Below are 55944 nucleotides of genomic sequence, written 5' to 3'. Positions count from 1 at the left end.
GCCGACGTGCAGAACCCGGAGGCGGTGTTCCAGATCGGCGTCGACCGCTGCTCGACGATCCTGCTCGGGATCGGCTGCGCCTACGCGTCGAACGTGTTCGTGGCGCCGGGCGTCCCCGCCGTCAGCCGCGCCCTGGCGGGGCGGCTCGAGGCGGCCGCGGAGGCCTGCGACGCCTGGATGGCCGCCCTGCGGCGGGGCGAGCGGCCCGGCCCGATGCCGATCGCCGCGGTCATGACCCTGGGCGAGGAGGTCACCGACACGTTCACCGAGCAGCCCTCCCTGCGCTCCGGCGGCCGCGGCATCCGCAACGCCGCCCCCCGGCTGCGGCGGGTGCTCGCCGCGGGCCTGCTGCGGGCGCTGCTGCCGGACCGGCCGGGATCGCGCTCGACCGACCTGATCGGGGCCGGCGGGGCGATCGCCGTCCGGCAGGTCGGGCGCGTCCGGGTCTCGGCGCGGCTCCTGCGGGCCGGCGGGCGCGTGGGCCGGCGGCGCGTCCCGTTCCGCCCGCACCTGCTCCTGTGGAACGACCTGGACTGGGACGGCTGGCACGCCTTCGACAACGCCCTGCGCACCGCCGCCGCCGTCCTGCTCGTCAACGGCTTCTGGTACGTCACCGGCTGGTCGCACGGGGCCGGCGCCGCGACCTGGGCGAGCCTCGTCTGCGTCCTGCTCGCCGCCCATGCCGACCCGCGGGCGGAATCCCGCGCCTTCCTGGTCGGCGCGCTGCTCGCCGGCGTGGTCGGGCTCACCGTCCGCTACACCCTGCTGACGACCACCGGGAGCTTCGCGCTCCTGGCCGCGGTGCTGCTGCCGGTCGCGATGCTGGCGGTGGTCGGCCGCGCCAACAAGCGCGCGATCTACGGGATCGGCTTCGGGTTCTTCGTCTTCGGCGTGCTCGATCCCAAGAACCCGATGACCTACGACCTCGCCGACTCGCTCAACACCGTGCTGGCCGAGCTGCTCGGCATGGCGGTGGCGGCGATCGCGTTCGCCGCCCTGCCGCCGCCGGTGAGCGCCGCGACCCTGCGCCTGCGGGCCCGACGCCGGCTGGTCCGGTCGGTGCGGGGCGCGGCCCTCGACCCGGCGCTCCTGCTGCCGCCGCTCGACCGCTACCTCGCCCGGGGCTTCGGCCGGCTCGCCCTCATCGGCGCGGACGACGCGGCGGCCCGGAGCGGCGAGCGCCTGCTCGTCGTCGGGCTCCTGCTGCTCGCCCTGCGGGAGACGGACGACCGGGAGGGCCGCCGCGTCGGCCGGGCGGTCTGGGCGCGGCTCGCCGCGTCCCGTCCGGCGGGGCCGGAGACGGCGCCGGATCCCTTGCGCGCGCTCGCCGACCGGGCGACCCTGCCGCTCCAGGCGGAGCGCATCGGGGCGCTGGCCGCCCTCGTGTCGGATCTCGACCGCGCGGGCTGGCCGAACCTCGATCCGGGAGGGCGGGCGTGATCGGCGTGGTCGGATTGCGGGCGGTCGACGTGCTGGGGCTCTTCGTCGAGCCCGCGGTGATCTGCCTGCTCGCCGCCCTGGTGATCACCTGGGCCCTGCGCTGGATCCTGGACTGGATCGGCATCAACCACCTTGTCTGGAACCGCGCCCTGTTCGACTTCAGCCTCCTGACCGCCGTGACGGCGCTGCTGATCCTGTCCCTGCGCGTCCAGGGCCCGTGAGATGGCCCTGAAACCGCGACCGTCGCTGCGCGACTGGCAGCCGCCGCCCGCCTACAACGTCGCCGCCACCCTGCTGGCGCTGGCGGCGGCCGTGGGCCTCGCCTACCTCGCCTTCCTCTACTACGCCTACACGCCCTGGACCCGGGACGGGCGCGTGCGCGTCTACACCGTGCAGGTGGCGCCCGAGGTCTCCGGCACGGTGGTGGCGGTCCGGGTCCGCGACAACCAGTTCGTCCGCAAGGGCGACGTGCTGTTCACGATCGATCCCGGCACGTTCAGGAACGCCGTGACCCAGGCCGAGGGCGCCCTCGCCAGCGCCCGGGCGCGGGCCGGGTACCTCGCGGGGATCGCGCAGCGCACCGCCGATCTCGACGACCTCGCCACCACGCCGCAGCAGAAGCAGACGACCAGCGGCCAGGCGCAGGCCGCCCAGGCCGACGTGGTCCAGGCGGAGGGCGCGCTGGCGCAGGCGCGGCTCAACCTGGAGCGCACGACCCTGCGGGCAACCGTGAACGGCTGGGTCACCAACCTGCTGCTGCAGGAGGGCGGGTTCGCCGCCACGGGACAGCCGGCGCTGACGCTGGTCAACGGCGACAGCTTCTGGATCGAGGGCTATTTCGAGGAGACGCAGCTCCCGCGCATCGGCGCGGGCGACGCCGCGCGCGTGTCGCTGATGGCGTGGCCAGACCGTCCGATCCGGGGGCGCGTCACCGGCCTCGGCCGCGGGATCAGCGTCGCCGACGCCGCCCCGGGCGTCCAGGGGCTGCCGACGGTCAACCCGATCTTCACCTGGGTCCGGCTGGCGCAGCGGGTGCCGATCCGGATCGACCTCGACGACGTGCCCTGCCCGATCGTGCTGGCGGCCGGGATGACGGCGAACGTCGCGATCCTGGCCGAGAAGGCCGGGTCGCCGGACGCCCTGCCGCCCGGCCGGCGCACGGGCGCGGCCGCCGGCCAGCGCTGCGACGGGGCGCCGGTCGTCGAGTCGCGGCGCTGACGGCCCGCGCCGGCCGGGAAAACCGGGCGGCGCGGCGCGTTGATCCGGCAGGCGCGCCGCCGCGCGGCGGCCGCGATCGCGACGAGGACTCGATGGACTACAGGCAGTTCGGACGCTCCGGCCTCACCGTGCCGGTGCTCAGCTTCGGCACCGGCACCTTCGGCGGCACGAACGAATTCTTCCAGCGCTGGGGGCAGACGGACGTCGCCGAGGCGACCCGCATGGTCGATCTCTGCCTCGACTCCGGCGTCAACTTCTTCGACACGGCCGACATCTACTCGGGCGGCGCCTCGGAGGAGATCCTGGGCCAGGCCCTGAAGGGCAAGCGCGACCGGGCGCTGATCTCCACCAAGGCGACCTTCCGGTTCAACGACGAGCTGAACCAGGTCGGCTCCTCGCGCTACCACCTGGTCCGCGCCTGCGAGGCCAGCCTGAAGCGGCTCGGCACCGACCATATCGACGTCTACTTCATGCACGGCTTCGACGCCCTCACCCCCGTGGACGAGACGCTGCGGGCGCTCGACGACCTCACCCGCGCGGGCAAGATCGGCTATATCGGCGCCTCCAACTTCTCGGGCTGGCAGCTGATGAAGGCGCTCGCGACCTCCGAGCGCCACGGGCTCGCCCGCTACGTCGCCTACCAGGGCTACTACGCGCTGATCGGCCGGCACTACGAGTGGGAGCTGATGCCGCTCGGCCTCGACCAGGGCGTCGGCCTGATGGTCTGGAGCCCGCTGGGCTGGGGCCGTCTCACCGGCAAGATCCGCCGCGGACAGGCCAACCAGAGCGGCCGCATCGCCGCCGGCGGCGCCGAGGGCGGGCCGCCGGTCTCCGACGACTACCTGTTCGGCGTGGTCGACGCCCTCGACGCCGTGGCGGCCGAGACCGGCAAGACGGTGGCGCAGGTGGCGCTCAACTGGCTGCTGACCCGGCCGACCGTGTGCAACATCGTGGTCGGCGCCCGCAACGAGGAGCAGTTGAAGCAGAACCTCGGCGCCCTCGGCTGGACCCTGACGGCCGAGCAGGTCGCCCGGCTCGACGCGGCGAGCCAGGAGACCCCGATCTACCCGTACTGGCACCAGCGCGGCTTCGACGAGCGCAACCCCAAGCCGACACCCTGGTAGGCCGTCGCCCCGGCCGGGACGATCGGGCGATTTTTCGGAAACGATGCGTTTCGATCGTTTCTGTTCCAACCCGGCCGCTCCCGGTCCAGGATGCCTGCAGATGGGGGGCCGATCCCCGCGCGGAGGAGCAAGGCGATGAGCTGGCACAGTGCCGATGACCCGATCCCGGGCGACCATTTCAGCTGCGACGCGATCCAGACCCTGATCGTGCCCCGCTCGCGCGATCTCGGCTCCTTCGCGGTGCGCCGGGCGCTGCCCTCGACCGAGTGCCGGATGGTCGGCCCCTTCATCTTCTTCGACCAGATGGGCCCCTCGGAATTCCTCCTCGGGCAGGGCATGGACGTGCGGCCGCACCCGCATATCGGCCTCTCCACCGTCACCTACCTGTTCGACGGCGAGATCATGCACCGCGACAGCCTCGGCACGGAGCTGCCGATCCGGCCGGGCGAGCTGAATTGGATGACCGCCGGCCGCGGCATCACGCACTCGGAGCGCACCGCCCCGACGCTGCGTCAGACCGGCTCCCGGCTGTTCGGCATCCAGAGCTGGGTCGCGCTGACGGACCGGGACGAGGAGAACGCCCCCGCCTTCGAGCACTACGACGCCGCCGCGCTGCCGGTCCTCACCGGCGAGGGCAAGACCGTCCGGCTGATCGCCGGCGAGGCCTTCGGCGCGCGCTCGCCGGTCCGGACCTCGAGCCCGATGGTCTACGCCGACGTGGCCCTCGAGGCCGGCGCCGTCCTGCCCCTCGATCCGACTTACGACGAGCGGGCGATCTACACGGTCGCGGGCGCCATCGAGATCGCCGGCGACGGCTTCGGCCCCGGCCAGCTGCTGGTGTTCCGCCCCGGCGACCGCATCAGCGTGCACGCCACGGAATCGGCCCGGTTCATGGTGCTGGGCGGCGAGCCAATGGACGGCCCGCGCCACCTGTGGTGGAACTTCGTCTCGTCCCGGCCCGAGCGGATCGCGCAGGCCAAGGAGGATTGGCGCCAGGGCCGGTTCGACACCGTGCCGAACGACGCCGAGTTCATCCCGCTGCCGGAGGACCCGCAGCCCGTCCGCTACCCGTGAGACGGCCCGCGATCCGGCGGTCCCGCGCGCGACGTCGCGCGGGTATCGCCGCGGCAGCGCAACCCTAGCGCGAACATTAAGGAGTTGTTAACCATTTTCCGTCGCTGTGAGGCAGACGCCGATGCCTCACCGAAGGCTTGCGCTGCACCCTGTCGGCAGGACGCGTGATGGAACAGACGAAGCACCCCAAGGCCGAGGCGCTGGACCAGATCGATGCCGTCGCGCGCGACGCCCGCGAGCCGACGACCCGGATCCGCACCGGCAACCTCGTCCTGCTCGCCGCGGACGAGCGCGTCTCGGCGCAGGGGCGCAACCAGAACCCGTCGCCGGTCGAGCGGTGGCCCGACCTGCTGGAGCGGGTGCAGGGCGCGGCGCGCTACATCCGGGACGTCGAGGACCGGGCGCAGGAGCAGGAGACGCACGTCCAGGACCTGCTGCGGCAGGTGCGCGCCGACATGGACGCGGCCCGCGCCCAGGTGCTGGCGGCCGAGCGGGAGACCCACGAGGTCCACGCGCAGGCGATCAAGCTGATCCAGGCCGCCGAGGACCGGGCCGCGGCCGCCGAGGAGCGGGCCGCGGCGGCGGAGCAGATGCTCCAGCGCATCGCCGAGACGATCGACGCGGAATTCGTGATGCAGCCGGGCGGACAGGGGACCGGCCAGGCGGGCAGCACACAGGACGCCCGCGCTCGGGCTTCCGCGACGCGGGCGGCTTCGTGACCGGCGCGGACCCGGCGGAACCGCCACGGCGATGAACGCGACGTTCTGGGCCCAGCTCGACGCCCGCATCGCGCGTGAGCGCGGAGAACCGACGGAGCCGGCTCCGGGGGTCGCCGACGGCCCCCTCGTGGCCGACGCACCGAGCCCGGCGGCGCGTTCCGAAGCGTCCCCCGAACCCGATCCGGAGACGCCGTCGCGGCCGGTGGCGGACTGGAGCCAGATCCTCGACACCCTGTCGGCCGCGACCGTCGCGAAGCAGGCGCAGGATCAGCGCCTGCACCAGCAATCGACCGCCTGCGAGACGCTGGCCGCGGATCTGGAGGCCGCCCAACAGGAGATCCGGACCCTGCGGGCGCTCCTGGAGGAGGCGCGGGCGCAGGCGGCGCGGCAGGTCCACGAACGCGAGGCGGAAGCCGACCGGCGCGTCCGGGAGGCCGAGGCGCGGGCCGAGGCCGCGACCCTGCGGGCGGCGGCGGCCGAGGACTGGCTCAAACGGATCGAGCAGGCGAGCCGGGATCTGCTGCCCGACGGACGGCACGCGGCCGCCTGAGGCCGAGAGAGCCAGCCACGAATCAGCCGCGGCCTGCCGAGGCGGGTCGGCTCAGGCGGCGCGCTCGCCCGGCACGCCGAGGCCGATGGAGCGCGCCAGCGCGGACCGGCGCTCGGCATATTCCTGCGCGACCATCGGATAGTCGGCCGGCAGACCGTAGCGCTCGCGGTAGCTCTGCGGGTGCAGGCCGTGGGCCGTGAGATGGCGCTTGAGCGTCTTGTACCGGCGCCCGTCGATGAAGCTCACGATGCCGTCGGGCCGGATCGAGCTGCGGATCTGCGCGGCGGTAGGCCGGTCGCGCAGCGCGTCCGTGTCCCCAGCCGCCTCGATCGACGCCGCCCCGTTGGCGGCCAGCGCGGTGATCGCGTCGTGACACTGCGCGATGAGGGTCGGAAGGTCGGCGGTCGGAACCCGATTGTTCGATACGTAGGCAGCGACGAGCCCTGCCGTCAGCACGATATTGGATTGAGGGCTGACGAGGGACGAATCGGACACGTTATGGGCTCCTGACAAGGTCGAGAACCTTCTTAGGTTGGTCGGCGCCGTTGCGCTTGCCTGAAAGCGTGCTACCGTTTTCCCGAGCGCGCGCGGCGAAGCATGAATACAAGAATTTACGATGAGGACTTTGTTCTCTACGGCGGATTTCAAGCCGAAAGACAGTTTCCGCCTCTGGCGTGAGACGATCTTCGAGCGGATCGTGCCGGTCGAACTTACGCCTGCCGCGGCGCACGCTTTCACCGGCACACTGGAGGCCGCGGAGGTCGGGCCGCTGCTGATCACGCGCGTGACGCAGAGCGCCGTCACCACCGTCGCGACCCCGGACACGATCCGCCGGCACGGCAAGTACGAGACCCTGAACGTCGCCATCACGCTCAAGGGCCGCGTGTTCAGCGCGCAGGACGACCGCACCGCGATCCAGAATCCCGGCGACATCGTCGTGATGGACCGTCGGCCGGCGACGATGGGCTCCGACGTCGACACGCAGACGCTGTTCGTCGAGCTGCCGCGCGCGGCCCTGGAGCGCGCCCTCGGCTCGACGCGCCGGTTCACGTGCCTCACGATCGGCGCGGATCAAGTCGGCACGTCGATGGTCACGACCTTTTTCCAGGAACTGGTCCGCAACGCGGAGCGCCTGACGCCGGACATGTCGAACCGCATGGCGTCGGTCGGCGTCGATCTCATCGTCGCGAGCATCGCGGAACGCCTCGCGCACGAGACCCCCAAGAACATCCAGGGCGTCCTGATCTTCCAGCGCGCGCTGGCCCACATCGAGGCCCATCTCGGCGACCTGAACCTCGACCCCGCCCGGCTCGCGGCGGCCGTCGGCGTGTCGCTGCGCCACCTCCAGGCCCTGTTCCGCGAGCAGGACCGCAACATCGCCGACTGGATCTGGCGGCGGCGGCTGGAGACCGCCGCGCAGCGTCTCGCCGATCCCGGCTTCGCCCATCTGGCCGTCGGAGAGCTGGCCTACAGCTGCGGCTTCTGCACCCAGAGCCATTTCAGCCGCCGCTTCAAGGACAGCTACGGGATCTCGCCGAGCGAGTACCGGTGGCGCAACCGCGGCGCGGACCAGCTCGCCGGCTGACGTCCGGCTACTGCAGGACGGCGCCCGCGGTGTTCGCGCGGATCCATCCCGGAGCGAGGATGTCGCCGCCCTCGGTAATGATCCAGGGATTGGCATCCTCGGCGTCGATCGCCGCGACCGCGGCGGCGAGGGCGGCCCGCAGCGTCGGGAAACTGTGCGACACGGCCACCCGGGCCGGCGCGTAGCCCGGCCAGAGGGTCAGTTCGGCGGGTCGGTCGAGATCGGTCGGCAGCATGGGTCGTGCGGGGCTGGAGGGGCACGCCGCCTGGGCCGCGGGCGTGCGGGGAAGCGGACGGAGAGCTGGCGCGCTCAGGCGGCCTTCGGCTTCGGCCGGGGCACGCGCACCTCGACCATCTGGCCGGTCATCGGGTTGAGGATCAGCATGTCAGCACGTCTCCGGTGGACCTGCCCGTAGAACGCCCGCCGATCGCGCCCGGATCGGAGCGGTCGGCGCAATTGTGCGGTTTGGGTAAACCGATCGTTCACCGTGAAGGCGCGCCGTTCATCCGCGCCGTCTCCGCCCCAGATTACAACCGGGCGTCGTGTGGGCAGAGGTCGGCACACCTACCGTTTTAGGCGTAGGATCCGACGCGCGTCGTCGCGATGGCCGAGCCGCGGGCATACAAAAGCCCGCCACGGCAGGACCGGGCGGGCGGAGTGGCGGCATAGGGTCGGGAGGTTCGCCGTGGCGGCGACCTGCCATCCCGCCCATGACGGCCGCATGACAGCGGTATGCCAGCGCGATGACAGCCGCATGCCAGCCCCACAAATATCGCGCGACCGTCGCGCGACCGGTGGCCGATCCCGTCAGACCCGCTCCGGCTCCGCCAGCAGGATGGCGGCGCGGATGGCGGCCCGGCGCAGCCCGGCATCGGCCCAGGGCTGATCGATCAGCGTCCGGGCGAAGGGATGCGAGGCCACCGCGGCTGCGGGATCGATGCGGAAGCCGTCCCCGAACGCCACCGAACCGGGCGTGGGATCGGCCAGATAGGCGTCGACGACGGCCGAGACGTCGTCATCGACGATATCCAGGGTCGTGAACAGGTCGAGAGTCATGGGGCGCTTCGCCATGGCGGCGCTATAGCCGCGCCACCGCGACAGGATCACGACTCCCGCGCCGTCACCGCGCCGCGATCAGAACGCGGCCGGAACGATCATCGCGGCGGGGACCGGGCCGCGCACGTAGTCCGCGTGCCGCAGGCGCTCGGGCAAGTGGACCGCCGGGTGCTCCACGCTGCCGTAGGGGATCTGGTCGAGCAGGTGGCTGATACAGTTCAGGCGGGCCCGTCGCTTGTCGACCGCCTCGACCACCCACCAGGGCGCCTCGGGGATATGGGTCCGCGCCAGCATGTCCTCCTTGGCCCGGGTGTAGTCCTCCCAGCGGCGCCGCGACTCGACGTCCATGGGCGACAGCTTCCACTGCTTGAGCGGATCGTGGATCCGCATCCGGAAGCGGAATTCCTGCTCGGCATCTGTGATCGAGAACCAGTATTTTACCAGGACGATGCCGGACCGCACCAGCATGCGCTCGAACTCGGGGACCGACCGGAAGAACTCCTCGACTTCCGCCTCGGTGCAGAAGCCCATGACCCGCTCGACGCCGGCGCGGTTGTACCAGGAGCGGTCGAACAGCACGATCTCGCCGCCGGCGGGCAGATGGGAGACGTAGCGCTGGAAATACCATTGCGTCCGCTCGCGCTCGCTCGGGGCGGGCAAGGCGGCGACGCGGCAGACGCGGGGATTGAGGCGCTGGGTGATCCGCTTGATCACGCCGCCCTTGCCGGCCGAGTCGCGGCCCTCGAACAGCACGACCACGCGCAGTTTCCGGTCCTGCACCCAGTCCTGGAGCCGGACCAGCTCGTGCTGGAGCCGGAGCAGCGCGCGGAAATAGACCTTGCGGTCGAGATGATCGGGCGGCGCGCCGCCGAGCTCGGCCGCGAGCCGGTCGAGGCGATCCTCCTCGAGCCCGAGTTCCAGCTCCTCGTCGTAGCTGTCGGCGAGGTCACGCCGGATCGCCTCCAGGGTGGCATCCGCGTTGGCGTTCAAGGTGGCATCCGGGGCAGAGCTGTCGTCGGGCCGCATCGCCGGTTCTCCTGCGCGTCGCGGGGTCGAGCTAGAGCAGCGTTCCGTGACACGCCTGAGAAAGCGCCGCGCCCGCGGCGGCCGATCCCATGTCGCGCCCGTGATCGTTCCGTCATACGGTTCCGCCACCGATCGGGGCGACCGGAGATGCGTCATGGCTGGAGAAGCGAAGAGGGCCGGGCCGAAGCGCCGACGGGACGACTTGGATGCGGCGCGCGCCGAGGGCGAGAAGGTCGGCGCGCGGATCGATGCCGCCTTCGAGAAGCTCGCCGGGAAGCTGCGCGCCCGCGCCGACAGGGCCCGCGCCAAGCTCGACGCGGCGACCAAGGCCGAGAAGCGGGCAGTGCTGCTGCGCCGCTACGAACTCTACGCGGACGCGGCGGCCTATCTCGAGGAGCGGCTCGTCGATCGCGGGGGGCGATCCGCGTGATCTCCATCGACCCGGCCGGGCGCGGCGCCGCCCGACGCAGCTGACGGCGAGGATCCCATGTTCGACGCGACCAAGATGCTCGCCGACGCCCTCGGCGAGCACCTGGCCCTGACCTACCAGCGGACCTTCGGCAGCCGGGAGCCGCGCTACGCCGAGATCATCGAGGCCGCGGCGCGCCTGACGATCGAGCGGATCGTCGGGAGCGACGCCCTCTACCATGACGGCGACCACACGGCCCTCGTCACCCTGGTCGCCCAGGACATCCTCCGCGGCCGCTTCCTGCAGCAAGGTATCACGCCCGAGGACTGGCTGCACATGATCCTGGCCGCCCTCTACCACGACATCGGCTACGTGCGCGGCGTCTGCGCCGGAGACCGGCTGCAGGCCTTCGTCATCGACGCGCAGGGCACGACCGTCAGCCTGCCCCGGGGCGCCTCGGATGCGGCGCTGGCGCCCTACCACGTGGAGCGCTCGAAGCTGGCCGTGCAGGAGCGCTTCGGCACGCACGATCTCGTCGACGCGTCCCGGGTCATCCGGGCGATCGAGCTGACCCGCTTCCCGGTCCCCGAGGACGATTCCCATCGCGAGACCGGGACCGAGGCCGGGCTGCTGCGGGCGGCCGACCTGATCGGTCAGCTCGGCGACCCGCTCTACCCGCGCAAATTGAACGCCCTGTTCCACGAATTCGCCGAGATCGGCGTCAACGCGGAACTCGGCTACGACAGCCCGGCCGACCTCGCGGAGCGCTACCCATCGTTCTTCTGGGGCAAGATCGAGCCCGTGATCGGGGACGCGATCCGGTTCCTCGACCTCACGGTCGAGGGACGGGGCTGGGTCGCGAACCTCTACGCCCACGTCTTCGCCATCGAGCACGACCGCCGGCGCATGGGCCCGCATCCCGGGCCGGGCCCCCTCTGAGGCCGCGCGGGCGGCGCGGCGGCCTCAGGCAGCCGCGACGAGCCTGGTCACGGCCCGGACCAGCTCCGCCGCCACGAACGGCTTCTCCAGGATGGGCCGGCTCGCCTGGGCCGGGGCGCCGGTGACCCGCACGTCGCCGGTGGCGAACAGGTACGGCACGCCGAGGACGCCGAGACGCTCAGCGACCGGATAGACGCTGTTCCCGTCGCCCAGATTCACGTCGAGCACCGCGGCGTCGGGCGTCTGCTCGGCGATCAGGTCCAGGGCGAGATCCGCGCGCGGGACCGGGCCGATCACCTCGGCCCCGGCGCTGTGCAACCAGCGCTTGACCTCGCTGGCGATGAGATACTCGTCCTCGACGACGAGGACGCGGCACCCGGACAGGGGCGGAACAGCCTCGAGCACGATCCCCTCCCATCGGCGCGCGACGATCCGAGAATAACCGCGCGACACGACCGGAGGTTCGCGCCGTTCGCATGATCCGCCACGCACCCCGACGGCGCGGGCCCGCGCCGGCCCGCGCGGCGGGTCGATCAGCCCCCTGGCCGAGCCGGGGCGTCGGGCGGGGCGTCGGGCGGGAAGAAGCGGTTGGCCGGCCGCGCGAGGCCGAGATGGTCGCGCAGCGTCGTCCCGGCGTAGTCCCGGCGGAACAGCCCGCGCCGCTGCAGCTCCGGCACCAGCCGGTCGACCACGTCGTCGAGACCCTCGGGCACGAACGGGAACATCACGTTGAAGCCGTCGCAGGCGCGGGTCTCCAGCCACTCCTCCATGCGGTCGGCCACCTGCGCGGCCGTGCCGACCATCTGCAGGCCGCCGTAGCCGCCGACCTTGCGGGCGAGTTCCCGCACGGTCGCGCCGGTGCGCCGGGCGTAGTCGACGATCTGGGCCTGCCCGCTCTTGCTGGCGTTGCTCTCGGGGAGCTCCGGGAGCGGCGCGTCGAGGTCGAAGCCGGTCGCGTCGACGCCGAGGCGGACCGAGAGGTTGGCGAGGCCGCTGTCGGGATGGACGAGGTCGTCGAGGCGCGCCTTCTTGGCCTGCGCCTCGGCCTCCGTCTCGCCCAGGACGATGAAGCAGCCGGGCAGGATCTTGAGCTGGTCCGGGTCGCGCCCCGCCGCCGGCATCCGGCCCTTCACGTCGGCGTAGAAGGCCCGCGCCGCCTCCACGGTCGAGGCCGCGCCGAACACCATCTCGGCGGTCTCGGCGGCGATCTGCTTGCCGGCCTCGGAGGCGCCGGCCTGGACGATCACCGGCCAGCCCTGCACCGGCCGGGCGACGTTGAGCGGGCCCTTCACCTTCAGGAAGTCGCCGCGGTGGTCGAGGACGCGCATCTTCGCCGGGTCGAAGAACAGGCCGCTCGCCGGATCCATCGTGAAGGCGTCGTCGGCGAAGGAATCCCACAGGCCGGTCACCACGTCGAAGAACTCGCGCGCCCGGGCGTAGCGGGTGGCGTGCTCCAGATGCGCGTCGCGGCCGAAGTTCAGGGCCTCGTCCGGGTTGCCGGAGGTGACGAGGTTCCAGCCGGCCCGCCCCTTCGAGATGTGGTCGAGCGAGGCGAACTTGCGGGCGACGTGGTAGGGCTCGTTGTAGGTTGTCGACGCGGTGGCGATCAGGCCGATCCGATCGGTGAGCACGGCGAGCGCCGGCAGCAGGGTCAGCGGGTCGAACGACGTCACGGTGGCCGAGCGGCGGAGCGCCGCCACCGGCATGTTCATCACCGCGAGGTGGTCGGCCATGAAGAACGCGTCGAACTTCGCGGCCTCCAGCCGCCGGGCGAAGTGCGCCAGGTGCTCGAAGTTGAAGTTCGCGTCCGGATAGCCGCCCGGATAGCGCCACCACGCGGTGTGGATGCCGACCGGGCGCATGAAGGCGCCGAGATGCAGCTGGCGGTCCCGGCTCATCGCTGCCGTCTCCGGTCTCTCACGGATGCTTGTGGATCGGGTCGACCCAGTACACCGTCTCGGGCGCCTCGGCGGCCTCGACGTCGGGCAGGTTGACCACCACCGCCTCGTTGTCGGAGCGCACCAGCACGCAGTGCAGCGGCTCGTCGGTCGAGGCGTTGATCTCCTGGTGCGGCACGAAGGGCGGCACGAAGATGAAGTCGCCCGGCCCGGCCTCGGCGACGTATTCGAGCCTGTCGCCCCAGCGCATCCGGGCGCGGCCCGAGACCACGTAGATCACGCTCTCCAGTTCGCCGTGGTGGTGCACGCCGGTCTTGGCGTCGGGCTGGATCGCCACCGTGCCGGCCCAGATCTTCTGGGCGCCGACCCGGGCGGCGTTGATCGCGGCCTGCCGGTACATGCCGGGCGTCTGCGCGGTGTTGGCGTCGAGCCGGTCGCCGGGGATCACCCGGACGCCGTCGTGCTTCCAGCGCTCGGACGCCCCGTGATCGTGGGCGTGAGCATGGGCGTGATCGTGGGCGTGGCCATTATCGTGGCTGTGGCCGTGGTCGTCGCCGTGGTCGTGCATGTCGGGTCCTCCCGCGCCATCATTGCACGGCGGCGGCGGTTTGCGAGACGCTCGTGTCGAGGATCGCCTCGGCCCGCGGCGCGCGGGCCTTCGGGATCAGCCCGGCGCGGACGTAGAGATCGATGCTGCGCTGCTCGTCGGCGATCACGGACGCGTCGATCGGGACGGCCCGGTAGGCGGCGCGGCCGAACCAGCGCAGCGGCACCGCCTCGGGCAGGCCGATGAGCTTCGACCAGACGGCCGCGTAGGGCGCCGGATCCGTCAGGGCCCAGGCCCGGGCGCGGGCGAGGCGCGCGCCGAAATCGGCGAGCAGCGCCCGCTTGGTCCGGATCGCGTCGTCGCTCGCCACCGCGAAGGTCAGGCCCGGGGTGATGCCGTTGCCGTCGCGGATCACCCGGACGAGGCCGGCGAGCTCCGCCGTGGAGGTGTAGGGCTCCCAGGTCGACCAGGCGTCGACCGCCCCGGAAGCCAGCGCGATCTTGGCGTCGGCCGGCGGCAGGAAGCTGAAGGTCACGCTGTCGGCGGGCAGCCCCGCCTCCTCCAGCGCCGCCAGGACCACCTGATGGCCGATCGAGCCGCGGTTCGTCGCGACGCGCCTGCCCTTTAGGTCCGCCACGGTGCGGAGGGGCGATTCCTTGAGCGCCAGGATCGCCAGCCCGTCCTGCCGGTTGCGGAAGGCCAGGAACGCCTTCACCGGCACCCCGGCGGCCGCCGCGAAGGTGAAGGGCGCGTCGCCGACGCCGCCCGCGTCGATCGCGCCGGCATTCAGCGCCTCGAGCAGGGGCGCGGCCGCCGGGAACTCGCTCCAGTCGAGCCGGTAGGGCAGCCCGTCGAGCACGCCGGCCGCCTCCATCAGCGCGCGGGCGTTGCCGCGCTGGTCGCCGACCCGCAGCACCTCCTGCGCGTGCGCCGGCCGGACCGCCAGGAGCGCCAGCAGGGCGAGGATGACGGCGCGCATCAGGCGGCCTCGGCGGCGCCGCGGCGCCCGAGGGCGGCCCGGACGGCGGGCAGCAGCGCCCGGCCGTACTGGAGCGCGTCCTCCAGCGGGTCGAAGCCGCGGATCAGGAAGGTCCGAACGCCCAGGTCGTGATAGTCGAGCAGGGCGTCGGCGACCTGCTCGGGGGTGCCGACCAGGGCGGTCGAGTTGCCCGCCGCCCCGGTCTCGGCCGCGATGGCGGTGAACAGGCGCTTGTCGTGGCGCGGCCCCGCGGCGGCGGCCGCGAGGAGCCGCCGGGAACCCTCGTTCTGCGGCGTCGCCGCCGGGCCGAGGCCCTTGGCGGCCCGGACGGCCCGGGTCCGGGCCAGGATGTCCTCGGCGCGCTCCCAGGCCCGCGCCTCGGTCTCGGCGAGGATCGGCCGGACCGACAGGCTGAAGCGCGGCGCCCGCCCGTGGGCCGCGGCCGCCGCCCGCACCCGGCCGATCAGCTCGGCGACCTGCGCGTGGGTCTCGCCCCAGAGGGCGTAGGTGTCGGCGTGGCGGCCGGCCACCGCCAGCGCCGCCGGCGAGGCGCCGCCGAAATAGACCGGGATCGCGTTGACCGGCTTCACCTCGGAGAAGCCGCGCTCCACCCGGTAGTGATCGCCCGCGTAGTCGAACGGCTCCGCGGCGGTCCAGCTCTGCCGGACGATGTCGAGGAACTCCCGGGTGCGGGCGTAGCGCGCGTCCTTGGTGAGGTGGTCGCCGTCCTGGGCGAGTTCCCGGTCGTCGCCGCCGCTGATCACGTGGATCGCGACCCGGCCGCCGGTGAGCTGGTCGAGGGTCGCGAATTGCCGCGCCGCCACGGTGGGCGCCGTGAATCCGGTGCGGTGGGCGATCATCAGTCCCAGCCGCTCGGTCACGGCGGCGACCTGCCCGGCGAGCAGGAGCGCGTCCGGCGTGGTCGCGTGGAAGGCCACCAGCACCCGGTCGAACCCGCCCCATTCGTGCGCCTGCGCCAGGAGCTTCAGGTAGTCGCGGTCGATGGACGGCCCCGCCGCCGGGTGGATCTCGGAGGTGTGGCGGGGGGCGACGAAGCCGATGAACTCGACGGCATCGGGGGGAAGCAGGCTCATGGTGCGATCTCCGGGTCGAGGGCGGGTTCAGGCGCCGAGGGCGGCCCTGCCGGCGGCGGCGCGGACGGCGTCCCCTTGCGGCCAGTGGATGCGCGCGCACAGAACGTCGCGCAGGTGCCGCTCCAGCGGGCTCGCCCGGGACAGGCCGGCGTTGCCGGACAGCTCCGCTGCGCGCTGGACCGCCGCGACGGCGTTCTCCGTGGCGGTGAGCTTCACGAAGCCGGACTCGCGCGGCGGCGGGGGATGTCCCGCATCGACCTCGGCGGCGAGCCCGGCGACGAGGCGCGCGTTGACGGCGAGCAGCCGCTCGTTCTCGCCGACCGCCTCGTGGAAGCGCGGCAGGCTCGCCAGCGGCGCCCCGAGGCTGCCGGGCCGGCGCGCCCGCAGGAAGCCGGTGAACCAGTCCTGCGCCGCCCGAGCCACGCCGTCGTAGAGGGCGGCGAGCAGGGTGCAGCTCCAGGCCTGCTGCCAGGGATCGGGCCCCGACCAGCCGCCCGGCGGCCGCAGGTCGACGGCGTGGTCCCCGGGGATCGGCACGTCCGTGAAGTGGACGTCGTGGCTGCCGGAGGCGCGCAGGCCGAGATGGTCCCAGGTCTCGGCGATGCGGATGCCCGGCGCGTCGAACGGCACCAGGACGGTTCCGGTCCGCGGCTCCGCCTCGTCGGTGCGGACGAAGACGAGGCCGTAGGCGAGCCCCGGCGCCCCGGTCGCGTAGATCTTGTGCCCGGAGATCCGCCAGCCCGCGCCGTCGCGGCGGGCGACCGTGGCCGGCAGGCCGCCCCGCGAGGGTGTCCCGAGTTCGGGCTCGACCCGCAGGGCGTTGATCAGCGCCCCCCGCGCCACCGCCGCCGCGCCGACCGCGTCGGCGAGCGCGCGCGGCCACGGGGTGTCGGGCCGGTGGATCAGCCCGTGCTGGAGGTACTGCATCGCCACGACCAGGGCGGTCGCCGGGTCGGCGGCGCCGAGCGCGCGCACCAGTGCGGCGGCCCGCGCGAGACCCGCACCACCGCCGCCGAGACGCCGCGGCACGGTGACGGCCAGGAGCCCGGCCTCCCGGAGCGCCGCGAGGGAGTCGTGCGGGAAGGTCCCCGCGCGGTCGTGGTCGGCCGCGCGGGCGGCAAGCCGTCCGGCGAGGCTGCTGACGATGTCGGGGGGCGGGACGGCGACGGTCATGGGCTGTTCGGCGACGTGATCGGCGGGCGGCCGCGCGGCGCCATCCCGGGAGCCGCGATGGTCCGCCGGGACCCGGGTCGCGTCAACGGAATGCCGTTCCGAATATTCATGGATCGGAAGGAGGATGTTGCCGCGTCGTCGGACGGTGAAGAAGAACGTGTTTCCGCCCCCCGGGGGCAGGCATCGATCGTTCTCCCGGTCGTCGTTCGGGATCCCGCCATCGAGAGACAGACGAGCGACGCTTCTCGCCGATGAGCCGGGGCGCCTGAGCGCCGTGCGACGGCGCCGATCCGTGAATGATCTTACCCGATCGCGCGAAAATAGAGGAAACGCTTTCGTTGACTCGGTCCTGCAGCGATCGAATACTCGGCATCCTGATCCCTCGACGGATCATTCCCGAAGACGAGGACGCCAGATCCGCCCGGTCGCGCCACCGGTGCGGTGACGCGCGCCGTTCCCGCCGCGCGGTCGCGCGGCCCGGAGACCCGAGATGACCGAAGCGCCCTCCCGACCGGGCAGCCCCTCCTCCGATCCCTCGCCCTCCCGGCGGCGCCTGCTGCAGGTCGGCGCCGCGGCCGCCGCCCTGCCGCTCGGCCTCGGCATGGGCACCGGCCGCGCCTGGGCACCCGGACCGAGGGCGCCGTTCGACCCCGGCCCGCTCTGCCGACCCGCCGCCGCGGAGGCGCCCGCGGGCCCGCTCCGGACGGTCAAGCTGGCCTGGAACGCCACGGCCATCTGCACGGCGGCCGCGCCGCTCGCCAAGGAGCAGGGGATCTTCGCCCGGCACGGCCTCGACGTGGAGTTCGTCAATTTCGGCGGCTCGACCGAGGCCCTGCTGGAGGCGATCGCCACGGGCAAGGCCGATGCCGGGATCGGCATGGCCCTGCGCTGGCTCAAGCCCCTGGAGCAGGGCTTCGACGTGAAGATCACCGCGGGGCTGCACGGCGGCTGCCTGCGGCTGCTCAGCGCCAAGTCCTCCGGCATCGCCGACATCGCCGGGCTGAAGGGCAAGACCATCGCGATCAGCGATCAGGCGAGCCCGGCCAAGAACTTCTTCGGCCTGCTGCTCGCCAAGGCGGGGATCGATCCGGAGAGCGGGGTGGAGTGGCGGCAGTACCCGGCCGACCTGCTGAATCTCGCGGTGGAGAAGGGCGAGGCGCAGGCGCTGGCCGATTCCGACCCGCGGACCTGGATCTGGCTGAAGGACCCGCGCTTCACCGAGGTCGCCACCAACCTGTCGGGCGAGTTCGCCACCCGCACCTGCTGCGTCGTCGCCGCCCGCGGCAGCCTGATCCGGAACGACCGCGCGGTGGCGCGCGCGCTGACCCGGGCGATCCTAGAGGGCGGCCACGCCGTCCACCGGGATCCCGAGGCCGCCGCCCGGGCCTTCTCCGGCTACGGCGGCAAGGGCTCGATCGCGGATCTCGCCGCGATGCTGCGCAGCCAGCAGCACGGCGACAGCCCGGTCGGCGGCGATCTCAAGCAGCAGCTCGCGCTCTACGGGGACGAGCTGAAGCAGGTGAACGTCCTGCGGCGGTCCACCGACACGGCGAAGTTCGCCGAGCGGATCTACGCCGACGTGCTGAGCTGAGGCGCGCCATGTCCGGAAGCATCACCGCCGGCGTCGCCCCGCGGGCCGCCGCCCCGTCCCGAAGGCTGCCGCGGCCGCCCTGGCGGATCGTCCTCGCGGGGGGCGCCTGGCTCGCCCTGGCCGGCGTGACCCTCGGCCTGCCCGAGGCGGACGACCTGCCCGAGACCGCGGCCTTCGCGTCCGGCGCGGCGGCGCTCGGCCTCGCCCTCCTAACGCTCGCGCCCGTGGCGACCCGCCTCGGCCCTCTCGGGTCGCGGCTACGGTACTGGAGCCCCTGGCTCACGGTGCTGGCGGTGGCGCTGCTGGTCTGGGAGGCGGTCACGGCGAAGTTCGCCCTGCTGCCGATGCCGTTCTTCCCGTCGCCCCAGGCGATCCTAGAGGTCTTCCTCGACGACTGGCCGAAGCTCGGCGGCAGCATCCTCAACTCCCTGATCCTGCTCTCCGGCGGCTACGCCATCGGGGCGGCGACCGGCTTCGTCCTGGGCGTCGCCATCGGCACCTTCCGGGCGGTGGGCTACTGGGCCCACCCGGTGCTGCGCTTCGTCGGGCCGCTGCCGGCCACGGCGTGGCTGCCCCTCGCCTTCTTCGTCTTCCCGTCCTCGTGGTCGGCCAGCACCTTCCTGGTGGCGCTGGCGACCGGCTTCCCGGTCACGGTGCTGACTTGGTCGGGGGTGGCGGGCGTCAACAAGGCCTATTTCGACGTGGCGCGGACGCTCGGCGCCTCGCGCGGCTTCCTGATCCTGCGCGTGGCGATCCCGGCGGCGCTGCCGCACGTCTTCGTCGGGCTGTTCATGGGGCTCGGCGGCTCCTTCGCGGTGCTGGTCGTCGCCGAGATGCTCGGCGTGAAGTCTGGCCTCGGCTGGTACCTCCAGTGGGCGCAGGGCTGGGCCGCCTACGCCAACATGTACGCGGCGCTGATCGTGATGGCGCTGATGTGCTCCTCCCTGATCACGCTGCTGTTCCGCCTGCGCGACCGCCTGCTCGCGTGGCAGAAGGGGCTGGTGCAATGGTAGCCGCCGCGACCCTCGAACGCCCCGCCGCCCAGAGCGCCGGGGCCCGCCTGGCGGTCGAGGCCGTCAGCCACGCCTTCGCGATCCGCGGGGCGCCGCTGCCGGTCCTCGACCGGGTGAGCCTCGACGTGGAGCCCGGCGGCTTCGTGGCGCTGCTCGGCCCCTCGGGCTGCGGCAAGTCCACCCTGCTGCGGCTCGTCGCCGGCCTGGAGCCGCCCGACCAGGGCGCGATCCGGGTCGACGGCGACCTCGTCGAGGGGCCGGACCCGTCCCGGCTCCTCGTCTTCCAGGACCCGACGCTCTATCCGTGGCGGACCGTGCGCGGCAACGTCGCCCTGGGGCTGGAGGCCCGCGGCGTCGGGCGGTCGCGGGCGGCCCTCGTCGACCAGGCGCTGGGGCTCGTCGGTCTCACAGGCTTCGCCGACGTCTACCCGCACCAGCTCTCCGGCGGCATGGCGCAGCGGGCGGCCCTCGCCCGGGCGCTCGTCAACGCGCCGCGGCTGCTGCTCCTCGACGAGCCGCTGGGCAAGCTCGACGCCCTGACGCGGCTCGCCATGCAGGCCGAGATCCTGCGGCTCTGGCAGGAGAAGCGCTTCACCGCGCTCCTCGTCACCCACGACGTCGAGGAGGCGCTGGTGCTGGCCGAGCGCGTGATCGTGCTCTCCGACCGCCCGGCCGCGATCCGGGCCGAGCTGCCCGTCGCGGCGCCCTATCCGCGCCACCGCGACGATGCCGAGATCGTGCGGCTGCGCCGGGAGATCCTGGGGATCCTCGGCCAGCCGACCTGACGGGCCGCCGCCTCAGCCCCGGGCGATCGACGGGGTCGCCCCGACGGTCGCCGCCCGCGGCTGGTGCCGGCCGATCCAGAAGACCAGGGCGCAGCCGACGCCCGTGAGCGCGCAGAGCGGCAGCAGGGCGACGGGGAAGCTGCCGGTCTGCTCGCGCAGCACCCCGATCAGCGAGGTGATCGCCCCGGTGCCGAGATGCGCCAGGGTGTTGATCGCCGCGATGCCGGCGGCCGTCTGGGCCGGCGGCAGCGTCTCGGTCGCCAGGGCGAAGAACGGGCCCTTGATCGCGTAGTTGCCGAGCAGGACCAGCGAGAGCAGCACCAGCGTCATCCAGAGCGAGCCCGTCAGGAGCGTCAGGGCGAAGCTCACCGAGGTCAGCGCCAGCGGCAGGGCCGTGCTCCAGATCCGCTCGCCGCTGCGGTCCGCCCGCAGGCCCCAGACGATCATGAAGACCGAGGCGATGCCGAACGGGATCATGTTCAGCAGGCCGGTCTGCAGGTTGCTGAGGCCGAACCCCTTGAGGATCTGCGGCATCCACAGCGACAGCGTGTTGCTGGTGGCCGAGCTGCCCGCGTAGATCACGGCGAGCAGCCAGACCTGCCGGCTCGCGAGCACCGCCCAGACCGCCGCGAGGCCGTGGGCGTGGTGCCCGGCGCTCGCCTCGGCGGCGCGCCGCTCGGTCTCCAGCCGGTCCGTCAGCCAGCCGCGCTCCGCCGGGCTCAGGAAGGTCGCCTCGGCCGGCCGGCTCGGCAGCAGCGCGAGGGCGGCGACGCCGAGCAGGACGGCCGGGACCGCCTCCATGATCAGCAGCCACTGCCAGCCGCGCAGGGACGCGGCGCCGTCGAGGGTGAGCAGCGCCGCCGAGAGCGGCGAGCCGAAGAAGCTGGAGAGCGGGATCGCGACCATGAACAACGCCACGATCCGCGCCCGGTAGGCCTTGGGGAACCAGTAGGTCAGGTACAGGATCACGCCGGGGAAGAACCCGGCCTCGGCCGCGCCGAGCAGGAAGCGGGCGGTGGCGAAGCTCAGCGGACCGGTGACGAAGGCCGAGCCGATGCCGACGAGCCCCCAGGTGATCATGATCCGCGCGATCCAGATCCGCGCGCCGACGCGCTCCATGGCGAGGTTGCTCGGCACCTCGAACAGGACGTAGGCCACGAAGAACAGGCCGCCGCCCAGGCCGAAGGCCGCGGCGGAGAGACCGAGATCGTGGTTCATGGTCAGCGCCGCGAAGCCGACATTCACCCGGTCGACGTAGGCGATGAAGTAGCAGAGCACGAGGAAGGGGATCAGGCGCAGGCCGACCTTCCGCATCGTTCGGCTCTCGAAGGCGGCCGCGTCCGCCGCGTGTGGCGTGGTCGGTGTTGCCATGGTCCTGTCCTCGCTGGAATTCGGGCGGGCCCGCCTCGGCCTAGCGGTCGAAGCGGAAGAGTTCGGCGGGCGTCTCGGCCAGGACGATCCGGCGCTCGGCCGGGTCCGGCACCCAGGCGTCGAGGTCGCGCCGGGCCTCGGCCGGGCTGGCCTGGGTCTCGAACTGCGTGTGCGGCCAGTCGCTGCCCCAGAGCAGGCGCCGCGCCCCGAAGGCGCCGCGCAGGCGCTCGGCGGCCTGCACCGCCGTCTGCCGGCCGGCCTCGCCGCTGCCGATGCGGTAGGCGCCCGAGAGCTTGACCCAGACGCGGCCGCCGCGGCCGAAGCCGAGCAGGTCGGCGAAGCCCGGATCGGCGATGCCGAGGGCGGGGTCGATCCGGCCGAAATGATCGACCACGACGGGGACGCCCGCCTCGACCAGCGGCGGCAGCAGCCGCGCGAGGCGCCGCGCCTCGGCCTGAACCTCGATCTGCCAGCCGAGATCCGCGACGCGCGCGAGGTGGGCGCGCCAGACCGGGCCGGCGAAATCCGGGTCCGGCCGGCCGATCAGGTTGAGGCGCAGGCCGACGACGCCCTGCCCGGCGAGGTCGCGCAGGGTCGCGGTCTCGGCCTCCGGGGCCAGCACGGCGATGCCGCGCAGCCGCTCCGGCGCGGAGCGCAGGGCCGAGACCATGTAGCCGTTGTCGGTGCCGAGGAAGCTCGGCTGGATCAACACGCCGCGGGCCATGCCGTTCCGGTCCAGCATGGCACGGTAATCGGCGATGCTCGCGTCGTAGTCAGGGGCGTAGCGCCGGTCGCCCGTGAGGGTGAGGGCCCGGGTGAAGACGTGGGCGTGGGTGTCCACCGCAGCGACGCCGTCGTGGGCGGCAACGGCGGTCCCGGCCGCGCGGCCGCGGGCGGGAAGCGCGAGCGTGACGCCGCCCGCGAGCAGGGTGCGGCAGAAGAGGCGCCGGTTCATCGGATCATCTCACGGTCTGGGGGATCAGCGCGCCACCGGGCTGCCGATCCGGCAGGAGCGCGACGGCGAGGAGGACGAGCCCGTAGGCACCGAGGGCCGACAGGCCGATCGCCGGGCCGAGGCCGCAGATCTCGCTGAGCAGGCCGACGCCGAGGGGCAGCAGGCCGGAGGCGAGGCGGCCGGCGTTGTAGCAGAAGCCCATCCCGGTCCCGCGCAGCCCGTCCGGGAAGAGCTCGCTGAACAGCGCCGCGAGACTCGCGGGGATGCCGGCCGTGCAGAAGCCGAGGGGCGCCCCGAGGAGGAGCAGGCCCGTGCCGCCGACCGGCAGCAGCAGGTACAGGACGACCAGGGCCATGCAGCCGGCGGCGTAGAGCGCCACGGTCCGGCGGCGGCCGAGCCGGTCCACGAGGCCGCCGGCGACGAGGCAGCCCAGGCCGAAGGCCGCGATGATGATGGCGAGGTAGAGCCCGGTCCCGAGGACCGAGGCGCCGCGCTCGACGCTCAGGTAGGTGGGCAGCCACGTGAACAGGGCGTGGAAGCTCCCGTGGGCGCCGAGGCCGAGCAGCGTCGCGAGCACCGTGATCCGGCGCAGGCCGGGCGCGAAGATCGCGAGCCCTCCGGCCCGTGACGGCGCCGGCCCTGCCACGGACCGGACCGGCTCGGGGACGGAGCGGCGGAGGTAGAGTAGGAGGAGCGCCGGCGCGAGGCCGCAGGCGAACAGGGCTCGCCAAGCGGTGTCCTGATCCAGCACCGAGAACGCCGCCGTGGACAGGAGCACGGCCGCGCCCCAGCCGAGCGCCCAGCCGCCCTGGACGGCGCCCAGCGCCCGGCCGCGGTGCTCGGGCCGGATCGCCTCCGCCATGAGCACGGCGCCGGCCGCCCACTCGGCGCCGAAGCCGATCCCCTGCAGTGCCTTCAGGGTCAGCAGCTGGGCGAAGCTCTGCGCGAAGGCCGCCAGGAAGGTCGCGACCGCGAACCACAGCACCGTGATCTGGAGGGCCCGGACGCGGCCGATCCGGTCCGCCGCGAGGCCGCCGAGCCAGCCGCCGATCGCCGCCGCCACGAGCGTGACCGCGCCGATCAGGCCGGCCTCCGAGCGGCTCAGGCCGAAGCTCGCGACCAGCGCGGGAATGGCGAGGCTGAACATCTGCACGTCCAGGGCGTCGAGCGACCACCCGCCCAGACAGGCCCAGAAGGTGCGACGCTCGGCCGGACCGACCTCTCGGTACCAGCGGAACACGGGCTTTCCTCCGTCCTCCGAAGAGGACTAGTCATTTATATGAATAGATGAGCACGCGAGGGTCGGCGCGTCAAGGCGCCCGCCTTTCAGCGGATGTCGACGTGATACCGGAAGTCCCGGGCAGCGCCGCGCGTCACCCGCCACTCGATCGGTCGGGCATCGAAGCCGTAGGCGAGGCGCTCGATGACGACGACCGGGTCTCCGTCGGCGATCGCGAGGCGCCCCGCGTCGGTCGCGTCGGCGATGCCGACGGTCAGGGTCTCCTCGGCGCGGGCGACGATCTCGCCGCAGAGACGCTCGTAGGCGGGGTAGAGGAGGTCGCCGATCTGCGTCAGCGGGGCTTCGAGGAGCGGCGCGAACCGCGCGGCCGGCAGCCAGATCGTCTCGGACAGGATCGGGCGGCCCTGGAGGTGGCGTGTCCGGATCAGCCGGATCGCGTCGCCGCGCGCGTCCAGGCCGAGGGACTCGCGGACGGTCGCGGGGGCCGGACAGGCCTCGCGCGACAGGATCCGGCCCTCCGGCACCGCCTGGGTGCCGTCCGGGCCGAGATGCCGGAAGAACCGGAACAGGGACCGGTCGAAGCGCGGCCGCCGAACGAAAGTGCCGCGGCCCTGCTGCCGCTCGACGAGGCCGTCGGCGACGAGGACGTCGATCGCCTTGCGCACGGTGCCGATGGCGACGCGGTGGGTCGCCGCCAGTTCCGCCTCCGTGGGGATCGGTTCGCCCGACCGCCAGACGTTGCGGGCGATCTGGAAGGCGATCTCGTCCCGCAGGCGCTGGTAGAGCGGCAAGCGGAGATCGGGCTGAGGTGCGGTCACGACGGTCATGTGTATGACTGTATGACTATCGCCGGCAGGCGCCAATGGGCGACGGAGCGGTGCCGGCGCGCGCTGATCCCGTGGTCCACAGCGTCGCAGTACAGGACCCATTCGCCGGGCCGCGGGTTTCCGCCGGGATTTCCCGGGATCATGGTCCAGCGAGGCGCGGATGGTCGAATATCGTACGTCTCGAGAGACCCGTCAGGGTCGGCGCGGCAGGCCGGTTCTGATCGTGCTCCTCGTGAGTGTGGGATTGATGGTCGCCGCCCTGGCCGGCCTGATGATCTGGCAGGGTGAGACCGCGCCGCCCGACTACGCCAGCCAGAGTCAGGCCGCCGCCCGCAAGGTCGTCACCGGCTCCGAGAGCGGATCAATCAGCGCCCCGCCGGCCGGGACGCGATCCACGCCCTGACCGACGTCGACCGACGTCGACCGGCGCCGGCCGTTTCGATCGGTCCGCGCGGGGACAGGACCTCCCCCCGCGAGACGACCATCATGACGGTCGGCCCACAGCTCCAAGACGAAGGGCAATGCCCGGGCACGGGCCGTTGTCGACGTCGAGTCGATGCCGGCTCTCCGCGACGGCGGCGACAGGGCAGATCGCGACAACGTCATCGCGGTCTCTGCGGGAGCCTCCACCGCAAGCCCGGCAAGACTTCGACGCCCCGCGCTTGATCCAGCCGGAGACCGCCTCATTTCGTCACGAGTCTCGAGCGCGACGGGAATCGCCTGAGGGTTCGGACCGCCTGCACCGCCCACCGCCTTCGACGTCCGGGCCCCGCGCGCCCGGCCGTCGCGCAACACCAAGGGGGACCACCCGATGAGCGAGACGATCGACAAGACGGACACGACGTCGTTTCACATGGCCGGCCAGTGTCCGTTCGGCGGCGACCGGATCGGCGGCGCCCACGGCAACCGGCCGACGCTGGAGAACTGGTATCCCCATCGCCTGCGGGTGGAAGTGCTCCACCAGAACGGGCTGGCGGCCGATCCTCTGGGCCCGGATTTCGACTACGCGGCCGAGTTCGCCAAGATCGACTTCGACGCGCTCAAGCGCGACATCAAGCAGTTCCTGACCTCGTCGGTGGAGTGGTGGCCGTCCGACTACGGCAATTACGGCCCGCAGATGATCCGCATGGCCTGGCACTCGGCCGGCACCTACCGGATCGCCGACGGGCGCGGCGGCGCCGGCACCGGCATGCAGCGCTTCGCCCCGATCTCGAGCTGGTGGGACAACGGCAACACCGACAAATCGCGGCGCCTCCTGCAGCCGATCAAGCACAAGTACGGCAACGCCCTGTCGTGGGCCGACCTCATGGTGCTCACCGGCAACTGCGCCCTCGAGATCATGGGCCTGCCGACCTACGGCTTCGCCGCCGGCCGCCTCGACGCCTGGGAGGCGGACGACGCGACCTACTGGGGACCGGAGGTCGTCGAGATGGGCTCGGTCTCGAGCTTTGACGACATGGTCAACCGCGACAAGCGCTGGCGGGGCAAGAACGGCGACGCCGATTACGACCTCGAGAACCCGCTGGCCGCCTCGCACCAGGCGCTGATCTACGTGAACCCGGAGGGCCCCTACGCCAGCGGCGATCCGCTGGCCTCCGCGCGCGACATCCGGATCACCTTCACCCGCATGGCGATGAACGACGAGGAGACGGTGGCGCTGATCGCGGGCGGCCACGCCTTCGGCAAGAGCCACGGCATGGTGCCGGCCAAGGAGATCGGGCCGCCGCCCGAGATGGCGCCGATGGAGGCGATGGGGCTGGGCTGGCACAATCCGAAGGGCACCGGCTCCGGCAAGGACACGATGACCAACGGCATCGAAGGCAGCTGGACCCCGGATCCGACGAAGTGGGACAACGCCTACCTAGAGAACCTCTTCAAGTTCGAGTGGGAGCAGACCAAGAGCCCGGCGGGCGCCCTGCAGTGGACGCCGAAGGATCCCGCCGCGCCGAAGACGCCGGACGCCCACGTCTCCGGCCAGATGCACCCGCTGATGATGATGACGTCCGACATCGCCCTGAAGGTCGATCCCGACTACCGCAAGGTCTGCGAGAAGTTCCTCAACGACTTCGACGCCTTCACCCAGGCCTTCTCCAAGGCGTGGTACAAGCTTACCCACCGCGACATGGGTCCGAAGCACCGCTACCTCGGCCCGGAGGTCGTGATCGAGGACGGGCTCCTGTGGCAGGACCCGCTGCCCGAGCGGGACTACGACCTCGTCGGCGAGGCGGAGATCGCCGCGCTGAAGCAGGCGATCTCCGGCACGGGCCTGTCGGTCTCGGATCTCGCCTTCACGGCCTTCTCGGCGGCCTCGACCTACCGCGACAGCGACAAGCGCGGCGGGGCCAACGGCGGCCGCCTCGCCCTCGCGCCGCAGAAGGACTGGGCCGTCAACCGGCGGGCCGCGCCCGTGGTCGAGGCCCTGCGCGGCGTGATGGCGACCTTCAACGGCGGCCGCAGCGACGGCAAGAAGATCTCGCTGGCGGACCTGATCGTGCTGGGCGGCTGCGTCGCCGTGGAGAAGGCGGCCCGCGATGCCGGGGTCGAGACGCCGGTCCCGTTCACGCCGGGCCGGGTGGACACGACCCAGGCGCTCACCGACCTCGAGATGTTCGAGTGGCTGAAGCCGGTGGTGGACGGGTTCCGCAACTACGTCGACGACGGCTTCGGGCAGATGACGCGCAGCGTGTCGCCGGAGGAGATGTTCCTCGACAAGGCGAACCTGCTGACGCTGACGGCCCCGGAATGGACCGTCCTGACCGGCGGCCTGCGCGCGCTCAACGCCAACCACGACGGGTCGAGCCGGGGCGTCCTGACCGACCGAGTCGGGGCGCTGACGACCGACTTCTTCCGCAACCTGACCGACGTCGATCTGGTCTGGGAGAAGGCGGATACGGAGGGGATGACCTTCGCGCTCAAGGACCGCGCGAGCGGACAGACGAAGTTCGAGGCGACCCGCAGCGACCTCGTCTTCGGGTCGAACGCGCAGCTCCGGTCCATCGCCGACGCCTACGCGGGCAGCGACGGCCAGCGGCGCTTCGTGGCGGACTTCGTCAAGGCCTGGGACAAGGTCATGATGCTCGACCGCTTCGACGTGAAGGGTCACCGGCGTTACGGGCCGATGGCGGCCTGACGCCCGCCATCGGGATCGCCCGCGCCTCCGGCGCGGGCGATCTCTCAGGGTGCGCGCCGCGTCACGGCCTGAGGCTGTGCGCCCCCAGCGCGGCCCAGTAGGCGGCGCCGACCGGCAGGGCCTCGTCGTTGAAGTCGTAGCCCGGATTGTGGAGCGGCAGGCTCTTGCGCGTCCCGTCGGTCCCGATCCACGCGTAGGCGCCGGGGCAGGCCTCGAGCATGTAGGCGAAATCCTCCGACGCCATGGAGGGTCCGACCTCGCCCCGGCGCGCGGTGATGTCCGGGACGGCCCCGGCCGCCTCCAGGGCGGTGCCGACGGCGTCGGCGGTGTTGACGGTGGCGGGGTATCCGAACCGGTAGTCCACCTCCGCGCGGGCGCCGTGCGTGGCGGCCGTCCCGCCCGCGATCGCCTCGACGAGTTCGGCCACGCGCTTGCGCACGGCCTCGTCCAGGCAGCGGACCGTGCCGCGGATGACCGCGCGCTCGGGGATGACGTTGTAGGCGTCGCCGCCGTGGATCTGCGTGACGCTGAGGACGACCGGGTCCGTGGGGGCGATCCGGCGGCTCACGATGGTCTGCAGAGCGAGGACGATCTCGGAGGCGACCACCAGCGTGTCGGTGCCGCGCTCCGGCATGGCCGCGTGGGTGCCGAACCCGGCGACCGCGATCTCGAACGTGTCGAGGGAGGCCATGATGGCGCCGACCCGGGTCGCGAAGGTCCCCAGCGGCAAACCCGGCCAGTTGTGCAGGCCGTAGACGGAATCGCACGGGAACAGCCGGAACAGGCCGTCCTCGACCATGGCGCGCCCGCCGCCCTCGCACTCTTCCGCCGGCTGGAAGATGAAGTGGACCGTCCCGGACAGGTCGGTGCGCGACGCGAGGTGCCGGGCCGCGCCGAGCAGCATCGCCACGTGGCCGTCATGGCCGCAGGCATGCATCACGCCGGGCGTCCGGGAGGCGTGAGCAGCGCCCGTCGCCTCCTGGATCGGCAGGGCGTCCATGTCGGCGCGCAGGCCGATGGTCGGGCCGTCGCCCCGGCTCAGGGTCCCGACCACGCCGGTGCGACCGAGCCCGGTCTTCACCGACAGGCCGCAGGCGGCCAGTTCCCGGGCGACGAGATCCGCCGTGCGGACCTCCTGGAAGGCCAGCTCGGGATGGGCGTGCAGGTCGCGCCGCCACGCGACCATCCGCTCCACGGTCTCCGCCTCGATGCGCATGCGATCTCTCTCAGATACGGGAGGCTGCCGAAGCGCCTCGATCCCCCGCCCGGACCCTACGCCGATCGGCGCGGCGGTTCACCCCAGCGGTGGGTGCATGAAGAACTGCGCGATGAGGGCCGCGCCGAGGAAGGTCCCGGCATTGGCCATGAACGAGACCACGACGATCCGCCAGCCGAGGCGGCGGAAGGCGGGCACGTCCTTGGCGACCGAGAGCCCCGCGAAGGTCAGGATCGGCGTGGCGAGCGCCAGGAAGTTGAGCTTGCCGGTCAGGGCGGCGATCTCGGCGGCGTAGGGCGTGCCGGGATAGGTCAGCGCCATGCCGATGATCGAGACTCAGAGGACGGCGGGCAGGCGCCGGCCGAGGAGCAGGTACAGGCCCCAGCCGGCGAGCACGGTGCCGATGATGATCGCCATCCCGGCGACGACCTGCGCGTCGGGGACGATCCCGTAGGTCAGCCAGTTGCCGATGAGCCCGTAGGCGCCGATCAGGATCCAGGCGAGCACGGTCTCGCCGAGGCCGATCCGCACCTCCTCGTGGGCCGACTGATGGGCGGGCGCCTGCGGGTCGGCGGCCGCCGGGTGGGCGGCGTCCGGCCGGTTGCGGCCGAGGATCGGCTCCAGCTTGCCGTAGGCCCAGATCGTGAAGGGCAGCGACAGGAACAGGGTGAAGTACGTGCCGATCGTGGTGGTGACGAGGTTGCTGGCCGCCGCGAAGGTGGCGACGTCCTTGGCGACCTCGGGCGTCTGCTGGGCCGCGATCGCCCCGGAGGCCGCGGCCATCATGCTGCCGGAGCCGACCCCGGCCCCCATCGCCAGCGCCAGCGGGTTGAAGATGCCGAGGCTGGTGATCAACCCGGCCAGCAGGGCGATGAACACCGCGCCGAACACCGTGCCGGTCAGGTACTCGGCCAGCACGCCGCGCCCCTCCGGCGAATCCATGCCGTAGCGCTCGCCGATGATGGCGAGGCTCGGCTCGCGGCCGACCGAGAAGGTCGCGCCGATCGCCTCGCGCTTGATGCCGAGCAGGAGCGCCACCGGCAGGCCGAACACCATCGTGCCGAAGAAGTGGCCGAACTCCTGGAAGGCCAGGGCCCAGCCCGAGGCGAGGATCTTCGGCAGCGACCCGCCGACGAGCAGGCCGAGCTTGGCGATGAAGATCAGCAGCGCCGGCTGCAGGTAGGCGCCGGCCGCGTTCTGCAGGGCGCCCGACAGCCGCAGCGGCGCGGGCAGGCGCGGGCTCATCAGCCCGAGCGCGCCGCCCAGCAGCAGGGCCCAGAGCAGCGGGAGCAGCACGATCTTGCCGGCGCCCACCGGGATGCTGACGTTGCCGATCGCCTCCGCGATGACGACGATGACGAGGGCGAGCAGGAACAGCGTCAGCTTACCCCCGCCCGAGACGGGCGGCGCGACCGGCCGCGTGTTCGTCGCAAACAGTTCCCCCGCCATCGTCATCCTCCTTGGCCCCCTCGGGGCTGCCCGTTGCTCCGCCTGCCGGTCTTGATCGCCGGCTTGTCGGTAGATCGCTGCGCTGACGACGCCGAGGGGCGTGCCCGAGCCGGATGGAGCGCGAGTCCCCTCTCCCGTGCGGGAGAGGGACAGGGTGAGGGATCCAGGTCTTTCCGGATGAGGCGTGACCTGTACCCGCCGCGATGGTGCGCTCGATTCTGAACCTTCTCGACCCTCTCCCCGACCCTCTCCCGCACGGGAGAGGGGGACCGTCGCGCTGTCGGAACCCGCGCCGCGCCCGTCAGTCTGTCGGCCCGCGGTCGGGCGCAGCGCTAGCCCACGTAGCCGAAGGTCACGGCCGGCGCGGCGGCGGTCTCGACCCAGACGCTCTTGGTCTGGGTGTAGGCCATCAGCGCCTCGCGGCCGGAGGAGCGGCCGAAACCCGAGCGGCCGAAGCCGCCGAACGGCGAGGCCACGTTGATGGTCTTGTAGCCGTTCACCCAGACGGTGCCGGCCCGCAGCGCCGCCGCGACCCGGTGGCCGCGCCCGCCGTCGCGGGTCCAGACCGCGCCGGCGAGGCCGTAGGGCGTGCCGTTGGCCAGCGCGATCGCCTCGTCCTCGCCGTCGAACGGCAGGACCGCCAGGACCGGGCCGAACACCTCCTCCCGGGCGATCGCCGCGTCCGGCGCGACGCCGTCCACGATGGTCGGGCCGTAGTAGAAGCCGCCCGTGTCGCGTAAGGCGGCGGGGCAGGCCCCGCCCGCCGCGATCGTGGCGCCCGCCGCGGCGGCGGCCTCGACCATGTCGGCGATCTTGTCCCGCTGGCGCCGGTTGTTGATCGGGCCGATCTGCGTCTCCGGGTCGGTCGGCGCGCCCACGGGGATGCGCGCGGCGGCGCGGGACAGGCGCTCGACGAAGGACGCGTGGATCGAGCGGTGCACGAGGAGCCGGGAGCCCGCCACGCAGCTCTGGCCGGCGCCGCCGAAGATCGCGGCCTGCGCGCCGATCAGCGCCCGGTCGAGGTCGGCGTCGGCGAACACGATGTTGGCCGACTTGCCGCCGAGCTCCAGCACGCTCGGCACGATGGCGCGGGCCGCCGCGGCGGCGATCTGCGCGCCCGCCTCGGCCGAGCCGACGAACACGACGAGCCGCGTCTCGGGATGGGCGACCGCGGCGGCGCCGGTGGTCGGGCCGGCGCCCGCCAGCACCGAGACGAGGCCGCGCGGCATCCCCTCGGCGCGGTCGCAGAGCAGGCCGAGAACGAGCGAGGTCAGGGGCGTCAGCTCGGAGGGTTTCAGCACCACGGCGTTGCCGGCGCAGATCGCCGGCGCGATCTGCCAGCCCGCGGTGAAGATCGGCGCGTTCCAGGGCGTGATCTGCACCACGGTGCCGAAGGGCTCGTGGCGGGTGTAGTTCAGGTGCGAGGTCGGGACCGGGATGACGTCGCCGTGCAGCTTGTCGCACCAGCCGGCGTAGTACTCGAACATCTCGGCGACCTTGGCGACCTCGCCGCGGGTGTCGCGGATCGGCTTGCCGGCCGAGAGGGTCTCCAGCTCGGCGAGCGCGCCGGCATGCTGCCGGACCAGGGCGGCGACCGCCCACAGCGCGCGGCCGCGGGCGGCGGCGCTCATGCCCCACCACGCGCGCTGGGCGTCGCGAGCCGCCGCCATGGCGGCCTCGACGACCGACGGGCCGGCATCGGCGAAGGTCGCGAGCACGCCGCCGTCGGCGGGGTTGGTGAGATCGAGGGCGGCGCCGGTCCCGGCGAGGATCTCGCCGGCCACGACGCTGCCGATGCGGCCGCCCGGCAGCAGGTCGGACAGGAGGGCGGCGACCCGGTCGGCGGCGGGCGAGTGCGGCGTGCCGGACATCAGTGGGCTCCCTTGGGATCGCGGTAATCGGCCATGCGGGTGAAGTCGGCCGTGTCGGGGATGGCGGCCTGCGTCGCCTGCCAGATCCGCTTCACCTCGGCGGAGAGCGGCAGGTCGATCCCGCATTCGGCGGCGAGTTCGAGGGCGAGGCGCACGTCCTTGCGCATCAGGCCGGCCGAGAAGCCGCTGTCGAAGGTGCCGGACTGGACCCAGCGCGGGACCATGACCTCGCTGATCGCGCTGCGGCCGGTGGCGGTGTTGACGACCTTGACGGCCTCCTCGGCCGAGAGGCCCGCCGCCTCGGAGAGGCGCAGGGCCTCGCCGGTGGTCACGAGATGGGCCGCCACCAGCAGGTTGTTGACGAGCTTGACGATGTTGCCGGCGCCCGACGGCCCGACATGCGGCGCGCGGGCCGACATGGCCTCCAGGACCGGACGGGCCAGCTCGTAATCCGCCTCGGCGCCGCCGATCATCATGGTCAGGGTGCCCTCGGCGGCGCCGGACGGGCCGCCGCTCACGGGGGCGTCGAGGAGGGCGTGACCGGCCGCGGCGAGGCGCTCGGCGAGGCGGCGGGTCGTGCCGGGATCCGAGGTCGAGGTGTCGATCACCACCACCTTCCGGTCGGTCCGGGACAGGAGGCCGCCCTCCGCGGTGACCACCGCCTCCACGTCCCGCGCCAGCGGCAGCGAGAACACCAGGGCGTCGGCCCGGCCGAGCACGTCGTTGAGGGCGTCGAGGACGGTCACGCCGGCCGCCTCGGCGGCGGGGCGCCGGGCCGGACTGAGGTCGTAGCCCAGGACCGCGAAGCCCTTGCGGGCCAGGGTCGCGGCCATGCCCAGACCCATGTTGCCGAGCCCGACGACGCCTACCGTTGCGATGGTCATGCCGATCCGTCCTCACGAAGCGGCACGATAGTTCCGGCAAACGAGCGTTGCGACAACAACCGATTTCTGCACAAAGCGTGCGGAAAATCCGCACGCTCGCGTCACGCCGGCGGCGGCCGGAACGCCACCATGTGGTCGGCCAGCCAGCCGAGCAGCCGCGCCGCGCCCTCCGGCAGGCGCCGCCCCGCGCGGATGACGAGGTGGGCGCTCGCCTCCGACAGGATGGCGTCGCGCAGCGGCAAAGCCGCGAGGAGGCCGTCGCGCAGCTCGGCTGCGACCACGAAGCGGGGCAGGAACGCGACGCCCATGGCGGCCATCACGAAGCGGCGGTGCAGCTCGAAGGACGCCGTCTCCAGCCGCGGCACCAGCCGGAATCCGCCGTCGGCCTCGACGCGGCCGATCAGCTGCCGGACCCCGTGGTCGGGGGGCAGGAGGGCGGCGGGTTCGGTGGCGAAGCTGCGCAGCGGGACCGGCGCCGCCCCGTCGGCGAGGGGATGCCCCATCGGCAGGACGGCGAGGAGCGGCTGCCGGGCGGAGACGATCCCGCGGACATCCAGGTGCGCGGGCGGGTTGTAGACGAGGCCGATATCCGCGTCCCCCCGGGCGATCGCCGCGAGGATCCCGTCGGTCGTGCCGATCTCGACCTGATAGGCGATGCCCGGATGGTCCTGGGCGAAGCCGGCCAGGGCGTTGTCGAGGAGGTCGATCAGGAAGCCGGCGCCGCAGCGCAGGCTGACGGTGCCCCGCTGTACCCCGCGCAGGCGCTTCAGCTGGTCCTCCAGCAGGGCCGCCTCGTCGGCCTGCCGCTGCGCGTGCTCGGCGACGAGGCGGCCGGCCTCGGTGGGGACCACGCCCCGGGGCAGGCGCTCGAGCAGGGTCTCGCCGACCTGCGCCTCCAGCTCGATGATCTGCCGGCTCACCGCCGAGGCGGCGACGTTCAGGACATCGGCGGCCGCCCGGACCGAGCCCGCGCGCACGACGGCCAACAGGTAGCGGAGCGCGCGGTCGTTCACGGCGGCGGATCCCCGGCGGCCGCGCCGCGCCGGTCGACCGCGACGGCGCCCCGCGCCACGACCAGCACGGGCTCCTGGCGCTCCACAATCACCTGCGGCACGCCGCCGGCCGCGAAGGCGATCAGGTCGGCCCGCGCGCCGGGCGCCACCGCGCCCGGACCGAGGCCCAGCACCCGCGCCGGGACGGCGGTGATCGGCGCCAGCAACGCCGCGAGGTCCGCGTCGGTGCGCAGGTCGAACCGGTAGGCGGCGAGCTGGGCGCGGGCGACCATGCCGGTGACCGTGGCGGGGTTCCAGCAGTCGCGGACGTTGTCGGTGCCGAGGCAGACCGGGACGCCGAGCGCGCGCAGCCGCGGGATCGGCGGGCATCGGGCCCCGCCCGGCACGCTGCTGAGGATCGCGACGCCGGCCCGGTTCAGGGCCTCGGCGATCCGGCCGAGTTCCAGGTCGTCGGCCTCCGCGAGGGCGAAGGCGTGGCTGATCGTGACCTGCCCGCCGAGCCCGGCCGCCGCTGTCCGGGCCGCGATCGCCGCGATCGTGGCGAGTCCGGCCGCGCCGCCCTCGTGGAGATGGATGTCGATGCCCCGCCCGTGCCGCTCGGCCAGGGCGAAGACGATGTCGAGGTGACCGTCGCGGTCTCCGTCGATGCCGACGGGATCGAGGCCGCCGACGAGGTCCGCGCCCATCCGCAGGGCCGCGTCCAGGTCGTCGGCGACCGGCGGGCAGCCCAGGATCCCGCTCTGCGGGAAGGCGACGATCTGGATCTGCAGGCGGTCGGCCCAGCGCGCCCGCAGGTCGAGGATCTGGGCGAGGTGGTCGAGCCGCGTGACGTCGTCGACGTCGACATGGGTCCGCAGGCTCGTCGTGCCGCCGCGGAGCAGGCGTTCGAGCAGCGCCTCGGCGCCCTGCTCGGCGAGCGGGATCCGCGTGGCGCGGCGGAACGCCTTCTCGTCGTCGATGATCGCGCGGACGGACCCCGCCGCCGCGTGCGGGCGCCACGGCAGGCCGAGCAGGCACTTGTCGAGGTGGACGTGCCCGTCCGACAGGCCCGGCAGCACCAGGGCGCCGCCGAGATCGATCGTGCGGCCGGCGGGCGGGAGCGGCGCGCCGGGATCCCGCAGCGCCGCCACGCGGTCGCCCCGGATGTCGATCGTCGCCCGGCTTCCCTCGGCGAGCGCGGCGTCGTGGAGGCGCAGGTCGCAGGAGGTGTCCCAGCGCGGTTCGGTGCTCGGCGTCATGGCGGGGCTTCCTTCAGAGCGGCCGGCCGGCGGCCACGACGGTCCGGATCGCGAAGCTCGATTGCAGCCGGGCGACCCCCGGCAGCCGCGACAGCACATCCTTGTGCAGCCGCTCGTAGTCGGCCGCGTCGATCACCTTGAGCTTCACGAGGTAATCGGCCGTCCCGGTCATCAGATAGCAATCCTGCACCTCGGGACAGCGCCGGACGGCCGCCTCGAACCGGTTGAGATAGTCCTCGGTCTGGCGGTCCAGGGTGAACTGCGTGAGGACCACGAGGCCCGGCCCGTCGACCGCGCCGCCGATCAGCGCGGTGTAGCCCCGGATGATTCCGGATTCCTCCAGCAGCCGCACGCGGCGATGGCAGGCGGACGCCGACAGGCCGACCGCCGCGGCGAGATCCGCGTTGCTGATCCGGCCGTCGCCGCGCAGGGCCTGAATGATGCGGCGGTCGATCGCGTCCACGCGCGCCTCGCAGGATCTTCGAACTGGCCGCAGATATTTCCACGGCCAAGCTCGAAACTCAAATCTCTTCGACAGGATGCACGCTCGTTCGACGATCCTTCGTGTAGCCTTTTGGCACTGCATCCGAGCGCCGCTCCGAGGGCCGCCATGAGCATGATCGACTGCGAGCTCCGGCCCGATGCGGGCCCGGCCGGGACGTCCTCCGCACTCCTCACGATCGATCTCGCGGCCATCGCGGAGAATTACCGCCTGCTCGCCGCGCGAGCCGGGACGGCCGCCTGCGCGGCCGTCGTCAAGGCGGACGCCTACGGCCTCGGCGCCGACCGGGTCGCGCCGGTCCTGGCCGCCGCGGGCTGCCGGCACTTCTTCGTTGCCCAGGTCGGCGAGGGCGTCGCCCTCCGGTCCATCCTCGGGCCCGGGGCGGCGATCGCCGTGCTCAACGGCGCCGCCCCGGGCAGCGAGGCGACCTGCGCGGACCACGACCTCGTGCCCGTCCTCAACGACCTGTCCCAGCTCGGCGGCTGGCAGGGCCTGGCCCGGCGGCGCGCGCGGCGCCTGCCGGCGATCCTCCAGGTCGATACCGGCATGGCCCGCTTCGGCCTCGCCCCGGACGAGGTCGGCGCGCTCCTCGACCGGCCGGACGCCCTCGCGGGCCTCGACCTGCGGCTGGTGATGAGCCACCTCGCCTGCGCGGGCGAGCCCGACAGGCCGGTCAACGCGGCGCAGCTCTCCGCCTTCCAGGCGGTCCGGCGGCGCCTGCCGACGGTGCCGGCGAGCCTCGCGGCCTCGTCCGGGATCTTCCTCGGTCCGGACTTCCACTTCGACATGGTGCGCCCCGGCGCCGCCCTCTACGGGATCGCCCCGCAGGAGGGCGCGGCGAACCCGATGCGGCCGGTGATCGGCCTGCGGGCCCGCGTGATGCAGACGCGCGGCGTCCCGGCGGGGACGCCGGTCGGCTACGGCCACGCGGCCACGGTCGCCCGGGACAGCCGCCTCGCCACGGTCGCGATCGGCTACGCGGACGGGTTCTTCCGCAGCACGGCGGGCGGCGCGGCGTGGTTCGGCGGCGTCCGGCTGCCCGTGGTCGGGCGCGTCTCGATGGACAGCCTCGTCCTCGACGTCACCGACGTGGCGCCCGGCACCCTCGGGCCGGGGGCGCTCGTCGACATCGTCGGGCCGGAGCGCGACGTCGACGCCGTCGCAGCCGCCGCCGGCACGATCGGCTACGAGGTCCTGACCAGCCTCGGCCACCGCTTCCACCGCATCTATCTCGGAGCCTGAGGCCCGCCATGCACGTCCTCATCCTCGGCGGCGGCGTCGTCGGCGTCACCTCGGCCTACTACCTCGCCCGGGCCGGCCATCAGGTCACCGTGCTGGAGCGCCAGCCGGGCTCCGGCCTGGAGACCAGCTTCGCCAATGCCGGGCAGGTCTCGCCCGGCTACTCGGCCCCCTGGGCGGCGCCCGGGATCCCCGTGAAGGCGCTCAAGTGGCTGATGATGCGGCACCGCCCCCTGGTGCTGTGGCCGCGGCTCGAGCCCCGCCTCTACGCGTGGCTCACGCGCATGCTCGCGAACTGCACCGAGGAGGCCTACCAGCGGAACAAGGGCCGCATGGTCCGACTCGCCGAGTACAGCCGTGACGCGCTGCGCGACCTGCGCACCGAGACCGGCATCGCCTACGACCACCGGGAGAAGGGCACGCTCCAGCTCTTCCGGACGCGGAAGCAGCTCGACCATGTCGGCGACGACACCCGCGTCCTCGACGCCTACGGCGTGCCCTACACGGTGCTGGACCCGGCCGGCTGCGTCAGTGCCGAGCCGGCGCTCGCCGCCGTGCGCGACGTCTTCGTCGGCGGCCTGCGGCTGCCGGGCGACGAGACCGGCGACGCGCACCTGTTCACGCAGCGCCTCGCCGCGATCTGCGAGGGCCTCGGCGTCACCTTCCGCTACCGCACGGCGATCGCGCGCCTTCATCACGCCGGGGACCGGGTGACGGCGGTCGAGACCGCCGACGGCGACCTCCTGCGGGCGGATGCCTACGTGGCGGCGCTGGGCAGCTACACGCCGGCCCTGCTGCGCCCCCTCGGGATCGCCCTGCCGGTCTACCCGGTGAAGGGCTACTCGCTCACGCTCCCCATCACCGATCCGGCGGCCGCGCCGGTCTCGACGGTGATGGACGAGACCTACAAGGTCGCGATCACCCGGCTCGGCGACCGCATCCGCGTCGGCGGCACCGCCGAGCTCGCCGGGTTCAGCAGCGCCCTGCGCCTGCCGCGCCGCGAGACCCTCGCGCGCTCGGTGCAGGACCTGTTTCCGGCCGGCGGCGACCTCGACCGAGCCGCGTTCTGGACCGGCCTGCGGCCGATGACGCCGGACGGCACGCCGATCGTCGGGGGCACGCGGGTCGGGAACCTGTTCACCAACACCGGTCACGGCACGCTGGGCTGGACGATGGCCTGCGGATCGGGCCGCCTGCTCGCCGACCTCGTGTCCGGACGGGCGCCGGAGATCGCGAGCGACGATCTGGCCCTCGACCGCTACGCCGCGTGAGCCGGCCGGCCGGATCGGCCCTGACCGGTCCGACTCCCCGTCGCCCGGTCACTGAACCGCCGTCGCGCTGCGCAGCGCGTGCCGTGGCGCACCAGCACAACTCTGCCCGGTATCGCACCGAACGCGATCCGACCGTGCGTTGAGCAAGACTCCGGGACTCGTCGCGAGTCGCCGTCACCACCGGGCACAATCATTCATTATTCACCGAGATACGACCACCGGTTGATTACATGACGTTCATGACGTGCGGATTCGCATAATCGTCGGATGACTTCCGACAGGCCCAGGCAACCCTTCGCACCGAGTCGAGTTTAGGATCTGAACGAACCATCCGGGTGCGCAGATGAGTTTCATCGTCGTACAGGGCCAGGACGATCACGAGCAGGCCGATGCCGTTCTTCGGGGCGTCGCCGACGGGCTGGCCCGCCTGTTCCGCGTGCCCGAGCATCCGCCCGGTGTTCAGCACCTGCTGGATTCCGGGACGCAGGAACAGGGTCCCCACCCTGAACAGATCACGCAGCGCAGCGCGCGGCGCGGCGGAAGCAAGAAGCTTCCTCGAGGCCGGTCGGTGAAGACGGGTACGGGCCGGACGCGGCGCGCAGCGGACCAGCCGTCCAGCCGCACGCGAGGGCGCCGGGCGGTGGCCGACGCGCTGGCCGGGCAACGCGACCAGTCCTGAGCCGGCACCGGCCCTCGGCGCGGCTTCAGCGCCCCGCGGACAGGCCGAAGCGCCGGATCTCCAGGTGCATCTGCTCCAGCGGCAGGATCTTGGCGGCCGCACCGCGGTCGATCGCCTCCTTGGGCATCCCGAACACGACGCAGCTCGCCTCGTCCTGGGCGACCGTCTGCGCCCCGGCGCGACGCATCTCCAGCAGGCCGTTGGCGCCGTCGTCGCCCATGCCGGTCAGCAGGATGCCGAGCGCGTTCGCGGCCGCGGCCCGGGCGGCCGACCGGAACAGGACGTCGACCGACGGGCGGTGGCGCGCGACGAGGGGACCGTCCTTCACCGACACCGCGTAGCTGCCGCCCCGGCGCTCGACCATGAGGTGCCGCCCGCCCGGGGCGATCAGGGCGCGGCCGCGCACCACGGGATCGCCGTCCTCCGCCTCCTTGACGGCGATCGCGCAGAGGCCGTTCAGCCGCTTGGCGAACGCCGCCGTGAAATGCTCCGGCATGTGCTGCACGATGACGAGACCGGGGGACTCGGCGGGCAGCACCTCGAGCACGTCGCGCAGCGCCTCCGTGCCGCCCGTCGACGCGCCGATGCAGACGATCCGGTCGGTCCCGGCCACGACGCGCCCGGGCACGGGCGGCGGCAGGACGACGTCGGCCGAGAGCTTCGCCTCCACCAGCGGCCGGGACGGCCGGCTCCCGCGCAGCTTGGCCCGGGCGGCGGCCCGGACCGCGTCGCAGACCCGGACCGTGGATTCGAGCAGGAACTGGCGGGTGTCGACGCGCGGTTTCGGCAGCACGTCGACGGCGCCCGCCTCCAGCACCTCGAACAGGATCCGGGACCCGGCCTCGGTCAGGGTCGAGCAGACGATCACCGGGAGCGGCTTCTGCGCCATGATCTTGCGCAGGAAGGTCAGGCCGTCCATGCGCGGCATCTCGAGATCGAGGATGATGACGTCCGGGATCTCCTCCTGGATGCGGCGCGCCGCGATGAACGGATCGGCGGCGGTGCCCAGGATCTCGATGTCGGGCGCCGTCCCCAGGATGCTGCACAGCGTCTGGCGGACGGAGGCCGAGTCGTCGACGATCAGGACGCGGATCGGTCTGGACGCGCTCACCGGCCGGATTCCCGCAGCTTGCCGAAGACGGTCGAGGAGATCTGGTCGAGGCCGGCCACGCCGACGCCCGCCATGGATTCGGAATGGCCGACGATCAGGTAGCCGCCGGGGCGCAGGTGCCCGGCCAGGCGCGCGACCACCGCCCTCTGGGTCGGCTTGTCGAAGTAGATCAGCACGTTGCGGCAGAAGATGAGGTCGACGTCCCGGTCGATCGGGTAGGTCTCGTCCATCAGGTTGAGCCGCTGGAACCGCACCCGGGCGCGCAGCTCCGGCACGATCCGCCCCTCGCGCCGGGCCGGATCGCGCGCGACCATCACGTAGCGGCGGCGCAGGTCCGCCGGCACGGCGTCCAGCATCTCGGCCGGGTAGATCGCCGTCCGGGCACGGTCGAGGACCTCCGAGGAGATGTCGGTCCCGAGGATGGCGTAGCGGAACCGGTCGGCGGCCATGTCGTGCAGGACCATCGCCAGCGTGTAGGCCTCGGCACCGGTCGAGGCCGCCGCGCTCCAGACCTTGAGCAGCGGCCGGTCGCGCCGCGCCGCCAGCCGCGGCACGATCGTCTCGCGCAGCAGGTCGAAATGCGCGGGCTCGCGGAAGAAATCGGTCTTGTTCGTCGTCACGCAGTCGACGAGGTGCGGGAACTCGTCCGCGAGGTGGCCGGCCTCGAACAGGTGGCGGCCGTAGGCCTCCAGGGTCGGGAGATCGAGGGCGCGCATGCGCTTGCGCAGCCGCCCCTCGACCATGGTGCGCTTGGCCGGCGGGAGCTGGATGCCGGCATGCTGCTGGACGAGGTCGGCGACCGAGCGGAAGTGCCGGTCGCTCAGGTGACCCGGATCGGCCTCCATGGTGGCGGATCCTTCAGGCGGCCTGCGGGGTCGCGACCAGGGCCGGGCCGTCGCCGTCCATGAGCGCGACGAGGTCGAACACCACCACGAAGGCCTCGCCCCGGCGGCCGATCCCCGCGATGTAGCGGGCGTTCCAGCGCCCGCCGACCTCGGGCGCCGCCTCCATCTCGGCCCGGTCGAGCTCGGTCACCTCGATCACCCGGTCGGCCACGAACCCGACCCGCAGCGCCCGGCCGGGCATCGGCACGTTGAGCAGGATGATCCGGGTGGCCGGCGTGCGCGCCACCGGCGGCAGGCCGAGCTTGGTCCGCAGGTCCACCACCGGGTAGCTCTGCCCGCGCACGTCGATCATGCCGAGCAGGAAGGCCGGCGCCTGCGGCAGCGCGGCCGGGACCCGGTAGTCGAGGATCTCGTGGACGTGCTCGACGTCGATCCCGAAGGTCTCGGCCCCGAGGCCGAGGGTCAGGTACTGCCACACACTGGACATGCAGGGTCTCCGGCTGGAGCGCGGCGCGCGACGGCGGCTCGCGACGACGGCTGACGACGACGGCGGGATCCGCGCGGGCACGGGCACCGCGCGGATCCGGGCCTCGGGCGAGGTGTCAGGCGACCCGGGTGAAGGCGGCGTCCTGCGCGTCGCCCTCGCCCATGTCGAGGGCGAAGCCGCCGCCCCCGGCCGGGCCGCGCCCGCCCGCCCGCTTCGGGCTCGGGGAGCGGATCGCCGCCGAGGGCGTGCCCATCCGCGCCGCGGTCGCGCGCAGCCGCGTCACCGCCTGGTCGACACCGGCCACCGGCGCGGCCGCCTCGGTGATCCGGAAGTAGGCGATCGTCGCCTGCAGCTTCTCGGCCTGGGTGGCCAGCTCCTCGGAGGTGGCCGAGACCTGCTCGGAGGCGCTGGCGTTCTGCTGGGTCACCTTGTCGAGCTGCTGGATCGCCTGGTTGATCTGGCCCGAGCCGACATCCTGCTCGCGGCAGGCGGCGGTGATCTCCTCGACCAGGCTGGCGGTCTTCTTGATGTCGGGCACGAGCTTGCCGAGCATGTCGCCGGCCTGCTGGGCGGCCTTGACGGTGTCGGACGAGAGCGTGCCGATCTCGGCCGCGGCCGCCTGGCTGCGCTCGGCGAGCTTGCGCACCTCGCTGGCGACCACCGCGAATCCGCGACCGTGCTCACCGGCCCGGGCCGCCTCCACGGCGGCGTTGAGCGCCAGCAGGTCGGTCTGGCGGGCGATCTCCTGCACGATGGTGATCTTCTGGGCGATGGTCTGCATGGCCTCGACGGCGCGGCCGACGGCGATGCCGCTCGCCTCGGCGTCCTGGGCCGATTGCCGGGCGATCGTCTCGGTCTGGCTGGCGTTCTCGGCGTTCTGCTTCACGTTGGCGGCCATCTCCTCCATGGAGGCCGAGGCTTCCTCGGTCGACGAGGCCTGCTCGGTTGAACCCTGCGACAGCTGCTCGGCCGAGGCCGAGAGCTCCTGGGACCCCGCCGAGACGTTGCCGGCCGCCGCGGTCGCCTCGGCCACGACGGTGCGCAGCTTCGACAGCATGGTCTGCAGGGCGAGGCCCATCGTGTCCTTGTCGGAGAGCGGCCGGGCCTCCACGGTGAGGTCGCCCTGGGCGATCGCGTTGGCGAGCGCCGCGGTCGCGTTCAGGTTCTCGGTCATGCGGCCCATGGCGCCGACGAGGTCGCCGAGCTCGTCGTTGGTCGTGACCGTCGCGGTCTGGCTCAGGTCGCCCATCGACACCGCGTCGGCGAGCGAGACGGCACGGCCGAGGCCGCGGGAGATCGACAGCGCGAGCCAGGTCGCGATGCCGAGGCCCATGAGGAGCGCGGCCGCCGCCACGCTCAGCAGGATCGTCTGACCCTGGGCGGATTCCGCGGTGGCCTGGGCCGCGGCGTCGTCCATGAACCGCTTCTGCCGCTCCGCCAGCGCCTCGAACGCGTTGATCGCGGTCGTGCTCACCGTCGCGTACTCGCCCGAGGCGACTTCTGCCGCCTTCACCGAGCTGCCGATCTCGACGAGGGCGAGCGCCCGCTGGAAGGAGGACGCCCAGGTCCCGAACCGCTCGCGGACGGCCGTCACGGCGATTCCCGCCGCCTGGGACGCCGCCGCGAGCTCGTCCACCGATCGGTTGATCTCCTCGCGCGACTGCTTGGCGAGGGCCACGCGCTGCTGGAGCGCCTCGACGCTCGTGGTCCCAGTGGCCGAGGTCAGCTGCCCCCAGGCCCGCTCGACCCGGCTCTTGAACACCGCGGCGACTCGGGCGAGCCGCTCTCCGGCGGGGCTCTGGGCGTCGGTCGCCGTGTTGATCAGGGCGTCGAGGTCCGTGCGCAGGGCGGCCAGCGCCGGGCGACCCGCCGCATTGATCTCGGCCCAGGTCTTCCCGTTGGAATTGTCGCGGGTCAGCTCCAGAGCCCGGTTCCCCAGCGCGTTCTGCTTCTCGTACTTGGCCGACAGGTCCTCGTAGAGCCTCCTGCCCTCGTCGGTCATGAGCAGGGTCTTCACCTTGGCCAGGGACGCCACGGCGTCACCGTGGTTGGTCGCCGAGCGCTTGGCGAACTCCGTCATCTGCGTCTCGTCCGGGCTGATCAGGGCTCCGCGGACGTTGAACGCGCTGCGGATGGCGTGCGCCTTGCCCTCGAGGACCTGCTTCTGGATCTCGGCGCGGCTCAGGACGTACTTCATCGTCGCGTCGGCGGCCGTGAGCCTCTGGTAGCCGACCCCGCTGGCCGTCCCCAGGAGAACGAGGATCGCGCCGAAGCCGACCCCGAGCTTGGCCTTGATCGAGAAACGCATCGCCCTTTACCCCTACGCAAACACGAGATTCTGACAGGACTTCGGAAAGACTTCGGAAAGACTTCAGTCGAGGATCTGCTCGAGCTCGGGGACGATGATGAATTCGTCCCCCGCCTTGACGATCGAGCGGATGTACTCCGGGCGCCAGGTCGTGCCGACGGGCGGCACCGCCTCGCACTGCGCCGGATCGACCTCCGTGACCGCGAACACCTTGTCGGCCACCAGCGCGACGACCACGGGGTCGCCCGCCACCGCCACCTCCAGGACGAGGAAGCGCGTGTCCGGGCTCGCCGACGCCGCCGGCATCCCGAACCGCTCGCGGATGTCGGCCAGAGGCACGACGTTGCCGCGCACGTTCACGATCCGATCGATATGCGGGCGCGCCCCCGCCACCCGCGTCGCCGGGATCGGATCGATGATCTCGCGCACCATCCCGGCCTCCAGCGCGAAGCTCTCCGAGCCGATCCGGAACATCACCACCTGCTGGCCGCCCTGCCGACCGTCCCGCTGGCCGCCGTCGGCGGCCGCCTGCGGGCCGGGCTCGACGACTCCGCGCGCCACGCCGCCGCTCATCACGCCACCTCCTGGTACTCGCGCACGCCCTCGGCGCGCCCGCCGCTCACGAGGCGGCCGACATCGATGATCAGCGCGGCCGTGCCGTCACCCAGGATCGTCGCCCCGGAGAAGGTCGCCACGTCCGCGTGCAGCTTCGACAGCGACTTGATGACGGTCTGGTGGTTGCCGATGATCTGGTCCGCCACCAGGCCGACCCGCGCCTCACCGGCGGCCACCACGATCACCTTCTGGTGCAGGTCCGGCTCGCCCGCGGCCCCGAACAGGCTGCGCAGCCGCAGGAACGGCACCAGCGCGCCGCGGATGTTGAGGAAGTCCCGCCCGCGGCCGCCGCGCTCGCTGGCGGGCAGCTCGACGCATTCCTCCACCGCGGCCAGCGGGATGACGTAGCGTCCCTCCCCCACCCGGATCAGCAGCCCCTCGATGATCGCCAGCGTCAGCGGCAGGCGCAGCGCCACGCAGGTGCCGCCGCCCGGCTCGGTCGCGATGTCGATCGTGCCGCGCAGGCTCTCGATCGTCTTCTTGACGACGTCCATGCCGACCCCGCGCCCCGACAGGGCCGAGATCTCCTGCGCGGTCGAGAAGCCCGGCGCGAACAGGAACTGGTAGATCTGCTGGTCGGTGAGCACCGCGCCCGGCGCGCACAGGCCCTTCTCCTCGGCCTTGGCGCGGATGCGGGCCGCGTCGAGCCCGGCGCCGTCGTCGCGCACGCTCACCAGCACCTGCGCGCCGACATGCTCGGCGGTGAGCGTGATCCGCCCGGTGGCGGCCTTGCCGCCGGCCGCGCGGCGCTCGGGCGCCTCGATGCCGTGGTCGATCGCGTTGCGGATCAGGTGGACGAGCGGGTCGGCCAGGCGCTCGATCACGGTCTTGTCGAGCTCGGTCTCCTCGCCGGCGGTGACGAACTCGACCGGCTTGCCGAGATCGCGCGAGAGGTCGTGGACGAGGCGGCGGAAGCGGCCGAACAGGGCGCCGATGGCGACCATGCGGATGCTCATCGTGGTGTCGCGCAGCCGCGCGGACAGGCGCTCGATCTCCTCGGCGATGGCCTTGAGGCCGGGATCCGCATGCAGGCCGGCGAGCTGGCTGAGCCGCGCCTGGGCGATGACCAGCTCGCCGACCCGGTCCATCAGCTCGTCGAGCCGCTCCGCCTCGACCCGGACGCTGCTGGCCGGCCGCTCCTCGGCCCGCCGGGCCGGGACGCGCTCGGCGGCCCGGGCCGCGGGCTCGACCGCCCCCGGCCCGGCCGGTCCGGTCTCGCCGGACGCGCGAACGGCGAGGCCGGCAGCCGGAGCCGCGCCGGACGGCAACCCCGACGGCGGCCCCGACGGCGGCCCCGACGGCGACGGTGCGGCCCCGGCCGGCTCGGGCGCGGCGTCCGATGGCGCGGCCGAGACCGGGACGAGCGTCAGGGTCATCTCGTCCCGGACGAACAGGAAGACGTCTTCGATCGCCTCGCGGGGCACGGCCGCGCGCAGCGTGACGTCCCAGCCGATGGCGAGGCTCTCGGGGTCGAGGGCCGGCAGCTCGGGCAGCGCGTCGAGGCGCGGCACGATCGTGCAGGCGCCGAGGTCGCGCAGCTCGTCGAGGAGCGCCAGGGGATTGGTCCCGTTGCGGAGGATCTCGGGCGCGAACGCGATGCCGATCTGCCAACCACCCTCCCCCGCCGCAGCGGGCTCGGCGGCCGGCTCCGGGAGGAGCGCGGACGGGGCGGCCGGGCGGGACGCGGCGCCGAGCAGCTGCTCGAGTTCGGCCAGGATGGCCTCGCCGATGATCGGGGCGCTCGCCTCGGGCTCCTCGATGAGGCCGCGGATGTAGTCCTTGGCCGAGAGGGAGACGTTGACGAGGTCGCGGCCGACCGGGACCTCGCCGCGCCGGACGCGGTCGAAGGCGGTCTCGAAATCGTGGGTGAAGGCGGCGACCTGCTCGAAGCCGAACATGGCGCCCGAGCCCTTGATGGTGTGCAGGGCCCGGAAGGCCGTATCGATCAGGGCCCGGTCCTCGGGCCGGTCGCCGAGGTCGAGCAGCGTCGTCTCCAGGCGGGCGAGCAGCTCGGCGGCCTCGGCGCGGAAGATCTCCGCGGGATCGAGAGCAGTCATGGGACGAACGGACCCCCGGACACAGAACGCAGATACAGAACCAACCGCCCGATCCCGAGCGCGGACGGACGCGCCGATACCGGAGACCGGCCGCGTCCTTCGCGATCAGGCAGTCGAACAGACTGTCCCGGCGCGCGGCGACCGCGCGGTGACGGGACACGACGCGAAGCCGCCGCCTGACTTCCTGGGTTGTATATAATCGGACCAGAAATTTTCGGTTAACGAACAGATTTGAGTCCTGAACGGGAAGTATATCCACATCGGGTTCGAAGAGCTTGATTATCGGATACTGCGATCGTGTGACACGCGGATCACAGGATCTCGGGCGCGCGGTGCGGCACGGCTCCGGCCATCACGGCGCGTCGACGCGCGTCGACGAACATCGATGGACTCAGTCGGACGTGGACGGACGCGGACGGGCGTGGACGAACATCGACGCCCACCGGCGCGCAGCCGCCCGGATGCGGGCCGCGGCAGGTCCCTGCGGGCGGCGCGCGGATTGCGGTGGGACTGGAGCCGGGAACGGGGCCGGTCGCGGCCGGTCCGGCGCGGGAAGGCCCGGCCGCGGCGCGACCGCCGACCGGGCCCGCACGGGCTGCCCTCGGCGCGCGCCGGCGCGGCGGGCGCGCTCAGAACAGGTCGATGCCGTCCAGATCGTCGGCGGCGTCGGCGGCCGGCGTCTCGGAGGCCGGAGCCCCCCCGAGCAGGCGCTCGGTCAGGCGCGCGCGAACCTCCCCCAGGGTGCACCCGGCGATCGCCGCCGCGATCCAGGCCGGATCGGCCGCGGCATCCGGCGCCGCGACGCGGTCCGCGCTGTGGTCGGCGAGCCGCCCGAGCTCCGCGCCGGCCGAGCGCAGCAGGCCCTCGACGTTCTGGATGCGCTGCTTGGCCCGGTCCTGGAACTGCATCGCCACGATCGCCGCCGACACGTCCTGCGTGATGGCCTGCGTGGTCTCGGCGGTCTGCTGCAGGATGCCCGCGACCTGCGCGTTCTGCTCGACCAGCGCCCGCATCACCATGCGGACGCGCGTCTCGGCGGTCCGGCTCTCCTCGGACATGTCGATCGCCGCGATGTCGCCCAGCAAGGCATGGCTGCCGCGCAGGCCGGCCGCCATGGTGCCGATCTGCTGCTTGATCACGTCCGACAGGGCGTTGATCGTCGTGGCGAGGCCGCGCACCTCGTCGGCGACCACCGCGAAGGCCGCGCCGCTGGCGCCGGCCCGGGCCGCCTCGATCTTGGCGTTCAGGGCGAGGAGGTTGGTCTGGCGGTTGATCCGCTCGATCTGCGCGACGCTCCCCTCGACCGACGACAGGCCCTCGAGCACCCCGGCCAGACCCTGCGCGAGGGTCGACCCGCGGGACGACATCAGGGTGATCCGCTCGATCAGGGCGGTGAGCGTCTCGCCGAGGCCGGCGGCGACGTCGCCGAGCTGCAGGGTCCGGTCGTCGATCCGGACGGTCTGGACCGAGGCGACGAGCCCCCGGACGATCTCCGACTGCTCGCAGGTCGTGGCGGCGATGCTCTGGAAGCGGTTGGACAGGCCGTGGACGTTGGCCTCCACGTCGGTGGAGACGATCCCGAGCTCGGCGACGAGGGCGTCGAGCAGCGTCCGCTGCTGCGCCGAGAGGCCGAGCCAGGCCTGGAGCAGGTCGGCCGCCTGCGCGGCGGGCGCCGGTTCGGCCACGATCGCGGCGGGCGGCGGCGCGGGCTCGCTGGACGACGCGGCCGCCTCCGGGAGCGGGGCGGCCGGGATCGCCGCGCCCGATCCGCGCCGGTCATCGAGCCCCACCTCGGACCCCACCTCGGGCCGCATCCCGGGCCGGCGGAACCGGTCCGGGACCTGCCTGAGGATGTCGTGGGCGACTTGGAAGGCCATCGGCGGGCGGGTCTCTCGGCGTCGTCCGACGCGCGCGGGTCATGCAACAATCCCACGGTCGGCACCCGACCGAGGCTAAGGAACGCCGTTGAAGAAAGCGTTATCGCCCGGCCGATGGCCGCAACGGCCGGCACAGATCACAGTATTAGCCAATCAACACTGTTCCAGGCGGCGCAGACCTCCGTCCTGTGCTGGGTCCGCGGCCGCGTCGGCCGTCCGCGATTGGCCGAACCTTCAGGAAGAATTTACCCGCCGCGGTGTTGACTCGGGCGCGGCGACGCGTCGCCCCGCACGTCCGTTTTCGAGGTCACGAACCCGCATGTCCGAGGCTCCCGTCCTCACGCTCGGTCCCGACTGCACCATCCGGACCGTCCGGGCGCTGCAGGACACGCTGGCGGCGGCGCTCGCCGGCGGGGCGCGCCTCACCCTCGACTGCGCGGCGGTCGAGCGCGCGGACGTCACCTTCGTCCAGATCGTGCTCGCGGCCGACCGGACGGCGCGGGGTCGGGCCGCCGGGATCGCGCTGGTCAACGTCCCCCCGGCGGTCGAGAGCGCGTTCCGGCGCGCCGCGATCGAACACCCCAGCGCGCCGCTCCTCTAGGCGCGCGTCAGGCACAAGAACGGAATCCGTGTCATGGCCACTGTCCTCGCCGTCGACGATTCGCCCAGCATCCGGCAGATGATCAAGGTGGTGCTCGGCCCGGCCGGCCACACGGTGATCGAGGCCGGCGACGGCGCCGAAGGCCTCGCGAAGGCCAGGAGCGAGAGCGTCAACCTCGTCATCACCGATCTCAACATGCCGGTGATGAACGGGCTGGAGATGATCAAGCAGCTGCGGACGCTGCCGAGCTGCACCGGCGTGCCGATCCTCTTCCTGAGCACGGAATCCGACGAGGCGATCAAGCAGCAGGCGAAGGCGGCCGGGGCGACCGGCTGGATCACCAAGCCGTTCAAGCCCGAGCAGCTGCTCGCCGTCGTGGGCAAGCTCGTCCGCGCCTGAGGCCGCGACCGAGGCCCCGCTTCGCAGGGCCCGTCATGACCCCGTCGCGGACGCTCCGATCCGGCGGGCTCATTTCAGGTGGTAGGCCACCCCGGCGATCAGCGCCTTCTCCTCGGTGTTGAGCGTGCGCCGCGGGTCGCCCCCGAACTTGTTGTGCCAGTACTGGAACCCGGCGAAGACCTCGACCCGGTTGGGCGTGCCGGCGACGAGCTGCCCGACATCGAGCACGAGGTTGGTCTGGGAGACGAATTCCAGCTGGGTGTCGTTCTCGTTGAATCGACCGTAGCGCCCCTTGGGCAGCACGATCGTGTTGAAGCCGGCGAGCGACAGCGGCAGCCCGGTGAACGGCAGCGGGATCGTGTAGGTGATCTCGAATTCCGGCGTCATCTTGAACTCGACGCTGCGGAAATGCGCGTAGTCGAAGCCCGGCACCGGCCCGTATCCGGCGAAGCCGTTGCGGGAGAACTCCTTGTAGCCCTGGACCTTCAGGTTCACGAACCCGGCCGGCACGTCGAAGGCGAAGCTCAGCCCGAAGGTCCCGGCGCGCTTCTCGGAATCGAAGGTCGTGTCCTTGGTGTTGACGTCGGCCCCGAACGACAGGCCGACATCCTTCACGAAGCCGGGGATGGCCAGGGCCTGCGTGTCGAAGACCTTGTTGAGGCTCAGGACGCCCCGGTAGATCAGGTAGAACTCGGTGGCGCCGACGCCCTCGAACCGGCCAACCTGATTGCCGGCCGGATCCTGGGATCCGGACCGGAGGATGTCGAGGGAGAGCAGGTTGGTGCCGTAGGCCCACGCGTTGGCGTGGAACAGGTTGATGACGGTCTTGGGGACCTCGCGCCCCACGAACTGGCCGTCGGGACGCTGGACCCGGAGGCCGGGCTCCGCCGAGGGTCCCTGGAAGCGGTAGCTCACCACAGTGTCGGAGAAGTTGAAGAAGGACGGCGGCGGCGCCGCCATCACGGTGGCGGCCGCGACGGCAACGGCGGCCTCCTGGCGCCGCGCGCGGGCCGCGGCCGCGACGGGCGTCCCGTCGGCCGCACCCGTCCCCGACGTGGTCGAGGAACTGGCCGCGGCCGTGGCCGGAGCGGGCGCCGGCTCGGCGCGGGCGGGCCCGGCCAGACCGACCCCGCAGGCCAGGATCAGCAGGCCGGCCGCCGGGCGCGGGCTCGCCCGGGACACCGACCGGAGCATCGCGCGCCCTGTCCCCACGCCCGGCCCCTGCCCGCGACGGCGCCGCGCGGGCCGCGACCGCCCGGGCGCGCCGCCGGTCAAAACAGCTTCCAGAACACGAGGATCATGAGCCCGTAGGCGGCGATCAGCAGCGCGGCGCCCTGCAGGTTGACCCGGGTCCGCCGCGCCGGATCCGGCGTCAGCCACCAGCCCAGCCGCTTGGCCGTCCAGGGCACCATCAGCGAGGTGAGCAGCACGCTGAACACGTTGCCGATGAACAGGGCGACCGGGAAATCCACCTTCAGCATGCCGGCCAGGATCGGCGCGCCGACCAGGACGCCCCACAGGAACACGGTCGGGTAGAGGGTCAGCACGACGATCATGTTCATCTTCCACGCCGCGGGCGCGCCCTCTCCGGGCGGCGCGACGTTGCGGAACCACTGCTCGAAGCCGCTCTGCACCGTCCGCGTGTGGAATTCCGCGGTCATCGGCGCCGCCTCGGCGACCAGGGCCCGACGCTCGGGCGAGTCCATCCAGGTGCGCAGGTTCGCCTCGCTGTCGAAGCGCAGGATCGCGACGTAGTCCTCCTGCACCCCCGGCACGGCCGGCTCGAACCGGTAGCCCTGCATGCCGGGCGCCCGCGACTGCGCGGCCGCGATCTTCTGCTCCCACCGGAGGTAGGCGGCCTCCATGCCGGGCTTCACGCGGGTGCTGATCACCGCGCTGACCGGCGAGGTCCGGGCCGCGCCGGCGTCGTCCTTGACGATGTGGACGTCGTCGCGGCCGACGAGCATCGGCGTGGCGCCCTGGATGCGGGCCTGCCGCTCGGGGGAGGCCATCCAGGTCTTGGCCTGCTCCAGGCTGTGGAACCGCTGCACGATCACCCAGTCCACCTGCAGCGGCGGGCGCGGCGGGATCAGCTGCTGCTCGATGAAGCCCGGGAAGGCCGCGACAACGGCGCTGGTGTCGACCTGCCAGCGGGCGAAGGCGTCCGCGCTCTCCGGCCGGATGGTCGTCTGCGTCACGATGCTGACGGACGATGTGGCACCGCTCATGAACCGACGCGCTTCCGTTGCACGGCTGCCTGCACTCGCGCGTTGGCTTCGCGCGGCCCCCGGCGCCGCGCCCGGTCACCGCCCGGCGGGTCCGGGGCGGTGCCGAGAGGCGCCACCTCCGGCGGCCCGGACGGCCGGTCCGTGGACCGCGGCACCGAGGCGGCGGCGGACCCGCAGGGATCTGCCGCGCCGCGGAACACGAGGATAAACAACCGAAAATTGATCTTGCACTCAGCGCCCGCCACTCCATTGGCAGCACTGCTCTGCATGCCTGTATCAGCGGGCAATCTTCGACCGGAGTCAAGACCTCAGCGCGGAGGTCGAATATTTTAATTGTAAATACAGCACGTTCTCTACGGCGATCGTCTTTTAAGCGGAAACGCTTGCACGATATTTATCTTCCGCGCGCGCGGCCCGGAATGCCGGACTTTTTCGGCGCCCGCTCCGCCCGAGCCCCGCCGAGCTGGGACGGAGCGACAATGAAAAGACGGGGCGGAGACGATCGTCGCCGGGTGTGGCGCCGGGTGTGGCGCAGGGTCGGGGCGCAGGGTCGGGGCGCCCTGCCATGACGGGACGGATTATTTCTTGTCCGTCCGTCTCAGGCGGGGCGCCGCCGTCCCGATCAGGAGCCGCCGCCGTGACCGCGACGCGCCATATGTGCTGCTCGGATCGGGCCGGAGAGCCTGATCGATCATCTCTTCACGGTCGTTTTATTGCATTTCCCTATATTTACAATTCGACTGCCGACGATCGCGGGCCGGCGTTGACGCGGCACTTCCGCCCCTGTCTATTCTGTCGCCAAGCCGCGGGTAGCCGCTCGTTACTGGCTGACGACCATGCGTTCGCAGGAGGCACGGTTTCAGCGGAACGTCCCGATCCGCGCGCGGCCCCGTCGCCGATCCTGCCCGCGCGGCTCGACGGCGGTCGCGCTCCGTGACACCCCGCGCCGCTCGGCCGGACCGCGCGGCGACATCGCTCAACCCGAAGCCAATGCCGGTCGGCCGACCCGAAGTTGTTAAGCACGCCGCGCGAAGTCTAGTGCGGTCCGACACAACAATCGGGACCGCCCCTCGATTAAGAAATCTCCGCGGTTCATAGTCTCGACCAACCGACCCGTTTCGCGACGACAGAGGTTCCAATGTCTGACAACCACGAAAAATTCATGGCCCGGGCGATCGCCCTGTCGGAGAAGACGTCGCTGGTCGACAGTGCCGGCGGCGTGTTCGGCTGCGTGATCGTCCAGGACGGCGAGATCATCGCCGAGGGCGCCAACCGCGTCGTCGCCGAGAACGACCCGACCTGGCACGGCGAGATCGAGGCGATCCGGAAGGCCTGCAAGGCGCAGGGCAGCTTCAAGCTCCGGAACGCGACGCTCTACACCAGCGCCGAACCCTGCCCAATGTGCATGGCGGCCGCCTACTGGGCCGGCGTCAAGAACGTCTACTACGCGGCGCAGGTCGAGGACGCGCTGGAATACGGCGGCTTCGACGACAGCATGATCTACGCCGAGCTCAAGAAGGAGGTCGGCGAGCGCTCCATCCCGACCCAGCAGATCATGCGCGCGGAGGCCGTCGAGGTCTGGAAGAAGTACGCCCAGAAGGCGGACCGCGTCCCCTACTGAGGGCCGGATCGCGAGATCGGCCGCCCTGCTCCGCCCGCTCAGGCCGCCGTCGCCCGAGCGGGCCTCCACGCCCGCGCAGTGCCCAATCATGAATGCTGAGACCTTGAGGACGGCCTGCAAGGGCCCGGTCATCGACGCGGGCGACCCGCAGTTCCGGGAGGCGCTTCACGGGAACCTGTGGAACAGGTTGATCCCCGACCGGGCGCCGCAGATGATCGTCAGGGCCGCCGACGAGGACGACATCGTCGCCACCGTGAAGTTCGCCCGCGCGCACGGCCTCAAGGTCGTCGTCCGCGGCGGAGGCCACAACTGGTGCCAGCCGACCCTGCGCAACGGCGGGATCCTGATCGACCTCGGGAGCCTCGACAGGATCCTGGCGATCGATGTCGCGCAGCGCCGGGCCGTCATCCAGCCGATCGTCAGCAACCGCGACATCCAGAAGGCGCTCAACGCCCACGGACTCGCCTTCCCGACCGGCCACTGCCCCCAGGTCAAGGCGAGCGGCTACTTCCTCGGCGGCGGCATGGCCTGGAACCCCACGGTCTGGGGCTACGGCACCGAGAGCCTCGAGGCGATCGAGCTCGTCACCGCCCAGGGCGAGCGGATCCGGGCCAGCGAGACCGAGAACCCGAACTTCTTCTGGGCCGCGCGCGGCGCCGGCCCAGGCTTCTTCGGGATCGTCACGAAGTATTTCCTCAAGCTCCACGCGCTGCCGAAGGCCATTCACGGGAGCGAGTATTTCTATCGCCTCGAGGATGCGCCGGCCGTCGGCACGTGGCTCGGCGAGGCGGCGCCCACGATCGCGCCGAGCGTCGAGCTGACCCAGTTCCTCGTGAAGGCGCCGCCCGCGCTGGCCGAGGCGGCGGCGGACCGGAACGGCTGGGTCTGCATGGTCACCGCCACCGCCTTCGAGGACACCCCGGAGGCGGCCCGGCGCGCGCTGGCGCCGCTCGATGACGCACCGGTCGCGCCCCTGTCGAGCGCGCGGGTGACGCCCCTCGACTTCGAGCAGCTGTTCGACGCGTCCGGCGCGCTCTTCCCGGAGGGCGTGCGATCCCGGGTCGAGGCCACCTTCTCCAATCACAGCCCCGGCGCGGTGATGGCGGCCATCCTGCCCCTGTGGCAGCGGGCGCCTTCGGCGACCTCGGTGTTCCTGTCGACGATCTTCTGCGGACCCGACGTCCCGGGGCCGCAGCGGAACATGGCCCGCTCCATGACCTCGAAGGTCTATGGCGGCCCCTGGACCATGTGGCACGAGGCGGACGACGATCAGGCCAACGCCGCCTGGCATCGGGCGGTGATCGCCGCGCTGAAGCCGCTCAACATCGGCTACTACATCGGCGAGACCAACACGGTCGAGCAGCCCGAGATCGTCGCCCAGGCGTTCACGCCCGAGAAGTGGCAGAGGCTGTGCGCGCTGCGCGACGAGCACGATCCGGACCGCGTGTTCTTCGACTATTTCGACGGTCTGCGCTGAGCCGCGGCGCGGTCACGTCGGCGTGTCGGTCGCGTCCCAGGGCGTGTCGCGGTCGTTCTGGAATCCGGTCAGCCAGTTCAGCGCGACGTGGCGCTCCGCCACGACGTCGCCGTTGAGCCCCGCGGGGGCTGTCCCCTTCTGCCGCGCCTGCCGGACGACCCAGTGCGCCCGCCACGCGCGGTCCAGCGCCTCCAGGATCTCGCCGGGCGGCCGCAGCCGCGCGGCGTCGGCCGCGCCCGCGTCCCGGGCGAGCGGCGCGACCGCCCGCCAGAGCGCGTCGACGTCGACCGTGGCGTCGCTGTCGGCGATCCGGGCCGCGCGCACGCCGAGCGCCCACAGCAGGGTGTTCGCGGCCTCGTAGCGCCAGGACGCCGCCGCGGCGTCCTTCGGGTCCGCCGCCTCGATCTGGGCGCGCTCGGCCGGCGACAGGGCCGCGAAGCCGGTGGGATTCAGCGTCCTCTGCCCCGGCTCGCGCAGCGTCGTGCCGGCGCCGAAGGCCTGCCCCCAGGCCGCGATGTAGAGCAGGGCCAGAGCCCGCCGGAGCACCTCCGCCGGCGGTCGCAGCGCGAGTTCCGCCTCGCCGAGCGCGGGGGGCATGCCGGCGGGCGGCTTCGGGTCCAGATCCTCCAGGCGCTCCAGGGTCCGGGCGCGGCGCGCGACGGCGTCGGGCGGATAGGGCAGACGCGCGGCCGGATCCGTCTCGCCCGCGGCCGACAGGAGGAGCGCCATGTCGGGCGCCCGCACGGATCCGTCGGGCAGGAAGAGGACGGCGTTCGCCGCGAGCGCCCAGGCTTCCACGCGGGGCAGGTCGGACGCGGCGACCGCGAAGCTGACGTGGTTGCGGACGCGCTGCAGGTGGCGCCAGAGATGGTAGCGGTGGGCGGTCATCTGCCCGTCGCCCCGTCCCATGACGTAGCCGATGAACCCGTCGAGATGCGGCTGCAATTCGGGGTCGGACAGGTCCCGCCGGCCGTTCAGCGTGTGGTCGAAGGAGAGCGCGGGCAGGTCGCGCACGGTCGCGTAGGCGTTGACGAGAAGCGGTTCGTCCGGCGCCGCCTCCGCCGGTGCCGCATCGGCGCGTCCGAACAGCCGCTTCAGCAGATTCATGGTCTCTCCCTTCCGGTCTTCCCGCGGAGCGGCGCCTCCGAGGCTGGCATCCAAACCGGGCCCGGTCGCGCCGGGCGCGCGAGCGCGGAAGCGCCCAGAGTGGGTC

At 72.6% G+C, this 55944-nt stretch carries 54 protein-coding genes (1 of these 54 only partly in view); 22 read left to right on the top strand and 32 right to left on the bottom strand.

Features of this window, described 5'->3' with window-relative positions; translation table 11 throughout:
• The 7 genes from BLW78_RS01505 to BLW78_RS01475 all read left to right on the top strand — a co-directional run.
• A protein-coding gene (locus tag BLW78_RS01505; RefSeq protein ID WP_091675995.1) for an FUSC family protein crosses the window boundary here: on the top strand, positions 1 to 1440 show its 3' portion. It extends 417 nt beyond the left edge of the window; only the last 1440 of its 1857 coding nucleotides appear in the window; its start codon lies beyond the left edge, outside the window; it ends in the stop codon at positions 1438 to 1440.
• A complete protein-coding gene (locus BLW78_RS01500) occupies positions 1437 to 1661 on the top strand; it encodes a DUF1656 domain-containing protein (RefSeq protein ID WP_020091025.1) in 225 nt (74 codons plus the stop codon). The genes BLW78_RS01505 and BLW78_RS01500 overlap by 4 nt, the downstream gene beginning before the upstream one ends.
• Before the next feature lies 1 nt (position 1662).
• Positions 1663 to 2658: an HlyD family secretion protein gene (locus BLW78_RS01495; RefSeq protein ID WP_091675993.1), complete on the top strand. Its 996-nt coding sequence runs from the start codon at positions 1663 to 1665 to the stop codon at positions 2656 to 2658.
• Between the two features lie 92 nt (positions 2659 to 2750).
• The gene (locus tag BLW78_RS01490) at positions 2751 to 3782 is read left to right on the top strand and encodes an aldo/keto reductase (protein WP_056522820.1); all 1032 of its coding nucleotides are present in this window, start codon (positions 2751 to 2753) and stop codon (positions 3780 to 3782) included.
• Positions 3783 to 3917: 135 nt separating this feature from the next.
• A complete protein-coding gene (locus BLW78_RS01485; protein WP_091675990.1) occupies positions 3918 to 4856 on the top strand; it encodes a pirin family protein in 939 nt (312 codons plus the stop codon).
• A 167-nt stretch (positions 4857 to 5023) separates the two neighbouring features.
• Positions 5024 to 5575: a hypothetical protein gene (locus BLW78_RS01480; protein ID WP_091675987.1), complete on the top strand. Its 552-nt coding sequence runs from the start codon at positions 5024 to 5026 to the stop codon at positions 5573 to 5575.
• Between the two features lie 31 nt (positions 5576 to 5606).
• Entirely contained in the window at positions 5607 to 6125 is a 519-nt protein-coding gene (locus BLW78_RS01475; protein WP_091675985.1) for a hypothetical protein, read from the top strand.
• Positions 6126 to 6176: 51 nt separating this feature from the next.
• Here the strand turns inward: BLW78_RS01475 and BLW78_RS01470 are convergent, their stop codons facing one another.
• Complete coding sequence (locus BLW78_RS01470; RefSeq protein ID WP_020091031.1) at positions 6177 to 6620, bottom strand: Ros/MucR family transcriptional regulator; 444 nt, start codon at positions 6618 to 6620, stop codon at positions 6177 to 6179.
• Positions 6621 to 6741: 121 nt separating this feature from the next.
• Here BLW78_RS01470 and BLW78_RS01465 point away from each other — a divergent pair, with 121 nt between their 5' ends.
• The gene (locus tag BLW78_RS01465; protein ID WP_091675982.1) at positions 6742 to 7710 is read left to right on the top strand and encodes a helix-turn-helix domain-containing protein; all 969 of its coding nucleotides are present in this window, start codon (positions 6742 to 6744) and stop codon (positions 7708 to 7710) included.
• Positions 7711 to 7717: 7 nt separating this feature from the next.
• On the opposite strand, the gene BLW78_RS01460 is transcribed toward BLW78_RS01465, so the two are convergent.
• From BLW78_RS01460 to ppk2, 3 genes are all read right to left on the bottom strand, one after another.
• Positions 7718 to 7945, bottom strand: coding sequence for a hypothetical protein (locus tag BLW78_RS01460; RefSeq protein ID WP_020091033.1), 228 nt, complete (start codon positions 7943 to 7945; stop codon positions 7718 to 7720).
• 572 nt (positions 7946 to 8517) lie between these two features.
• Positions 8518 to 8766: a hypothetical protein gene (locus BLW78_RS01455; protein ID WP_128083267.1), complete on the bottom strand. Its 249-nt coding sequence runs from the start codon at positions 8764 to 8766 to the stop codon at positions 8518 to 8520.
• Between the two features lie 78 nt (positions 8767 to 8844).
• The gene (gene ppk2 / locus BLW78_RS01450; RefSeq protein ID WP_244526718.1) at positions 8845 to 9792 is read right to left on the bottom strand and encodes a polyphosphate kinase 2; all 948 of its coding nucleotides are present in this window, start codon (positions 9790 to 9792) and stop codon (positions 8845 to 8847) included.
• Between the two features lie 154 nt (positions 9793 to 9946).
• On the opposite strand from ppk2, the gene BLW78_RS01445 reads away from it, so the two are divergent.
• Positions 9947 to 10222, top strand: a complete 276-nt coding sequence (locus BLW78_RS01445; protein ID WP_091675979.1) for a hypothetical protein — start codon at positions 9947 to 9949, stop codon at positions 10220 to 10222.
• A gap of 57 nt (positions 10223 to 10279) precedes the next feature.
• Positions 10280 to 11140 (top strand): hypothetical protein, encoded by an 861-nt coding sequence (locus BLW78_RS01440; RefSeq protein ID WP_020091038.1) that lies wholly within the window; start codon positions 10280 to 10282, stop codon positions 11138 to 11140.
• A gap of 24 nt (positions 11141 to 11164) precedes the next feature.
• Here the strand turns inward: BLW78_RS01440 and BLW78_RS01435 are convergent, their stop codons facing one another.
• From BLW78_RS01435 to BLW78_RS01410, 6 genes are all read right to left on the bottom strand, one after another.
• The gene (locus tag BLW78_RS01435) at positions 11165 to 11545 is read right to left on the bottom strand and encodes a response regulator (RefSeq protein ID WP_091676467.1); all 381 of its coding nucleotides are present in this window, start codon (positions 11543 to 11545) and stop codon (positions 11165 to 11167) included.
• A 128-nt stretch (positions 11546 to 11673) separates the two neighbouring features.
• Positions 11674 to 13038, bottom strand: coding sequence for an LLM class flavin-dependent oxidoreductase (locus tag BLW78_RS01430; protein ID WP_091675976.1), 1365 nt, complete (start codon positions 13036 to 13038; stop codon positions 11674 to 11676).
• A 19-nt stretch (positions 13039 to 13057) separates the two neighbouring features.
• Positions 13058 to 13606 (bottom strand): cupin domain-containing protein, encoded by a 549-nt coding sequence (locus tag BLW78_RS01425; protein ID WP_091675974.1) that lies wholly within the window; start codon positions 13604 to 13606, stop codon positions 13058 to 13060.
• Positions 13607 to 13625: 19 nt separating this feature from the next.
• On the bottom strand, positions 13626 to 14564 hold the full coding sequence (locus tag BLW78_RS01420; protein ID WP_091675971.1) for an ABC transporter substrate-binding protein: 939 nt from the start codon (positions 14562 to 14564) through the stop codon (positions 13626 to 13628).
• A complete protein-coding gene (locus tag BLW78_RS01415) occupies positions 14564 to 15658 on the bottom strand; it encodes an LLM class flavin-dependent oxidoreductase (RefSeq protein WP_020091043.1) in 1095 nt (364 codons plus the stop codon). Before BLW78_RS01415 ends, BLW78_RS01420 begins: the two co-directional genes overlap by 1 nt.
• Before the next feature lie 27 nt (positions 15659 to 15685).
• Complete coding sequence (locus BLW78_RS01410; RefSeq protein WP_091675969.1) at positions 15686 to 16831, bottom strand: acyl-CoA dehydrogenase family protein; 1146 nt, start codon at positions 16829 to 16831, stop codon at positions 15686 to 15688.
• 490 nt (positions 16832 to 17321) lie between these two features.
• On the opposite strand from BLW78_RS01410, the gene BLW78_RS01405 reads away from it, so the two are divergent.
• From BLW78_RS01405 to BLW78_RS01395, 3 genes are read left to right on the top strand one after another with little or no spacing between them, the layout of a single operon-like run.
• On the top strand, positions 17322 to 18422 hold the full coding sequence (locus tag BLW78_RS01405) for an ABC transporter substrate-binding protein (RefSeq protein ID WP_091675966.1): 1101 nt from the start codon (positions 17322 to 17324) through the stop codon (positions 18420 to 18422).
• 8 nt (positions 18423 to 18430) lie between these two features.
• Positions 18431 to 19435, top strand: coding sequence for an ABC transporter permease (locus BLW78_RS01400; protein WP_091675964.1), 1005 nt, complete (start codon positions 18431 to 18433; stop codon positions 19433 to 19435).
• Positions 19429 to 20220: an ABC transporter ATP-binding protein gene (locus BLW78_RS01395; protein ID WP_056522794.1), complete on the top strand. Its 792-nt coding sequence runs from the start codon at positions 19429 to 19431 to the stop codon at positions 20218 to 20220. Before BLW78_RS01400 ends, BLW78_RS01395 begins: the two co-directional genes overlap by 7 nt.
• Before the next feature lie 12 nt (positions 20221 to 20232).
• Here BLW78_RS01395 and BLW78_RS01390 read toward each other — a convergent pair whose 3' ends face one another.
• The 4 genes from BLW78_RS01390 to BLW78_RS01375 all read right to left on the bottom strand — a co-directional run bounded on the left by BLW78_RS01390 (position 20233) and on the right by BLW78_RS01375 (position 24613).
• Positions 20233 to 21591, bottom strand: coding sequence for an MFS transporter (locus BLW78_RS01390; RefSeq protein ID WP_091675961.1), 1359 nt, complete (start codon positions 21589 to 21591; stop codon positions 20233 to 20235).
• 40 nt (positions 21592 to 21631) lie between these two features.
• Entirely contained in the window at positions 21632 to 22546 is a 915-nt protein-coding gene (locus BLW78_RS01385) for an amidohydrolase family protein (RefSeq protein ID WP_091675959.1), read from the bottom strand.
• A 4-nt stretch (positions 22547 to 22550) separates the two neighbouring features.
• Entirely contained in the window at positions 22551 to 23786 is a 1236-nt protein-coding gene (locus BLW78_RS01380; RefSeq protein ID WP_091675957.1) for an MFS transporter, read from the bottom strand.
• A gap of 86 nt (positions 23787 to 23872) precedes the next feature.
• Entirely contained in the window at positions 23873 to 24613 is a 741-nt protein-coding gene (locus tag BLW78_RS01375) for a GntR family transcriptional regulator (RefSeq protein ID WP_091675954.1), read from the bottom strand.
• Positions 24614 to 24836: 223 nt separating this feature from the next.
• On the opposite strand from BLW78_RS01375, the gene BLW78_RS01370 reads away from it, so the two are divergent.
• Together BLW78_RS01370 and katG are read left to right on the top strand one after the other, a co-directional pair.
• Positions 24837 to 25016 (top strand): hypothetical protein, encoded by a 180-nt coding sequence (locus BLW78_RS01370; protein WP_234081819.1) that lies wholly within the window; start codon positions 24837 to 24839, stop codon positions 25014 to 25016.
• A gap of 408 nt (positions 25017 to 25424) precedes the next feature.
• On the top strand, positions 25425 to 27743 hold the full coding sequence (katG, locus tag BLW78_RS01365; RefSeq protein ID WP_091675951.1) for a catalase/peroxidase HPI: 2319 nt from the start codon (positions 25425 to 25427) through the stop codon (positions 27741 to 27743).
• Positions 27744 to 27804: 61 nt separating this feature from the next.
• Here katG and BLW78_RS01360 read toward each other — a convergent pair whose 3' ends face one another.
• From BLW78_RS01360 to BLW78_RS01330, 8 genes are all read right to left on the bottom strand, one after another.
• Positions 27805 to 28959, bottom strand: coding sequence for a M20 aminoacylase family protein (locus BLW78_RS01360; protein ID WP_020091054.1), 1155 nt, complete (start codon positions 28957 to 28959; stop codon positions 27805 to 27807).
• A 78-nt stretch (positions 28960 to 29037) separates the two neighbouring features.
• The gene (locus tag BLW78_RS31670) at positions 29038 to 29280 is read right to left on the bottom strand and encodes a hypothetical protein (RefSeq protein ID WP_244526716.1); all 243 of its coding nucleotides are present in this window, start codon (positions 29278 to 29280) and stop codon (positions 29038 to 29040) included.
• A 15-nt stretch (positions 29281 to 29295) separates the two neighbouring features.
• Positions 29296 to 30408 (bottom strand): DUF3100 domain-containing protein, encoded by a 1113-nt coding sequence (locus BLW78_RS01355; RefSeq protein WP_244526714.1) that lies wholly within the window; start codon positions 30406 to 30408, stop codon positions 29296 to 29298.
• A gap of 332 nt (positions 30409 to 30740) precedes the next feature.
• Complete coding sequence (locus tag BLW78_RS01350; RefSeq protein WP_091675949.1) at positions 30741 to 32279, bottom strand: aldehyde dehydrogenase family protein; 1539 nt, start codon at positions 32277 to 32279, stop codon at positions 30741 to 30743.
• Positions 32279 to 33163, bottom strand: coding sequence for an NAD(P)-dependent oxidoreductase (locus BLW78_RS01345; RefSeq protein WP_091675946.1), 885 nt, complete (start codon positions 33161 to 33163; stop codon positions 32279 to 32281). The genes BLW78_RS01350 and BLW78_RS01345 overlap by 1 nt, the downstream gene beginning before the upstream one ends.
• Before the next feature lie 101 nt (positions 33164 to 33264).
• Positions 33265 to 34176, bottom strand: a complete 912-nt coding sequence (locus tag BLW78_RS01340) for a LysR family transcriptional regulator (RefSeq protein ID WP_091675944.1) — start codon at positions 34174 to 34176, stop codon at positions 33265 to 33267.
• Positions 34173 to 35414: an amidohydrolase gene (locus BLW78_RS01335; RefSeq protein ID WP_091675941.1), complete on the bottom strand. Its 1242-nt coding sequence runs from the start codon at positions 35412 to 35414 to the stop codon at positions 34173 to 34175. The genes BLW78_RS01340 and BLW78_RS01335 overlap by 4 nt, the downstream gene beginning before the upstream one ends.
• A 13-nt stretch (positions 35415 to 35427) precedes the next feature.
• Positions 35428 to 35877 (bottom strand): Lrp/AsnC family transcriptional regulator, encoded by a 450-nt coding sequence (locus tag BLW78_RS01330; RefSeq protein ID WP_020091060.1) that lies wholly within the window; start codon positions 35875 to 35877, stop codon positions 35428 to 35430.
• 147 nt (positions 35878 to 36024) lie between these two features.
• Here BLW78_RS01330 and alr point away from each other — a divergent pair, with 147 nt between their 5' ends.
• From alr to BLW78_RS01315, 3 genes are all read left to right on the top strand, one after another.
• Positions 36025 to 37158 carry an alanine racemase gene (gene alr / locus BLW78_RS01325; protein WP_091675939.1) on the top strand — a complete coding sequence of 378 codons (1134 nt, stop codon included), beginning with the start codon at positions 36025 to 36027 and terminating at the stop codon, positions 37156 to 37158.
• Between the two features lie 8 nt (positions 37159 to 37166).
• Positions 37167 to 38426: a D-amino acid dehydrogenase gene (locus tag BLW78_RS01320; protein WP_091675936.1), complete on the top strand. Its 1260-nt coding sequence runs from the start codon at positions 37167 to 37169 to the stop codon at positions 38424 to 38426.
• Positions 38427 to 38769: 343 nt separating this feature from the next.
• Positions 38770 to 39105 carry a hypothetical protein gene (locus tag BLW78_RS01315; RefSeq protein WP_091675933.1) on the top strand — a complete coding sequence of 112 codons (336 nt, stop codon included), beginning with the start codon at positions 38770 to 38772 and terminating at the stop codon, positions 39103 to 39105.
• Between the two features lie 25 nt (positions 39106 to 39130).
• Here BLW78_RS01315 and BLW78_RS01310 read toward each other — a convergent pair whose 3' ends face one another.
• From BLW78_RS01310 to BLW78_RS01280, 7 genes are all read right to left on the bottom strand, one after another.
• Entirely contained in the window at positions 39131 to 40216 is a 1086-nt protein-coding gene (locus tag BLW78_RS01310; RefSeq protein WP_091675931.1) for a protein-glutamate methylesterase/protein-glutamine glutaminase, read from the bottom strand.
• Positions 40213 to 41061 carry a CheR family methyltransferase gene (locus BLW78_RS01305; RefSeq protein WP_091675928.1) on the bottom strand — a complete coding sequence of 283 codons (849 nt, stop codon included), beginning with the start codon at positions 41059 to 41061 and terminating at the stop codon, positions 40213 to 40215. The genes BLW78_RS01310 and BLW78_RS01305 overlap by 4 nt, the downstream gene beginning before the upstream one ends.
• Positions 41062 to 41074: 13 nt before the next feature.
• Positions 41075 to 41548, bottom strand: coding sequence for a chemotaxis protein CheW (locus BLW78_RS01300; protein WP_026604606.1), 474 nt, complete (start codon positions 41546 to 41548; stop codon positions 41075 to 41077).
• Positions 41549 to 41663: 115 nt separating this feature from the next.
• The gene (locus tag BLW78_RS01295) at positions 41664 to 43856 is read right to left on the bottom strand and encodes a HAMP domain-containing methyl-accepting chemotaxis protein (RefSeq protein ID WP_091675925.1); all 2193 of its coding nucleotides are present in this window, start codon (positions 43854 to 43856) and stop codon (positions 41664 to 41666) included.
• 63 nt (positions 43857 to 43919) lie between these two features.
• Positions 43920 to 44429 (bottom strand): chemotaxis protein CheW, encoded by a 510-nt coding sequence (locus BLW78_RS01290; RefSeq protein ID WP_091675922.1) that lies wholly within the window; start codon positions 44427 to 44429, stop codon positions 43920 to 43922.
• Positions 44429 to 46528: a chemotaxis protein CheA gene (locus BLW78_RS01285; protein ID WP_091675920.1), complete on the bottom strand. Its 2100-nt coding sequence runs from the start codon at positions 46526 to 46528 to the stop codon at positions 44429 to 44431. The genes BLW78_RS01290 and BLW78_RS01285 overlap by 1 nt, the downstream gene beginning before the upstream one ends.
• 629 nt (positions 46529 to 47157) lie before the next feature.
• Positions 47158 to 48405: a methyl-accepting chemotaxis protein gene (locus BLW78_RS01280; RefSeq protein ID WP_091675917.1), complete on the bottom strand. Its 1248-nt coding sequence runs from the start codon at positions 48403 to 48405 to the stop codon at positions 47158 to 47160.
• 319 nt (positions 48406 to 48724) lie between these two features.
• Here BLW78_RS01280 and BLW78_RS01275 point away from each other — a divergent pair, with 319 nt between their 5' ends.
• Positions 48725 to 49006, top strand: coding sequence for an STAS domain-containing protein (locus BLW78_RS01275; protein WP_020091071.1), 282 nt, complete (start codon positions 48725 to 48727; stop codon positions 49004 to 49006).
• A 33-nt stretch (positions 49007 to 49039) separates the two neighbouring features.
• Positions 49040 to 49405, top strand: coding sequence for a response regulator (locus BLW78_RS01270; protein ID WP_020091072.1), 366 nt, complete (start codon positions 49040 to 49042; stop codon positions 49403 to 49405).
• A 69-nt stretch (positions 49406 to 49474) separates the two neighbouring features.
• On the opposite strand, the gene BLW78_RS01265 is transcribed toward BLW78_RS01270, so the two are convergent.
• Positions 49475 to 50599: a hypothetical protein gene (locus BLW78_RS01265; protein WP_056529851.1), complete on the bottom strand. Its 1125-nt coding sequence runs from the start codon at positions 50597 to 50599 to the stop codon at positions 49475 to 49477.
• 77 nt (positions 50600 to 50676) lie between these two features.
• Positions 50677 to 51633: a putative antibiotic biosynthesis monooxygenase gene (locus BLW78_RS01260; protein WP_091675915.1), complete on the bottom strand. Its 957-nt coding sequence runs from the start codon at positions 51631 to 51633 to the stop codon at positions 50677 to 50679.
• Between the two features lie 1138 nt (positions 51634 to 52771).
• Here BLW78_RS01260 and BLW78_RS01255 point away from each other — a divergent pair.
• Entirely contained in the window at positions 52772 to 53254 is a 483-nt protein-coding gene (locus BLW78_RS01255; RefSeq protein WP_091675912.1) for a nucleoside deaminase, read from the top strand.
• A gap of 88 nt (positions 53255 to 53342) precedes the next feature.
• Positions 53343 to 54731, top strand: coding sequence for an FAD-binding oxidoreductase (locus BLW78_RS01250; protein ID WP_091675909.1), 1389 nt, complete (start codon positions 53343 to 53345; stop codon positions 54729 to 54731).
• A 12-nt stretch (positions 54732 to 54743) separates the two neighbouring features.
• Here the strand turns inward: BLW78_RS01250 and BLW78_RS01245 are convergent, their stop codons facing one another.
• Positions 54744 to 55838, bottom strand: coding sequence for a DUF4272 domain-containing protein (locus BLW78_RS01245; RefSeq protein ID WP_091675907.1), 1095 nt, complete (start codon positions 55836 to 55838; stop codon positions 54744 to 54746).
• Positions 55839 to 55944: the final 106 nt, after the last annotated feature.

Source organism: Methylobacterium sp. 275MFSha3.1, from assembly GCF_900108435.1.
Taxonomy (GTDB): Bacteria; Pseudomonadota; Alphaproteobacteria; order Rhizobiales; family Beijerinckiaceae; genus Methylobacterium.
This window is presented reverse-complemented; position numbering and strand designations above follow the sequence as displayed.

Coding starts and splice junctions, on each gene's coding strand:
- BLW78_RS01300 (WP_026604606.1), bottom strand. CDS start 41,548: ATGTCCAGTGTGTGGCAGTACCTGACCCTCGGCCTCGGGGCCGAGACC.
- BLW78_RS01440 (WP_020091038.1), top strand. CDS start 10,280: ATGTTCGACGCGACCAAGATGCTCGCCGACGCCCTCGGCGAGCACCTG.
- BLW78_RS01275 (WP_020091071.1), top strand. CDS start 48,725: ATGTCCGAGGCTCCCGTCCTCACGCTCGGTCCCGACTGCACCATCCGG.
- BLW78_RS01255 (WP_091675912.1), top strand. CDS start 52,772: ATGTCTGACAACCACGAAAAATTCATGGCCCGGGCGATCGCCCTGTCG.
- BLW78_RS01315 (WP_091675933.1), top strand. CDS start 38,770: ATGAGTTTCATCGTCGTACAGGGCCAGGACGATCACGAGCAGGCCGAT.
- BLW78_RS01455 (WP_128083267.1), bottom strand. CDS start 8,766: ATGACTCTCGACCTGTTCACGACCCTGGATATCGTCGATGACGACGTC.
- BLW78_RS01475 (WP_091675985.1), top strand. CDS start 5,607: ATGAACGCGACGTTCTGGGCCCAGCTCGACGCCCGCATCGCGCGTGAG.
- BLW78_RS01390 (WP_091675961.1), bottom strand. CDS start 21,591: ATGGCAACACCGACCACGCCACACGCGGCGGACGCGGCCGCCTTCGAG.
- BLW78_RS01260 (WP_091675915.1), bottom strand. CDS start 51,633: ATGAGCGGTGCCACATCGTCCGTCAGCATCGTGACGCAGACGACCATC.
- BLW78_RS01420 (WP_091675971.1), bottom strand. CDS start 14,564: ATGCGCGCCGTCATCCTCGCCCTGCTGGCGCTCCTGGCGGTCCGGCCG.
- BLW78_RS01490 (WP_056522820.1), top strand. CDS start 2,751: ATGGACTACAGGCAGTTCGGACGCTCCGGCCTCACCGTGCCGGTGCTC.
- BLW78_RS01280 (WP_091675917.1), bottom strand. CDS start 48,405: ATGGCCTTCCAAGTCGCCCACGACATCCTCAGGCAGGTCCCGGACCGG.
- BLW78_RS01445 (WP_091675979.1), top strand. CDS start 9,947: ATGGCTGGAGAAGCGAAGAGGGCCGGGCCGAAGCGCCGACGGGACGAC.
- BLW78_RS01425 (WP_091675974.1), bottom strand. CDS start 13,606: ATGCACGACCACGGCGACGACCACGGCCACAGCCACGATAATGGCCAC.
- BLW78_RS01385 (WP_091675959.1), bottom strand. CDS start 22,546: ATGAACCGGCGCCTCTTCTGCCGCACCCTGCTCGCGGGCGGCGTCACG.
- BLW78_RS01395 (WP_056522794.1), top strand. CDS start 19,429: ATGGTAGCCGCCGCGACCCTCGAACGCCCCGCCGCCCAGAGCGCCGGG.
- BLW78_RS01320 (WP_091675936.1), top strand. CDS start 37,167: ATGCACGTCCTCATCCTCGGCGGCGGCGTCGTCGGCGTCACCTCGGCC.
- BLW78_RS01250 (WP_091675909.1), top strand. CDS start 53,343: ATGAATGCTGAGACCTTGAGGACGGCCTGCAAGGGCCCGGTCATCGAC.
- BLW78_RS01285 (WP_091675920.1), bottom strand. CDS start 46,528: ATGACTGCTCTCGATCCCGCGGAGATCTTCCGCGCCGAGGCCGCCGAG.
- BLW78_RS01415 (WP_020091043.1), bottom strand. CDS start 15,658: ATGAGCCTGCTTCCCCCCGATGCCGTCGAGTTCATCGGCTTCGTCGCC.
- BLW78_RS01295 (WP_091675925.1), bottom strand. CDS start 43,856: ATGCGTTTCTCGATCAAGGCCAAGCTCGGGGTCGGCTTCGGCGCGATC.
- BLW78_RS01430 (WP_091675976.1), bottom strand. CDS start 13,038: ATGAGCCGGGACCGCCAGCTGCATCTCGGCGCCTTCATGCGCCCGGTC.
- BLW78_RS01355 (WP_244526714.1), bottom strand. CDS start 30,408: ATGGCGGGGGAACTGTTTGCGACGAACACGCGGCCGGTCGCGCCGCCC.
- BLW78_RS01405 (WP_091675966.1), top strand. CDS start 17,322: ATGACCGAAGCGCCCTCCCGACCGGGCAGCCCCTCCTCCGATCCCTCG.
- BLW78_RS01265 (WP_056529851.1), bottom strand. CDS start 50,599: ATGCTCCGGTCGGTGTCCCGGGCGAGCCCGCGCCCGGCGGCCGGCCTG.
- BLW78_RS01245 (WP_091675907.1), bottom strand. CDS start 55,838: ATGAATCTGCTGAAGCGGCTGTTCGGACGCGCCGATGCGGCACCGGCG.
- ppk2 (WP_244526718.1), bottom strand. CDS start 9,792: ATGCGGCCCGACGACAGCTCTGCCCCGGATGCCACCTTGAACGCCAAC.
- BLW78_RS01350 (WP_091675949.1), bottom strand. CDS start 32,279: ATGTCCGGCACGCCGCACTCGCCCGCCGCCGACCGGGTCGCCGCCCTC.
- BLW78_RS01400 (WP_091675964.1), top strand. CDS start 18,431: ATGTCCGGAAGCATCACCGCCGGCGTCGCCCCGCGGGCCGCCGCCCCG.
- katG (WP_091675951.1), top strand. CDS start 25,425: ATGAGCGAGACGATCGACAAGACGGACACGACGTCGTTTCACATGGCC.
- BLW78_RS01305 (WP_091675928.1), bottom strand. CDS start 41,061: ATGGAGGCCGATCCGGGTCACCTGAGCGACCGGCACTTCCGCTCGGTC.
- BLW78_RS01485 (WP_091675990.1), top strand. CDS start 3,918: ATGAGCTGGCACAGTGCCGATGACCCGATCCCGGGCGACCATTTCAGC.
- BLW78_RS01480 (WP_091675987.1), top strand. CDS start 5,024: ATGGAACAGACGAAGCACCCCAAGGCCGAGGCGCTGGACCAGATCGAT.
- BLW78_RS01495 (WP_091675993.1), top strand. CDS start 1,663: ATGGCCCTGAAACCGCGACCGTCGCTGCGCGACTGGCAGCCGCCGCCC.
- BLW78_RS01360 (WP_020091054.1), bottom strand. CDS start 28,959: ATGCGCATCGAGGCGGAGACCGTGGAGCGGATGGTCGCGTGGCGGCGC.
- BLW78_RS01345 (WP_091675946.1), bottom strand. CDS start 33,163: ATGACCATCGCAACGGTAGGCGTCGTCGGGCTCGGCAACATGGGTCTG.
- BLW78_RS01335 (WP_091675941.1), bottom strand. CDS start 35,414: ATGACGCCGAGCACCGAACCGCGCTGGGACACCTCCTGCGACCTGCGC.
- BLW78_RS01375 (WP_091675954.1), bottom strand. CDS start 24,613: ATGACCGTCGTGACCGCACCTCAGCCCGATCTCCGCTTGCCGCTCTAC.
- BLW78_RS01465 (WP_091675982.1), top strand. CDS start 6,742: ATGAGGACTTTGTTCTCTACGGCGGATTTCAAGCCGAAAGACAGTTTC.
- alr (WP_091675939.1), top strand. CDS start 36,025: ATGAGCATGATCGACTGCGAGCTCCGGCCCGATGCGGGCCCGGCCGGG.
- BLW78_RS01270 (WP_020091072.1), top strand. CDS start 49,040: ATGGCCACTGTCCTCGCCGTCGACGATTCGCCCAGCATCCGGCAGATG.
- BLW78_RS01460 (WP_020091033.1), bottom strand. CDS start 7,945: ATGCTGCCGACCGATCTCGACCGACCCGCCGAACTGACCCTCTGGCCG.
- BLW78_RS31670 (WP_244526716.1), bottom strand. CDS start 29,280: ATGGCGCTGACCTATCCCGGCACGCCCTACGCCGCCGAGATCGCCGCC.
- BLW78_RS01290 (WP_091675922.1), bottom strand. CDS start 44,429: ATGAGCGGCGGCGTGGCGCGCGGAGTCGTCGAGCCCGGCCCGCAGGCG.
- BLW78_RS01410 (WP_091675969.1), bottom strand. CDS start 16,831: ATGACCGTCGCCGTCCCGCCCCCCGACATCGTCAGCAGCCTCGCCGGA.